At 67.4% G+C, this 40,995-nt stretch carries 39 protein-coding genes and 4 pseudogenes; 35 read left to right on the top strand and 8 right to left on the bottom strand.

Annotated features, from left to right (window positions below; translation table 11 throughout):
• A pseudogene (locus A5695_RS29030) lies at positions 1-201 on the bottom strand (hypothetical protein); the annotation flags it as partial.
• Positions 202-221: 20 nt separating this feature from the next.
• Between A5695_RS29030 and A5695_RS11960 the strand changes: the two are divergent.
• Positions 222-605, top strand: a pseudogene (locus tag A5695_RS11960) (cell division ATP-binding protein FtsE); the annotation flags it as partial.
• Here A5695_RS11960 and A5695_RS27535 read toward each other — a convergent pair.
• From A5695_RS27535 to prfB, 3 genes and pseudogenes are all read right to left on the bottom strand, one after another.
• Positions 584-880: pseudogene (locus A5695_RS27535) on the bottom strand (hypothetical protein); the annotation flags it as partial. The pseudogenes A5695_RS11960 and A5695_RS27535 sit on opposite strands and share 22 nt — an antisense overlap.
• Positions 877-1,872 carry a mechanosensitive ion channel family protein gene (locus A5695_RS11955; protein WP_068081577.1) on the bottom strand — a complete coding sequence of 332 codons (996 nt, stop codon included), beginning with the start codon at positions 1,870-1,872 and terminating at the stop codon, positions 877-879. The pseudogene A5695_RS27535 and the gene A5695_RS11955, both read right to left, overlap by 4 nt.
• Positions 1,862-2,983 (bottom strand): peptide chain release factor 2, encoded by a 1,122-nt coding sequence (prfB, locus tag A5695_RS11950; RefSeq protein WP_068081574.1) that lies wholly within the window; start codon positions 2,981-2,983, stop codon positions 1,862-1,864. Before prfB ends, A5695_RS11955 begins: the two co-directional genes overlap by 11 nt.
• Before the next feature lie 162 nt (positions 2,984-3,145).
• Here prfB and A5695_RS11945 point away from each other — a divergent pair, with 162 nt between their 5' ends.
• The 4 genes from A5695_RS11945 (at position 3,146) to A5695_RS11930 (ending at position 8,211) form a co-directional block, all read left to right on the top strand.
• Positions 3,146-4,513, top strand: coding sequence for an FAD-dependent oxidoreductase (locus A5695_RS11945; protein WP_068081571.1), 1,368 nt, complete (start codon positions 3,146-3,148; stop codon positions 4,511-4,513).
• 450 nt (positions 4,514-4,963) lie between these two features.
• Complete coding sequence (locus A5695_RS11940; RefSeq protein ID WP_068081568.1) at positions 4,964-5,740, top strand: sigma-70 family RNA polymerase sigma factor; 777 nt, start codon at positions 4,964-4,966, stop codon at positions 5,738-5,740.
• Positions 5,737-6,801, top strand: a complete 1,065-nt coding sequence (locus tag A5695_RS11935; RefSeq protein ID WP_068081565.1) for a patatin-like phospholipase family protein — start codon at positions 5,737-5,739, stop codon at positions 6,799-6,801. Before A5695_RS11940 ends, A5695_RS11935 begins: the two co-directional genes overlap by 4 nt.
• 735 nt (positions 6,802-7,536) lie before the next feature.
• The gene (locus tag A5695_RS11930; RefSeq protein ID WP_068081580.1) at positions 7,537-8,211 is read left to right on the top strand and encodes a Crp/Fnr family transcriptional regulator; all 675 of its coding nucleotides are present in this window, start codon (positions 7,537-7,539) and stop codon (positions 8,209-8,211) included.
• Positions 8,212-8,241: 30 nt separating this feature from the next.
• Here the strand turns inward: A5695_RS11930 and A5695_RS11925 are convergent, their stop codons facing one another.
• A complete protein-coding gene (locus tag A5695_RS11925) occupies positions 8,242-8,571 on the bottom strand; it encodes a hypothetical protein (RefSeq protein ID WP_068081563.1) in 330 nt (109 codons plus the stop codon).
• Positions 8,572-8,604: 33 nt separating this feature from the next.
• Between A5695_RS11925 and hisN the strand changes: the two genes are divergently transcribed.
• The 3 genes from hisN (at position 8,605) to A5695_RS11910 (ending at position 12,126) form a co-directional block, all read left to right on the top strand.
• A complete protein-coding gene (gene hisN, locus A5695_RS11920; RefSeq protein WP_068081560.1) occupies positions 8,605-9,393 on the top strand; it encodes a histidinol-phosphatase in 789 nt (262 codons plus the stop codon).
• Positions 9,394-9,478: 85 nt separating this feature from the next.
• A complete protein-coding gene (locus tag A5695_RS11915; RefSeq protein ID WP_068081557.1) occupies positions 9,479-10,888 on the top strand; it encodes an acyl-CoA dehydrogenase family protein in 1,410 nt (469 codons plus the stop codon).
• A gap of 32 nt (positions 10,889-10,920) precedes the next feature.
• On the top strand, positions 10,921-12,126 hold the full coding sequence (locus tag A5695_RS11910) for an acyl-CoA dehydrogenase family protein (protein ID WP_068081554.1): 1,206 nt from the start codon (positions 10,921-10,923) through the stop codon (positions 12,124-12,126).
• Between the two features lie 90 nt (positions 12,127-12,216).
• Here the strand turns inward: A5695_RS11910 and A5695_RS29590 are convergent.
• Positions 12,217-12,303, bottom strand: a pseudogene (locus tag A5695_RS29590) (oxidoreductase); the annotation flags it as partial.
• 23 nt (positions 12,304-12,326) lie between these two features.
• Here A5695_RS29590 and A5695_RS11905 point away from each other — a divergent pair.
• The 27 genes from A5695_RS11905 to nuoN all read left to right on the top strand — a co-directional run bounded on the left by A5695_RS11905 (position 12,327) and on the right by nuoN (position 39,479).
• Complete coding sequence (locus A5695_RS11905) at positions 12,327-13,325, top strand: acryloyl-CoA reductase (protein WP_068081551.1); 999 nt, start codon at positions 12,327-12,329, stop codon at positions 13,323-13,325.
• 22 nt (positions 13,326-13,347) lie between these two features.
• A complete protein-coding gene (locus A5695_RS11900) occupies positions 13,348-14,319 on the top strand; it encodes an NADPH:quinone oxidoreductase family protein (protein WP_068081548.1) in 972 nt (323 codons plus the stop codon).
• Positions 14,320-14,494: 175 nt separating this feature from the next.
• Entirely contained in the window at positions 14,495-15,586 is a 1,092-nt protein-coding gene (locus A5695_RS11895; RefSeq protein WP_068081545.1) for a homogentisate 1,2-dioxygenase, read from the top strand.
• Positions 15,587-15,588: 2 nt separating this feature from the next.
• The gene (locus tag A5695_RS11890; RefSeq protein WP_068081542.1) at positions 15,589-16,770 is read left to right on the top strand and encodes a S9 family peptidase; all 1,182 of its coding nucleotides are present in this window, start codon (positions 15,589-15,591) and stop codon (positions 16,768-16,770) included.
• Positions 16,767-17,972 (top strand): CaiB/BaiF CoA-transferase family protein, encoded by a 1,206-nt coding sequence (locus A5695_RS11885; RefSeq protein ID WP_068081539.1) that lies wholly within the window; start codon positions 16,767-16,769, stop codon positions 17,970-17,972. Before A5695_RS11890 ends, A5695_RS11885 begins: the two co-directional genes overlap by 4 nt.
• Positions 17,973-18,030: 58 nt before the next feature.
• The gene (locus tag A5695_RS11880) at positions 18,031-18,927 is read left to right on the top strand and encodes a hydroxymethylglutaryl-CoA lyase (protein ID WP_068081536.1); all 897 of its coding nucleotides are present in this window, start codon (positions 18,031-18,033) and stop codon (positions 18,925-18,927) included.
• The gene (locus A5695_RS11875; protein WP_082946023.1) at positions 18,927-19,541 is read left to right on the top strand and encodes a TetR/AcrR family transcriptional regulator; all 615 of its coding nucleotides are present in this window, start codon (positions 18,927-18,929) and stop codon (positions 19,539-19,541) included. The genes A5695_RS11880 and A5695_RS11875 overlap by 1 nt, the downstream gene beginning before the upstream one ends.
• Positions 19,542-19,562: 21 nt before the next feature.
• Positions 19,563-20,798 (top strand): acyl-CoA dehydrogenase family protein, encoded by a 1,236-nt coding sequence (locus A5695_RS11870; RefSeq protein ID WP_068081530.1) that lies wholly within the window; start codon positions 19,563-19,565, stop codon positions 20,796-20,798.
• Between the two features lie 5 nt (positions 20,799-20,803).
• Positions 20,804-21,841, top strand: coding sequence for a phosphotransferase family protein (locus A5695_RS11865; RefSeq protein ID WP_231974798.1), 1,038 nt, complete (start codon positions 20,804-20,806; stop codon positions 21,839-21,841).
• Positions 21,838-22,176: a DUF6285 domain-containing protein gene (locus A5695_RS29585; protein WP_068081524.1), complete on the top strand. Its 339-nt coding sequence runs from the start codon at positions 21,838-21,840 to the stop codon at positions 22,174-22,176. The genes A5695_RS11865 and A5695_RS29585 overlap by 4 nt, the downstream gene beginning before the upstream one ends.
• A 68-nt stretch (positions 22,177-22,244) precedes the next feature.
• On the top strand, positions 22,245-22,637 hold the full coding sequence (locus A5695_RS11855) for a nuclear transport factor 2 family protein (protein WP_068081521.1): 393 nt from the start codon (positions 22,245-22,247) through the stop codon (positions 22,635-22,637).
• Positions 22,638-22,671: 34 nt separating this feature from the next.
• Positions 22,672-23,208: a YceI family protein gene (locus A5695_RS11850; RefSeq protein ID WP_068081518.1), complete on the top strand. Its 537-nt coding sequence runs from the start codon at positions 22,672-22,674 to the stop codon at positions 23,206-23,208.
• 30 nt (positions 23,209-23,238) lie between these two features.
• Positions 23,239-23,652, top strand: a complete 414-nt coding sequence (locus A5695_RS11845; protein ID WP_068081515.1) for a response regulator transcription factor — start codon at positions 23,239-23,241, stop codon at positions 23,650-23,652.
• Between the two features lie 260 nt (positions 23,653-23,912).
• Positions 23,913-24,290 (top strand): NADH-quinone oxidoreductase subunit A, encoded by a 378-nt coding sequence (locus tag A5695_RS11840; RefSeq protein ID WP_068081512.1) that lies wholly within the window; start codon positions 23,913-23,915, stop codon positions 24,288-24,290.
• A gap of 8 nt (positions 24,291-24,298) precedes the next feature.
• A complete protein-coding gene (locus A5695_RS11835; protein WP_068081509.1) occupies positions 24,299-24,853 on the top strand; it encodes an NADH-quinone oxidoreductase subunit B family protein in 555 nt (184 codons plus the stop codon).
• Complete coding sequence (locus A5695_RS11830; protein ID WP_068081506.1) at positions 24,850-25,575, top strand: NADH-quinone oxidoreductase subunit C; 726 nt, start codon at positions 24,850-24,852, stop codon at positions 25,573-25,575. Before A5695_RS11835 ends, A5695_RS11830 begins: the two co-directional genes overlap by 4 nt.
• Positions 25,575-26,906, top strand: a complete 1,332-nt coding sequence (gene nuoD, locus A5695_RS11825; RefSeq protein ID WP_068081503.1) for an NADH dehydrogenase (quinone) subunit D — start codon at positions 25,575-25,577, stop codon at positions 26,904-26,906. The genes A5695_RS11830 and nuoD overlap by 1 nt, the downstream gene beginning before the upstream one ends.
• A complete protein-coding gene (gene nuoE / locus A5695_RS11820; RefSeq protein WP_068081499.1) occupies positions 26,903-27,661 on the top strand; it encodes an NADH-quinone oxidoreductase subunit NuoE in 759 nt (252 codons plus the stop codon). Before nuoD ends, nuoE begins: the two co-directional genes overlap by 4 nt.
• Entirely contained in the window at positions 27,658-28,980 is a 1,323-nt protein-coding gene (gene nuoF, locus A5695_RS11815) for an NADH-quinone oxidoreductase subunit NuoF (protein ID WP_068081495.1), read from the top strand. The genes nuoE and nuoF overlap by 4 nt, the downstream gene beginning before the upstream one ends.
• 4 nt (positions 28,981-28,984) lie before the next feature.
• Positions 28,985-31,411, top strand: coding sequence for an NADH-quinone oxidoreductase subunit G (locus tag A5695_RS11810; RefSeq protein ID WP_068081491.1), 2,427 nt, complete (start codon positions 28,985-28,987; stop codon positions 31,409-31,411).
• An 8-nt stretch (positions 31,412-31,419) separates the two neighbouring features.
• Positions 31,420-32,691, top strand: coding sequence for an NADH-quinone oxidoreductase subunit NuoH (nuoH, locus tag A5695_RS11805; RefSeq protein WP_197515465.1), 1,272 nt, complete (start codon positions 31,420-31,422; stop codon positions 32,689-32,691).
• Positions 32,684-33,229: an NADH-quinone oxidoreductase subunit NuoI gene (nuoI, locus tag A5695_RS11800; protein WP_068081485.1), complete on the top strand. Its 546-nt coding sequence runs from the start codon at positions 32,684-32,686 to the stop codon at positions 33,227-33,229. Before nuoH ends, nuoI begins: the two co-directional genes overlap by 8 nt.
• Before the next feature lie 20 nt (positions 33,230-33,249).
• Positions 33,250-34,038: an NADH-quinone oxidoreductase subunit J gene (locus A5695_RS11795; RefSeq protein ID WP_156749593.1), complete on the top strand. Its 789-nt coding sequence runs from the start codon at positions 33,250-33,252 to the stop codon at positions 34,036-34,038.
• Positions 34,035-34,334, top strand: a complete 300-nt coding sequence (gene nuoK / locus A5695_RS11790) for an NADH-quinone oxidoreductase subunit NuoK (RefSeq protein WP_007168303.1) — start codon at positions 34,035-34,037, stop codon at positions 34,332-34,334. The genes A5695_RS11795 and nuoK overlap by 4 nt, the downstream gene beginning before the upstream one ends.
• Before the next feature lie 21 nt (positions 34,335-34,355).
• Positions 34,356-36,242, top strand: a complete 1,887-nt coding sequence (gene nuoL, locus A5695_RS11785) for an NADH-quinone oxidoreductase subunit L (RefSeq protein WP_068081479.1) — start codon at positions 34,356-34,358, stop codon at positions 36,240-36,242.
• Between the two features lie 73 nt (positions 36,243-36,315).
• Positions 36,316-37,890 (top strand): NADH-quinone oxidoreductase subunit M, encoded by a 1,575-nt coding sequence (locus tag A5695_RS11780; RefSeq protein ID WP_068081477.1) that lies wholly within the window; start codon positions 36,316-36,318, stop codon positions 37,888-37,890.
• Positions 37,890-39,479 carry an NADH-quinone oxidoreductase subunit NuoN gene (nuoN, locus tag A5695_RS11775; RefSeq protein ID WP_068081474.1) on the top strand — a complete coding sequence of 530 codons (1,590 nt, stop codon included), beginning with the start codon at positions 37,890-37,892 and terminating at the stop codon, positions 39,477-39,479. Before A5695_RS11780 ends, nuoN begins: the two co-directional genes overlap by 1 nt.
• 2 nt (positions 39,480-39,481) lie before the next feature.
• Here nuoN and A5695_RS11770 read toward each other — a convergent pair whose 3' ends face one another.
• Both A5695_RS11770 and A5695_RS11765 read right to left on the bottom strand, forming a co-directional pair.
• Positions 39,482-39,874, bottom strand: coding sequence for a hypothetical protein (locus A5695_RS11770; protein WP_231974796.1), 393 nt, complete (start codon positions 39,872-39,874; stop codon positions 39,482-39,484).
• Positions 39,875-39,938: 64 nt separating this feature from the next.
• Positions 39,939-40,995 (bottom strand): DUF58 domain-containing protein (locus A5695_RS11765; RefSeq protein ID WP_068081468.1); only part of this gene is annotated, 1,057 nt, incomplete at its 5' end.

Below are 40,995 nucleotides of genomic sequence, written 5' to 3'. Positions count from 1 at the left end.
CGCGGCCTCGAATTCTTCGAGGATCGAATAGTTGTGCCGCGCTTTGCGATTGGTGGCGATAATGTGCCTGCTGCCGCCGCCCTTCTGCCCGCCCCGCACGAGTACGCCCACATCGCCGCCCCAGCTACCGCAGCCGGGGCCAGGCCCGTCGCCCAGTTCGCCGCCGCCGGCCAGCTGACTTGGCTTGCCAGCGAAATTCACGGCTACACTGGCGTGCCGTGATGATCACCCTTGACCATGTCAGCAAGAAGTACAAAGCGTCGGCTCGGCCGGCGTTAGAGGACGTCAACGTCAAAATCGACAAGGGTGAGTTCGTCTTCCTGATCGGCCCCTCGGGTTCGGGTAAGTCGACGTTCATGCGGCTCCTGCTCGGCGAGGAGAACCCCACCACCGGCGACATCCGGGTGTCGAAGTTCCACGTCAACAAGCTGCGCGGTCGTCACATTCCGAAGCTGCGCCAGGTGATCGGGACCGTGTTCCAGGACTTCCGCCTGTTGCAGCAGAAGACCGTGTACGAGAACGTCGCCTTCGCGCTGGAAGTGATCGGCCGGCGGGCGGACGCGATCAACCGGGTGGTGCCCGAGGTGCTCGAAACGGTCGGCGTGTAGGTGACGGTCGCCGGCGGCTGCTGCACGCGACTGCGCGGCACCCAGGTGTAGTTCGGGTCGGGGACGAAACCAGGCGGCACCACCTGCTGTGCCGGTGGCTTGGGCGCCGGTTCCGGGCGGTAGGTGTCGTAGACCCACCAGACCGCGAAGAAGGCGATGATCAGCACGAGGGTCGAGGTGCGGGCTCGCCCGCCGAACATGTACTGCGGCCAGCGACGATCCGCATCCGAGTCTTCGCTGCGCTTTTCGAAGATGCTCAGGGTGAATTTCAATGCTTCTGCACCGCACCTTGGGAGTCGTCGTCGATTCGCTCTTCGGCCGCCTGGGCGGCCGGGATGGACGGGTCTTCGACCAGACCGACGGTCGCGTCCGCCGCGGTCATGATGCCGACGCGGGCCAGCGCCCGAATGACCAGGACACGCAGCTGACGGCCCGCCTCGAACTGCTTACCGGGCAGAGTGCGGGCCACCAGGCGCAAGGTGACGGTGTCGACCTCGATGCTCTCCACGCCCATGACGGTGGGCGCGTCCAACAGCAACTCACCCAGCACCGGGTTGTCCGTCGCGTGGTCGCATTCCTGGTGCAAGACCTCGTAGACCCGGTTCAGGTCGGCCGTGGTGGACACCGGGATGTCCACCACGGCGCGGGCCCAGTCCTTGGACAGGTTGACCACCTTGACGATCTGCCCGTTGGGGATGGTCAACACCTCCCCGTCGGGCGATCGCAGCCGGGTCACCCGAAGCGTTACGTTCTCGACCGTGCCGCTGGCCTCCGTCGCGGAGACGACGGTGAGGGTGACCAGGTCCCCGAAGCCGTACTGCCGCTCCGCCAAGATGAAGAAGCCCGACAGCAGATCTCTGACCAGCTGCTGGGCGCCGAAACCCAGCGCGGCACCGATCACGGTGGCCGGAGCGACAAGTCCCCCGACCGAGAATTGCAGGACGTCGGCGATCTGCATCATGACCCAGATACCGATGAGGACCACCGACACCCAGGAGATGACCGACGCCATCGCCTGACGGTGCTTGGTGGCCTCGGAGCGCACCAGCGCATCGCTCTCGGCAAAGCCCATGTTGAGCTGACGGGTGACCTGCTGCGCCACCCAGTTGACGAACCGGGCCGCCAGCACCGCCACGATCAGCACCATCACGATCCGCAGCCCGCGGGTGATGATCCACTGCCCGATCTCGCCGCGCCAAAATTCGTGCCAGCCCAGCGCCTTCAGCGAGGCGGTCAAAGCAAGAGGAGTTGTGTTAGTCGTCATCTTTTCGGTTGCGCCACCGAATTCCCGCTTCCAGGAACCCGTCGATGTCTCCGTCCAGGACGGCGGCCGGATTGCCGACCTCGTACTCGGTCCGCAGATCCTTGACCATCTGATACGGGTGCAGAACATAGGAGCGCATCTGGTTGCCCCACGAACTGCCGCCTTCGCGCTTCAACGCGTCCAGCTCCGCGCGTTCTTCGGAACGCTTGCGCTCCAACAACTTTGCCTGGAGCACCCGCATCGCTGAGATCTTGTTCTGCAACTGCGATTTTTCGTTCTGGCAAGTTACGACGATACCCGTTGGGATGTGGGTTAAACGGACGGCCGAGTCGGTGGTGTTCACCGATTGGCCGCCCGGCCCGCTGGAGCGGTAAACGTCAACGCGCACATCGCCTTCCGGGATATCGATGTGATCCGTGGTTTCCACTACGGGCAGAACCTCGACTTCGGCGAACGAAGTCTGGCGTCGATTCTGGTTGTCGAACGGGCTGATCCGCACCAACCGATGGGTGCCCTGCTCGACCGACAACGTGCCGTAGGCGAACGGGGCGTGCACGGCGAACGTCGCACTCTTGATGCCCGCCTCCTCGGCATAGGAGGTGTCGAACACCTCGACGGGGTACTTGTGCTGCTCCGCCCACCGGATGTACATCCGCATCAGCATCTCGGCCCAGTCGGCCGCGTCCACCCCGCCGGCGCCCGACCGGATGGTGACCAGCGCCTCCCGCTCGTCGTACTCCCCCGAGAGCAGGGTGCGCACCTCGGTGGCTTCTATATCGGCCCGCAGCGCCTTCAGCTCGGCGTCCGCCTCGGCCAGCGCTTCACTCCTGCTGGCCGCATCTTCGCCCTCTTCGGCCGCCAGCTCGTAGAGCACCGGCAGGTCGTCGAGGCGCCCGCGCAGTTCCTCGATCCGGCGCAGCTCCCCCTGGGCGTGGGATAACTGGCTGGTCACCCGCTGCGCGTTGGCCTGGTCGTCCCACAGTTGAGGATCGGACGCCTCGTGTTCGAGCTTCTCGATGCGGCTGCGCAGACCGTCCACATCGAGCACCCGCTCCACCGTGGTCAGGGTGGAGTCAAGGGCGGCGATGTCGGCTTGACGGTCGGGTTCCACAGCGGACAACGTTACCGGGACGCTCCAAGCGCCCCGGCTCCCGGCGAGTGCTCGGGCCACGACCAGCGGTCATGCGTTTAGCATCGAGTCACGATCATGTGCAGCCCGCGCCGCGCGCCGACAGCCCCCGCGCGCTAACCGGACACGAATAGAAGGTCGAGTATGCGCCCATATCACGTTGCCATCGTCGGCTCCGGACCGTCTGGGTTCTTCGCCGCGTCCTCCCTCCTCAAAGCGGCCGACGCGGCCGAAGACATCGAGGTAGCCGTCGACATGCTGGAGATGCTGCCCACTCCGTGGGGACTGGTGCGCTCGGGCGTCGCGCCCGACCACCCGAAGATCAAGTCGATCAGCAGGCAGTTCGAAAAGACCGCCGAAGATCCCCGCTTCAGATTTTTCGGCAATGTGGTGGTCGGCGAGCATGTGCAGCCCGCCGAGCTGTCCGAACGCTACGACGCGGTGATCTACGCCATCGGCGCGCAATCCGACCGGTCCCTGAAGATTCCCGGCGAGGACCTGCCCGGCAGCATGGCCGCGGTGGAATTCGTGGGCTGGTACAACGCACACCCGCACTTCCAAGAACCCGGCCCGGACCTGTCCGGCGCCCGGGCCGTCGTCGTCGGCAACGGCAACGTCGCCCTCGACGTCGCGCGCATCCTGGTGACCGATCCCGATGTGCTCGCACGCACCGACATCGCCGACCACGCCCTGGACTCCCTGCGGCCGTGTGGCGTGGAGGAAGTGGTGATCATCGGGCGGCGCGGGCCCCTGCAGACCGCATTCACCACGCTGGAGTTGCGCGAGCTGGCAGATCTGGAACGCGTCGACGTGATCGTCGATCCGGCGCAGCTGGAGGGCATCACCGAGGAGGACGAGGCCGCCGCGGACAAGACGACGAGGCTGAACATCAAGGCGTTACGCGATTACGCCGCGCGCGCGCCACGGCCCGGCCATCGCCGGATCGTGTTCCGGTTCATGACGTCGCCGATCGAGATCAAAGGTGACGGCAAAGTGGAGAGCATCGTGCTCGGCCGCAACGAACTGGTCACCGACGACCGCGGCCGGGTGTCGGCTAAGGACACCGGCGAGCGCGAGGAGCTGCCGGCTCAGCTGGTGGTGCGGTCGGTCGGCTACCGCGGTATGCCTACGCCCGGGCTGCCGTTCGACGAGAAGACCGCGACCATTCCGAATACCGCCGGCCGGGTGGAGGGCAGCCGCAACGAATACGTCGCCGGATGGATCAAGCGCGGACCGACGGGTGTCATCGGCACCAACAAGAAGGACTCCCAGGACACCGTCGACACGCTGATCGCCGATCTGGATCGCGCGAAGGAGACCGGTCTGCCGGACTTCCCCGACGACCACGCCGCTCAGCTGGCCGACTGGCTAGCAGAACGCCAGCCCAAGCTGGTCACCTCCGCGCACTGGGAGATCATCGACCGCCATGAACGCGCCGCCGGGGAGCCGCACGGACGCCCGCGCGTCAAGCTACCCAACCTGGCCGAGCTGCTGCGGATCAGCCACGGCTGATCACCCGGGCGACGGCGCACAGCTCTTCGCGCCGCCAATCGCGCTTGCGCCGAAGGCATTCCGTCGCGGCGGCCCCGGCCGCGCACCTACAACGCCTCGCTCGACGCGGCTTGATCGGGCGTCAGAACGTCCTCCCGGTGCCGGCCGGCGCCGGGAGGTACGGTCGCGTCTCGGTGACGGCCCGTCCGCCGGCGGCAGCAGGTGAACGTTATCAGCTCTCGTCACACGGACCGTGAGTTCCGTTGGGATGGAAGGCCTTCGGTCACAGTTGTGCCGGTTTGATGACCGGTCGGACGCGATGAATGTGTGGCTAGCATCACGGTTTACAAGTATGTTTTACGGCCAATAATTAGAGGGGCTATACACATTACCCGGCCCGGATGGCCAACCCACTACGGTCTCGAACTGGACAGGGTCATGGCGGGGCACCAAGGGGAAAGGGTTGCGCTCATGGCAGCGGTCACCGACGAAAACGCCCGCGATACCGATGGAAAAACCGAGAACGCGGCGCAGCTCCGGGCGCGATTCGAACAGCAAATAGCACCACGGGTCAGACCGCTGTACCAGCGCGCTCTGCGTACCACGCGCAACGACTCGGACGCACAAGATCTCCTACAAGACACCCTGGAGAAGGCCTGGAAGGGATTCGCCGGCTTCAAGCACGACACCAACCTCGATGCGTGGCTCAACCGCATTCTGACCAACGCCTACATCAGCGAGTACCGCAGAAAGCAACGCCGGCCCCAGACGTATTTGACTGCCGAACTGCCCGACCGTCAACTAGCCGCCAGTGCACGACACACCAGTCGAGGGCTGGCATCGGCCGAAGACGAAGTTCTCGAAACACTATCGGATAACTGGGTGCGTGCGGCGATGCGCGAAGTTCCCGAACCGTTTCGGAGCACCGTTTACTACGCCGATATCGACGGCCGTACCTACAAGGAAATCGCGCAAATCATGAACACACCGCAGGGAACGGTGATCTCGCGACTTCACCGCGGCCGGCGCCGTCTGCGCGACCAGCTGAGCGGCGCCAACGCGGCCGGATGTCTATCCGTCCCCCCACAAGCGGCAGCGTTGGTCGCCGAAAACCACTCCACCAAAACGGCGATCGAAGCTCAGCAAAGTCATCTGGCTACGCCGCCGGATAAGCATGCCGCCGGTGGCAGCAACCTGGCGTCTGGGCCGCGGGACGGATTTCACCTAACGGCCGAGGCGACAGGGTGACGTCGTTGGGTAATCCGCCCGGCAAGGTAGCCGACCTGGTGTTGTCGGGCGGTGGCGTGAAGGGCATCGGTCTGGTGGGCGCCGTGGTTGCACTGTTAGATGACGGATATCGAGCCGGACGTGTGTCGGGCACTTCGGCCGGATCGCTGGTAGGCGCCGTGATCGCAGCCGCTGCCCACGGTGATCAGCTCAACGGTGAGCAACTCAAGGAACTGGCGTTATCGCTGCCCTATCGCAAGTTTCTTGACCCGGCACCCGCCGCTGCGGTGCCGATCGTGGGGATGGCCTGGGCTGCGTTACGCGGCCAGGGCATGTATCGCGGCGACTTCATCCACGACTGGGTCGCAAGCGAGTTACGCAATCTTGGTGTGCGAACCTTTGGTGATCTGGCAATCGACGATGCGGATTTGCCTGTGCAGCAGCGCTATCGGCTGGTGGTGACGGTGGCCGACGTGACGCGCGGCCATCTCGTACGGCTGCCGTGGGACTATCGCCGCCTCTACGGTCTGGACCCCGACGAGCAGCCAGTCGCCGACGCGGTGCGTGCGTCGATGGCGGTTCCGTTCTTTTTCCGCCCGGTGACTCTCAATAGCTCCGGCGGGTGGACCTCCACACTCATCGACGGTGGCCTGCTGTCGGGGTTTCCCATGTACTCGCTCGATCGTACTGACGGCAGGCCTCCGCGGTGGCCGAGTTTTGGAATCACCGTGATGACACAGGATCCCGGTGGAGATAGCGGTGAGCCTTGGCCCGGCCTGGCGCCCCTCATTCACCTACCGGGTGCACCGCAACTGCTTGAAAGGATCATCAACACTGCCCTGCTCGGTCATGACCAGACCTATTTGAGCCAGCCGGCAGTTGCTGCGCGGACCATCGCGGTGGATTCATCAGGCATCGGGTATCTCAACTTCAACATCGCCGGTCGTGACCGCGAAAAGTTGTATGACAACGGCGTGGTCGCTGCTCGACAGTTTCTCGAAAGTTGGGATTGGCGGGCATATCTGGAACGCTTTCATCCCGAGTCCATCGCCGGCATCCGCGGTACCCATCCAATCGGCTAAGAGCGACCCAAACGCACCCTAAAGCCGGCCCTCGGCTTCGGTGATCCGTGATGCAGCGGAGCGTTGCGGGTGTCGGATCCCTTCGGTTCCGTTGAGTCGAGGTATCAGCGGCAGCATGACGGTGGCCGCAAGTTCGAGTGCGCCTGCTCGTCGGGGTGTAGCGGGAGTGAAGCGGTCGGATTCACCTCGGATGAGGTCTACTACCACTACCAGCCCTATCTGACCGGGTGCGCGGATTTCTGTGACCGCGCCATCACCGAGGTCGCCCCCTTCACCCCCGTCAAGCCGTGCCGGGAGGCGCCGGAGGAACTGGCGTCTTTACTCACCGATTCGCTAATGGTCATCAATGCCACGCAGGAACTTGGTCGGCAGTGTTGGCCAGGGGGCCTTTTGCCGTTGGCCTGTAGGGCAATTGGGTCCAGAGCGCGATTGTCAGTGAAGGGCCGGCCGAAGCATCCCATCGGGCCGATAACGGCGCTCGTCCGTACCAGACTCGCAATACGGCGCGGCCGAGCCGTCATCGGCGGTTCGCTACGAAGAAGTGTTGACCGAGGAAATTCCTGCGCCGGCGATTAACGGAACCTACTGCCGCGGCTACCGCTGGTGGCCTCGCGAGGGTTAGATTGGCTAATGTTATTACAACTACTACACGGGCACGTTCACTAAAACGTGCTTATGCTGCGTTGCAGAGCACAGCTGGAGACAAGCGTGGCCGAGCAGGCGAGAGGTGCCTTGGTGGAAGAGGTCTTGGTGCGAGCGTGCATCTCGCACGGCATCGCTCCCGAGGCCGCTGCAGCATTGGTGGGCCACCTTGAGCGGGTGTCTTTTCCACCTCGATACACCGTGTTCACCGAGGGCCAGCCCGGGGTCGACCTGTACATCGTGTTGACCGGCAAAGTAAAGGTACGCCGCGGTGGCACAGACGGCCGAGAAACCTTGATCGCCGTGTTAGGTCCCACCGAAATGTTCGGCGAGCTCGCCCTGTTCGATCCTGGCCCGCGAACCTCCACGGTGACTACCTTGACGGAGGTGCAGGCGGTGCGGATGGGCCGACGTGCGCTCCGGGCATGGATCGCCGCTTATCCCGACGTCGCGCAACATCTGCTGCGCGTGCTGGCGGGTCGACTACGCCGCACCAACGATGCGCTGTGCGACCTGATCTTCACCGATGTTCCCGGCCGGGTAGCCAAACAACTGCTCGATCTGGCCGGGCGTTTCGGAACCAGCACCGAGCAGACGCTGCGCGTCGACCTCCACCTCACCCAGGAAGAACTCGCTCAACTCGTAGGCTCGTCGCGCGAGACGATCAACAAGGCCCTTTCGGATTTCACCCAGCGCGGCTGGATCCGCCACGACGGGAAGACGCTGTTGATCATCGCCCCGGAACAACTTGCCCACCGAGCCCGTTAACCGATCGCCGGAACCGCGGATGACGGAACGCTAAACCGGGGGCGGCTCGGACGGCGCGAACTTCCAGTTGTCCGGATTCTTCGGCGAATACACCACCGGAAACAACTGGCCCATGGTCGGCCAATGCTCGACGTCGACGGCCATGCGCTGATACACCGCGTGCTCGCTGACCGTTGGCCCGTTGATCACCCCGGCGATGGTGACGAATTGCTCGCCGATGGCATCCGGTCGCGGGCTCACCCCGGTCACCAGTAGCGTGCCGTTCAAGAGGTTCCCACGTGGGCCGCGCGGTCCGAACCGCTGAGCAAGAGCGACCGCCAAGACGGCCGCCAGCAGGATCAGGACTCCGAATTCCCACACTCCGCCATCGTAGGGCCGTGATAGGACTGCGTCATGAGCCGGGACGATTTGACGCTGGCGCTCACGCTGGCCGACCGCGCGGACGCGCTGACCTCCGCCCGCTTCGGCGCGCTGGACCTGCGCGTTGACACCAAGCCCGACCTGACGCCGGTCACCGACGCCGACCGCTCGGTGGAAGCCGAGCTGCGCGAGACGCTCGCGCACGAACGCCCGCAGGACAGCATTCTCGGCGAGGAGTTCGGGGGCACCACCACTTTCACCGGGCGGCAGTGGATCATCGATCCCATCGACGGCACCAAGAACTTCGTGCGCGGCGTGCCGGTGTGGGCCAGTTTGATCGCGTTGCTCGAAGACGGCGTGCCGGCGGTCGGCGTCGTGAGCGCGCCGGCGCTGCAGCGCCGGTGGTGGGCGGCTCGCGGACTGGGCGCGTTCGTCGCGGTCGACGATGCACCGCCGCGGCCACTATCGGTTTCCTCTGTGGCGCAACTTGATTCGGCGAGTCTGTCCTTCTCCAGCCTGTCTGGCTGGGCCGAGCGCGGTCTGCGCGACCGCTTCATCGGGCTCACCGACGCGGTGTGGCGGGTGCGTGCTTTCGGCGACTTCCTGTCCTATTGCCTGGTGGCCGAAGGGGCCGTCGACATTGCCGCCGAACCCGAGGTCTCGGTGTGGGACCTCGCCGCCCTCGACATCCTGGTGCGCGAGGCGGGCGGAACGATGACCGGACTCGACGGCGTCGCGGGACCGCACCGCGGCAGCGCCGTGGCGACCAACGGGGCCCTGCATGAACTCGTGCTTCGCGCCCTCGACGCCGGCGGTCTGTGAATTAGTTAACAAGTGTTCTCTGTGATCTTACTCCACAGTAAGATAGCCTTGTTCGCACTGCCCCAACTAGCTACAGGCTGCCGACATGACCGACACAGGTTCCGGTTCAACAACGACTTCCAAATCCGCCCGCTCCGGTCGCAAACGGAAAGACCATCAGAGCGCGGTCGGATTACAACACCACAAGCGCACGGGCGTCGACATCGCCATCGCGCTGCTCACCCCGCTCATGGGCCAGGAGTTCCTGGACAAATACCGTCTGCGCGATCCGGTCAACCGGGGGCTGCAGTATGGCACGAAGACCGTCTTTTCCACCGCGGCCGCCGCCTCGCGGCAGTTCAAGCGGATGCAGAATCTGCGCGGCGGGCCGACCCGGCTGAAGTCGAGCGGCAAGGACTACTTCGACCTGACGCCCGACGACGAGCAGCAGATGATCGTCGAGACCCTCACCGAGTTCGCCGAGGAGGTGTTGCGGCCCGCGGCCCCCGACGCCGACGAGGCGGCGACCTACCCGGCTGACCTGATCGCGAAGGCCGCCGAGTTGGGCATTACCGCGATCAACATCCCGGAGGACTTCGACGGCATCGCCGCCCACCGGTCCAGCGTGACCAACGTGCTGGTGGCCGAGGCACTCGCCTACGGCGACATGGGTCTCGCGTTGCCCATCCTGGCCCCCGGCGGCGTGGCCGCCGCGCTGACGCACTGGGGCAGCGCGGATCAGCAGGCCACCTATCTGCACGAGTTCGCCGGCGAGAACGTTCCCCAGGCCTGCGTCGCCATCGCCGAACCACGACCACTGTTCGACCCCACGCAGCTCAAGACGACCGCGGTGCGCACACCCAGCGGCTACCGCCTCGACGGCGTGAAGTCGTTGGTGCCGGCGGCGGCCGACGCCGAGCTGTTCATCGTCGGCGCGCAGCTGAACGGCAAGCCGGCCCTGTTCATCGTCGAGTCGTCGACGAACGGCCTTACGGTCAAGGCGGATCCGAGCATGGGCATCCGCGCGGCGGCCCTGGGTCACGTGGAACTCTCCGGCGTCTCGGTGCCGCTGAACGCGCGGCTCGGTGAGGACGAAGCGACCGACGACGACTATTCGGAGGCTCTTGCGCTGTCCCGGCTGGGCTGGGCGGCGCTGGCGGTCGGCACCTCGCACGCGGTGCTCGACTACGTGGTGCCCTACGTGAAGGAGCGCGAGGCCTTCGGCGAACCGATCGCCCACCGTCAGGCCGTCGCGTTCATGTGCGCCAACATCGCGATCGAGCTGGACGGGCTCCGGCTGATCACGTGGCGCGGCGCCGCCCGCGCCGAGCAAGGCCTGCCCTTCATCCGCGAGGCGGCGCTGGCCAAGCGATTGGGCGCCGACAAAGGCATGCAGATCGGCCTGGACGGCGTCCAACTGCTCGGCGGCCACGGCTTCACCAAAGAGCACCCGGTCGAACGCTGGTACCGCGACCTGCGGGCCATTGGCGTGGCCGAGGGCGTCGTAGTCATCTAAGTCGTCATTCAACTCAAGCTGAAAGACCAATCATGGCAATCAATCTGGAACTGCCCCGCAAGCTGCAGGCGGTGGCCGTCAAGACCCACCAGGGCGCCGCGGAGCTGATGCGGCCGATCGCCCGCAAATACGACCTGGCCGAACACGCCTACCCGGTCGAACTCGACACGCTGTACAACCTGTTCGCGGGCGCCTCGGAATCGATCGAATTCGCCGGCGCCGACGCGCTGGGGGACGAGAACCGGGAACGGGACAAGAACCACAACGGCGCCAACATGGCGGCGCTGCTGCAGACCCTGGAGGCCTGCTGGGGCGACGTCGCGATGATGTTGTCGGTCCCCTATCAGGGATTGGGCAACGCGGCCATCTCCGCGGTCGCCACCGAGGAACAGCTGGAGCGCCTGGGCAAGGTGTGGGCCGCGATGGCCATCACCGAACCGGGTTTCGGCTCCGACTCGGCGGCGGTGTCGACCACCGCCAAGCTCGACGGCGACGAGTACGTCATCAACGGCGAGAAGATCTTCGTCACCGCCGGTTCGCGCGCCACCCACATCGTGGTGTGGGCGACGCTGGACAAGGCGGCGGGGCGCGCGGCAATCAAGTCCTTCATCGTGCCGCGCGAGCACCCGGGCGTGACGGTCGAACGGCTCGAGCACAAGCTCGGCATCAAAGGCTCCGACACCGCGGCGATCCGGTTCGACAACGTCCGCATCCCCAAAGACAACCTGCTCGGCAATCCGGAAATCGAAGTCGGCAAGGGCTTTTCCGGCGTGATGGAGACCTTCGACAACACCCGGCCCATCGTGGCCGCCATGGCGATCGGGGTCGGCCGCGCCTCCCTGGAGGAAATCCGCAAGATCCTCACAGAGGCCGGCGTGGAGATCTCCTACGACAAGCCGTCACACGCCCAGAGCGCCGCGGCGGCCGAGTTCCTGCGGATGGAGGCCGATTGGGAGGCCGCCTACCTGCTCGCGCTGCGCGCCGCGTGGCAGGCGGACAACAAGATCCCCAACTCCAAAGAGGCGTCGATGAGCAAGGCCAAGGCCGGCCGCATGGCCAGCGACGTCACTCTTAAGACCGTCGAATTAGCCGGTACCCCAGGCTATTCCGAGCAATCGATGCTGGAGAAGTGGGCGCGCGACTCCAAGATCCTGGACATCTTCGAGGGCACCCAGCAGATTCAGCAGTTGGTGGTCGCTCGCCGCTTGCTGGGGCTGTCGTCGGCCGAACTCAAATAGCGAGCGCGTTCAGCTGCCCGCGGACGTCGTCGTCGAGTTCGATCGACGCGGCGTCCAGGTTCTGCTCCAGGTGCCGCACCGACGAGGTGCCGGGCCGAAGACGTTGGGGCCCGGCAACTGCATCGCGCCGAAACCCACCCGGGATACCGAAAAGCGACCGAGTGGAAAGGAATCCATACGGTGAGGTTAGCGTCGAAGGCATGGACACGTTTCATGCGCTCGTCGCCCGCGAAGATGGTGACCGGATAGTCGCCTCGGTCGAGACTTTGAGCCCCTCCGACCTCCCACCGGGTGACGTGACGATCCGGGTGCTCTATTCGAGCGTCAACTACAAGGACGCGCTGGCGCTGACCCCGGGCGCCGGGGTGGTGCGCAGCTACCCGGTGGTCCCAGGCATCGACCTGACCGGCGAGGTCGTCGAATCGGGGTCACCGGACTTCACCGTCGGCGAGCAGGTGCTGGCCCACGGATACCAGATCGGCACCGGCCACCACGGCGGCTACGCCGAATACGCGCGGCTGCCGGCCGACCAGGTCGTCGCGCTCGGTGCGCTCAGCCCGTACGAGGGCGCCGCGATCGGGACCGCGGGTTTCACCGCCGCCATGAGCGTGCAGGCGCTGATCGACTGGGGCATCGGACCCGGCGCCGGCTCGGTGGTCGTCACGGGCGCCTCCGGCGGGGTCGGCTCGGTCAGCGTGGACCTGTTGGCCGCCGCGGGCTACCGGGTGGTGGCCTCGACCGGCAAGGAAGGGGCGGCCGGTCTGCTGAAAGAGCTTGGCGCCGCGGAAGTTATCGGTCGGCTGCCCGCTGATCCCGACGCCAAGCCGCGGCCGCTGGCCAAGGCTCGCTGGGCGGCTGCGGTGGATTGCGTGGGCGGCGCGACGCTGGCCGACGTGCTCAGCGCCGTGGACTACGGCGGGGCGGTGGCCTGCAGTGGCCTGACCGGGGGTCCGGCGTTGCGCACCACGGTGATGCCGTTCATCCTGCGCGGCGTCGCGCTGCTCGGGATGGACTCGGTGCTGATGCCGATCGGCCGGCGCCGCAAACTGTGGGCGCTGCTGGGCGATTCGTTGCGACCGCGCCACCTCGACTTGCTCACCAGCGACGTTGACATCAAGGACGTCGTCGACGTGCTCGATCAGCTGCGCGCCGGCAAGTTCACCGGGCGGGCGGTGGTGCGGGTCGCCGGTGGATTTTGAGTCGGCAGTAGGCTGACCGACCATGCGTGCTGCGCGGGTGACTCGGCTGGATGGTCCGGACGCGATCGAGGTGGCCGAGATCGACGAGCCGTCGGGTGACGGTGTCGTCGTCGAGGTGCACGCGGCCGGTGCCGCCTTCCCGGACGCGCTGCTCACCCGGGGCCTCTATCAGTACCGCCCCGAGCCGCCGTTCGTGCTGGGCGCCGAGATCGCCGGCGTCGTGCGCTCGGCGCCGGACGGCGCGCACGTGCGTGCCGGGGACCGGGTCGTCGGGCTGACGATGCTGTCCGGCGCAATGGCCGAGGTCGCCATCCTGCAGCCCGACCGGGTGTTCAAGCTTCCCGACAACGTGAGCTTCGAGGCCGGCGCCGGACTGCTGTTCAACGACCTGACGGTGTATTTCGCGCTGACGGTGCGGGGCCGGCTGGCCCAGGGCGAGACCGTGCTGGTGCACGGCGCGGCCGGCGGCATCGGAACCTCGACGCTGCGGCTGGCGTCACTGCTGGGGGCGTCGCGCACCATTGCGGTGGTCAGCACGGAAGAGAAGGCGGAGGTCGCGACGGCCGCCGGCGCCACCGACGTGGTGTTGGCCGACGGGTTCAAGGACGCCGTCAAGGAGCTCACCGGCGGTCGCGGCGTCGACATCGTCCTCGATCCGGTCGGCGGCGACCGCTTCACCGACTCGTTGCGCTCGCTGGCCCCCGGAGGGCGACTGCTGGTGGTCGGTTTCACCGGTGGGGACATCCCGACCGTGAAGGTGAACCGGTTGCTGCTCAACAACATTGACGTGGTCGGTGTGGGCTGGGGCGCCTGGACGGCGACGCATCCGACCGCGCTGGCCGAACAGTGGGCCGGGCTCGAGAAGCTGCTCAGCTCGGGCGAGCTGGCCGCCCCCACCCCCGAGGTGTATCCCCTGGACGAGGCCGCCGCGGCGGTCGCGTCCCTGGAGAACCGCACCGCCAAGGGCAAGGTCGTGGTGCGCGTCCGCGCCTGACGCGTCAGGCGCGCGCCTTTACTCCGCGACACATAAGCGCCGGCGAAGCCACGCCCGCCGCGGTGGGCAATGGAGCGCGGTGGGCAATGGAGTACGTGTCGTGATCGCCCTTGTGCGGGTCCAAAACGAAAAGTAATGTCACTTTCAGTTTGTCCAGCCAGCCCAGGGGTCAGCCATGGAATCCTTCGTCCACTTGCGAAAAGGCAAGACGCCGCGCCGCCTGCACGCCGACCTCGACGGCCTGAAGGACGACGAGCTGGGCCGGGGCGGATTCACCGGCCGCACCGCGAATCTGTACCGCCGCCACGACCCCACCGACTACCGGTCGGTCGGCCCGCTGCGCCCCGTCGACGTGCTGGCGAGCGAGCTCAAGCCCGCCGACGCCACCGACGCCAATGGCGGTCCCCTGCTGATGTTCAGCAACGCCGACTGCCGAATCCTGTTGAGCCGCCGGCACGAACCGATGCCCTTCTTCGCCCGCCATGTGGACGGCGACCTGCTGTGCTTCGTGCACCGGGGCGCCGGTCTGGTCGAAACCGAGTTCGGGCCGCTGCGGTACCGCGGGGGCGACTGGCTCTACCTGCCGAAGGCGTGCACCTGGCGCCAGGTGCCCGATGAGGAGACGACGCTGCTCATGGTCGAGGCGACCGACGAGTTCCGGGTGCCGCCGCCCGGGCCGCTGGGCCGGCACTTCCCCTTCGACCCGTCGCAGGCCACCATCCCCGACCCGGCCCCCATCGAGGACGACGGGCGCGACGAATACGAGGTCCGGCTCATCCATGAGGGCGGCCCGACAACGCTGTTCTACCAACACAATCCGCTCGATGTCGAAGGGTGGCGCGGTGACAACTTCGCATTCGCCTTCAACATCGCCGACTACAACGTGGTCACCTCCGACAGCGTGCACCTGCCGCCGACGGTGCACCTCTTCATGCAGGCCACCGGCGTCCACGTGATGAACTTCCTACCCAAGCCCGCCGAAGGCGTCGCCGGCACCGAGCGCACGCCGTGGTACCACCGCAACGTCGACTACGACGAGATCGCCTTCTTCCACGGCGGCTCGCTCTACGGCATCCCGATGCCGCCCGGTCTGATTTCCCATGCGCCGCAAGGCATTCACCACGGCGCACCCGAGAAGGCGCGGGAACGGGCGCGCCGCAAGTTCGACGAGTACTCCCGCGTCGATTGGCAAGTGATCGCCGTCGACACCCGCCGGCGCCTGACCCCCTCGGCCGAGGTGCTGGCGCACGACCTAGGACAACACTGATTATGACGATCCGCCACGAATACGAACGAATCCCCTATCTCATTGCGTTCCAGAACGATTCCGGCGTTCGGGACGTGTACGGCGGCCTGGAAGAGATCACCGTGCTGGAGAGCTACCTGCTCAAGCCCAGGGACAAGCCTTCGGACACCGTGCTGGTCTTCATGCACCCGATTGGCGGCGGCGCCTACCTGCCCATGATCAACGCGCTGGCCCGGGCCGGCCACCACGTCATCTACTGCAACAGCCGGTTCCGCGGCACCGACTCGGCGCTGCTGATGGAGAAGGTGGTCGAGGATCTCGGCGAGTGCATCAAGGACGCCAAGAAGCGGCTGGGCTACACCAAGGTGGTGCTGGCCGGGTGGAGTGGTGGCGGTTCGCTGTCGATGTTCTACCAGCAGCAGGCCCAGCACCCGACCATCACGTCGAGCCCGTCGGGTGATGGCCCCGACCTGACCGCCCTGGAGCTGCCCGCCGCCGACGGCATCATGCTGCTGGCCGCGCACATCAGCCGGCACGGCACGCTGACCGAATGGCTCGACGCGTCGATCCTCGACGAATCCGACCCCACCATGCGCGATCCCGAGCTGGACCTGTACAACCCGGACAACCCGAACCAGCCGCCCTACAGCCAAGAATTCCTGGCTCGGTACCGCGACGCACAGGTCATGCGCAACCGCCGCATCACCGCGTGGGTCAAGGACAAGCTCGCCGAGCTGAGGGCGGCCGGCCGCGCCCAAGACGAGTTCTGCTTCGTCGTGCACGGCACCATGGCCGACCCGCGCTGGCTGGACCCGACCGTCGATCCCAACGAACGGCTCCCGGGAACCTGTTACCTGGGGGATCCTCAAGTGGTGAACATGAGCCCGGTCGGGTTGGCCCGCTTTTCCACGTTGCGCGGCTGGCTTTCGCAATGGAGTTACGACGACGCCCGCGGCGACGGGGTGGCTTGCGGGCCCGACATCGCGGTCCCGGCGCTGGTCATCGGTAATCTGGCCGACGACGCCTGCACGCCCAGTCACACCCGGCGGCTCTTCGATGCGATCGGACACCAGGACAAGGAGATGCACGAAATTCCCGGCGCCACCCACTATTACGCTGGTCCCCACCAGCGCGACAAGCTGCGCGCGGCGGTCGACGTCGTCACCGACTGGCTGGTCCGTCACGACTTCGCGGGCGCGCTGTGACACCCACCGGAGCGCTGGATGGCGTGCGGGTGCTCGAGCTCGGCACGCTGATCGCGGGGCCGTTCGCCGGCCGGCTGCTGGGCGACATGGGCGCCGACGTCATCAAGGTGGAACCTCCCGGCGCCCCGGACCCGCTGCGCACCTGGGGTCAGGCCGAGGTCGACGGGGAGCGCGTGTTCTGGACGGTGCACGCGCGCAACAAGAGAGCCATCACCCTCGACCTGCGCAAGCCCCGCGGCCGCGAGCTCTTCCTGGATCTGGTCGCCAAGTCCGACATCGTCGTGGAGAACTTCCGCCCGGGGACGCTGGAGAAATGGGACCTGGATTACGAGGTGCTCAGCGCCCGTAACCCGGGCATCATCCTGGTCCGGGTGTCGGGATACGGGCAGACGGGACCCGACGCGCACAAGGCGGGCTACGCCTCGGTGGCCGAGGCGGCGAGCGGCCTGCGCCATCTCAACGGTTTTCCCGGTGGACCGCCGCCCCGGCTCGCGCTCTCGCTCGGCGACACCCTGGCCGGCATGTTCGGCGCCCAGGGTGCGCTGGCCGCGCTGTACCGCCGCGGGGCCACCGGGCGCGGCCAGGTGGTGGACGTCGCACTCACCGAATCCTGTTTGGCCGTGCAGGAATCCACCATCCCCGACTATGATCTCGCCGGGGTGGTGCGCGGGCCGTCGGGCACGCGGCTCGACGGCATCGCGCCGTCCAACATCTACCGCAGCGGCGACGGCTCGTGGGTGGTGATCGCCGCCAACCAGGACACCGTCTTCGCCCGGCTGTGCAAGGCGATGGGCCGCCCGGAGCTGGCCATCGACGACCGGTTCGCCACGCACGGGGCGCGCGGCCGCAACCAGGACGAGCTCGACGAGATCATCGGCGGGTGGGCCGCGGAACGCCAGCCCGGCGACATCATCGAAACCCTCAGCGCCGCAGGGGTGATCGCCGGTCCGATCAACACGGTCGCGGAGGTGGTCAACGACCCGCAGCTGCGCGCCCGCGGCATGCTGGTCGAACACTTCGACGAACGGGTCGGGCGCAACGTTCTCGGGCCGGGCATCGTGCCGGTGCTCTCCGAATCCCCGGGCAGCCTTCGCAACGCCGGGCCCGCGCGGCCGGGCCAGCACAACGACGACGTCTACATCGGGCTGCTGGGCAGGACCGCCGAGGAGCTCGCGGAGCTGCGCGCCGAGGAGGTGCTGTGAACGCGCAGGCGAGGATGCAGTGGGGCACCACCCGCTTGGGGGGAATGCAGCGATGAGGATGCCTGAGCACGTGGCCATCCGCGAGGTGGCGCTGCGCGACGGTCTGCAGATCGAAGCGCCGATCCCGTTGTCGGCCAAGCTGGAGCTGCTGGCCGCGATCGCGGCGACCGGGGTCCGCGAGGTGGAGGCGACGGCGTTCGTCTCGCCGACGAAGGTGCCGTCGATGGCCGATGCCGCCGAGCTCGCGGCCCACCTGCACGACTACCCCGACATCGAGTTCTCCGCGCTGGTGGCCAGTCCCAACGGGGCCAAGCGGGCGGTGGCCGCGGGCCTGCGCTCGATCGAGTACGTGGTGGCCGCCGACGACACGTTCAGCAAGGCCAACGTCGGGCGCACCAGCGCGCAGGCCACCGAGGCGATCGACGAGATCATCGCGATCGCGCACGGCGCCGGCGTCACGGTCGAAGTCGTCATCGCCACCGCGTGGGACTCGCCGTTCGAGGGCCCGACGCCGCCCGGGCGCGTGCTCGACATCGCCGCGGCCGCCCGCGACCGGGGGGTAGACCGCCTGTCGATCGCCGACACGATCGGCACGACCACGCCGGGGCGCGTGAGTTCGCTGATCGCACAAGTGCGTCCGGTGATTGGCGATTTGCCGCTGGGCGGCCATTTCCATAACACCCGCGGCTCCGGGCTGGCCAGCGCGTACGCCGCGGTCAGCTCCGGGGTGAGAAGGCTGGATGCATCGGTGGGCGGGCTGGGCGGCTGCCCGTTCGCGCCCGGCGCCACCGGCAACATCGCCACCGAGGACCTGGTGTATCTGCTGGCCGACAGCGGTGTCGGCGTGGACGTCGACCTGCACGCCGCCATCGCCGCAGCCGAGGTCGCCAAATCGGTTGTGGGCCATGACCTGCCGAGCGCGCTGCTGCGCGCAGGCGACCGGATCCGGGCCTGATGCCCGCCCCGGACGCGCTCACCGCCAAGGGCCGTCAAACCAGGCAGGCCATCGAGCAGGCCGCCCGGAAACTGTTCGCTGAACGCGGCTTTCACGGCACCACGCTGGCCGACATCACGTCGGCGGCGGGCAAGTCGCCCGCGGTCTTCTACCGGTATTTCGCCGACAAGGAGGACCTGCTCGCCGCCCTGGCCGAGTCTTTCCTGCACGACGTCGTGACACCGTCCGGATTGAGCGTCGAACTACCCGAATCGCCCGATGATGACACGTTCTTCACCGCGGTGGTCACCGGCTACTGGAACATGTTCAAGCAGAACATCGGCATCATGATCGCCGTGGCCCAGCTGGCCGCAACGCAGCGACGCTTCGCGACCGTCCAGAACGAGTTCCGCCGCTTCGGCATGGACATCGTCGCCGCCTCGGTCCGCCGCGCCCAGGAACAGGGCTACGGATCCGAGCTCGATCCGCAGCACATAGCCGCGGCCATCGCCCTGCTCTTCGAGAACTTCACCACCGTCTTCGTCGGCCCCTCCAACCTCGGCATCAAGATCAGCGATGAGGACGCCATCGCCACCCTGTCGACGATTTGGAAGAAGACGCTTTACGGCACTTGATCCTTTTCAAAGGAGAAGCCTGTGGATTTCACACTGCCCGAACACCTTACGGGCCTACTCGCCGAGATGGACGAGTTCATCGAGGCCGAGATCAAGCCGCTGGAGCGCGAAAACATCCAGTATTTCGACAAGCGCCGCGAACACGCCCGCACCGACTGGGACAACGACGGCATCCCGACGAGCGAGTGGGAGGACCTGCTCGCCGAGATGCGCAGGCGGGCGGATAGGGCGGGCTGGCTGCGCTACGGGCTGCCGTCCGCCTTGGGCGGCCGGGACGGCACCAACGTCGACATGGCCGTCATCCGGGAGCATTTGGCGCACAAGGGCCTTGGCCTGCACAACGATCTGCAGAACGAATCCTCGATCGTCGGGAATTTCCCGCAGGTGATCATGATGGAGCGCTTCGGCAGCGACGAACAACGGCGGCTCTGGTCCGAGGCCCTGATCACCGGCGAACGTTCCATGGCGTTCGGGCTGACCGAACCCCAGCACGGGTCGGACGCCACCTGGTTGGAGACCCGTGCGCAAGCCGACAGTGACGGCTGGATCATCAACGGCTCCAAGCGATTCAACACCGGCGTCCACCGCGCGACGCACGACCTGGTCTTCGCCCGCACCTCCGGCGAGCCCGGCCAGGCGCGGGGCATCACCGCGTTCCTGGTGCCGACCGACGCGCCCGGCTTCGATGTGCCCTACTACTGGTGGACCTTCAACATGCCGACCGATCACGGCGAGGTGGTGCTGACCGACGTCCGGGTGCCCGCCGACGCGGTCCTGGGCGAGGTGGACCGCGGTCTAGAAGTCGCGCAGACGTTCTTGCACGAGAACAGGATTCGGCAGGCGGCGAGCAGCCTGGGCGCCGCTCAGTACTGCATCGACCGCGCGGCCGAATACGCCGGTACGCGGACCGTGTTCGGCAAGCCGCTGTCGGCCAATCAGGCCGTGCAATGGCCGCTGGCCGAATTGCAGACCGAAGCCCAGATGGTGCGGCTGCTTGTTGCCTACGCCGCCTGGCACCTGGACCGGGACCACCACATGGAGGTGTCGGACAAGGTGTCGATGGCCAACTACCGCGCCAACCGGCTGGTCTGCGAGGCCGCCGACCGGGCCATGCAGATCTTCGGGGGCCTGGGCTACAGCCGGCACGAGCCGTTCGAGCACATCTATCGCCACCACCGTCGCTACCGGATCACCGAGGGGGCCGAGGAAATCCAGATTCGCCGGGTGGCCCAGCGGCTGTTTAAGTTTGGCAAGTGACGTCGATCGAGGAACTGGCCACCCAGATCGCCGCGGCGCTGGCGCCGGTCCTGGGGGCCGACGTCACCGTCGAGGGCCTGCGCGTGCTGACCGGCGGAGCCAGCCGCGCGACGTGGGCGTTCACCGCCGTCGCAGGCGAGCGGCGGCACGCGCTGATCCTGCGCACGGGGGCGCCCGACGACGTGCACGCGGGCATGGAGCTGGAGGCACGCGCCCAGGCTGCCGCCGCTGCCGCCGGCGCACCGGTCCCTCACGTCCTCATCGCTGACGATTCGCCTGCGGCCCTGGGCAATCCGTTCCTGATCTGCGACGAGATCCCGGGCGAGACGATCGTCCGGCGCATCCAGCGGCAGCTCGACGAGGCCGGCGGCCGGGCGGCCCGGGCGGAGCTGCTGCGGCAATGCGCCCGGGCCCTGGCGGCCATCCACCGCGCCGGCCCCGACATCCCCGGTCTGTCCCGCGAGGACCCGCTCGCGCAGTGGCGCGAGCGGCTCGACGCGATGCGCGACACCACGGCCACCTTCGAATGGACGTTTCGGTGGCTCGAGGCGCGCCGGCCGGAGTCCTCCGCCGACGTGCTGGTGCACGGGGACTACCGGATGGGCAACCTCATCGTCGACGGGGCCCACCTCGCCGCGGTCCTCGACTGGGAGCTGGTGCACCGCGGCGACCCCCACGAAGACCTGGCCTGGTTCTGCATCCGGGCCTGGCGCTTCGGCGCCCCGGCCAGCCTCGGGGCGGGCGGCCTCGGCAGCATCGAGAGCTTCTTGCGGGACTACGAGCAGGCGAGCGGGACTAGCGTCGACCGGGTGGCGTTTCACTGGTGGCTGGTGCTGGCCACCCTGCGCTGGGGCGTGATCTGCCGCTACCAGGCGGAGCGGCACCTTTGCGGCCAGTTCCGCTCGGTGGAGCTGGCCACGATCGGTCGCCGCGTGTGCGAGACGGAGTGGGACCTGCTCGACCTGCTCGAAGGAGCGCCGGACGACGATGCGCGCCGCGGAGCGGCGCCAGGAGAAGCCGGGCAATTCGGGGACCTCCGATGATCGGCGCGTACGGCCGTCCCCTCGCCGCCGAGTTGGTGGCAGCGGTGGCCGAATTCCTCGAGACCGACGTGCGGGCGGCCACCAGCGGGCAGGTGAACTTCCACGCGAGGGTGGCCGCCAACGCGTTGCGCATTGTCGAGCGCGAACTGCTCGATGAAAGTGAGGCCGAATCCCGCGCCGCGCTGGCCGACCTGGGGTTCGCCGACGAGGAGGAGCTGGCCACCGCGATACGGGCCGGGGAGATGGACGGCCGGGGCCGCGAGGTCACCGCCTGCCTGCGCACCTTGGTGCGCCGCCGGGTGGCGGTGGCGCACCCCGGATACGACACCGAATAGCCCGGCGACGATGCGGGCCGCGCAGCGGCGCGAGAAGGAGCCGGGCAGTCGAGAAAGGAGCGGTCGCCATGCCGAGTGCCGTAATCGCCGCCGCGGCCGACCGGCTGTTTGCAGCGATCGAGAAGGGCGACTGCGCGGCGGTCGACCGGATGTGGAGCGACGACATCGCGGTCTGGCGGGTCGGCGCGCGCCGCGACCCCGCCAAGCCCGATGGCAAGGCCCGCGCGCTGCGCGTCATCGACTGGTTCATCGCCGCGACGACCGAGCGCCGCTATGAAATCCTGGACCGGCGATTCTTTGAGGGCGGCTTCGTCCAGCAGCACGTCTTGCACGCCACCGGCCATGCGGGACAGTCGATCTCGCTGCGGGTCTGCATAGTGATCAGGGTCGGCGACGACGGCCGGCTCGACCGGATCGACGAGTATTTCGACCCCGCTGAGATCGCCCCGCTGATGCAATAGCGGTTAGATTCGCCTCGACAGATGGGGGTGGGAGATGACAACCCTGGAAACACTGCTGAACGATCCCGACCTGGCCGGCGTATGGACCCTGGCCCCGGACCGCTCAGCCGTCACTTTCAAGATCAGGAACATGTGGGGCCTGGTCAGGGTCAAGGGCCGCTTCACCGAGTTCAGCGGCGACGGCCAACTGACGGGCGCGGGGGCGGTTTTCGGCCGCCTCGACATTCGGGCCGCCTCCGTGGACACCGGCATCGGCCGTCGCGACAAGCACCTGCGCTCGGCCGACTTCTTCGACGTCGAGCGCTTCGGTGACATCAGCGTTGTGGTCACCGCGGTGCATCCGACCAAGGGCAAGTCCGCCGACCTCCGGGCCGCCTTCACCATCAAGGGCGTGACCGCGCCGGTACCTTTGTCGGCGACGATCACCGAGCTCGACGACGGCTCGATCCGGATCGCCGCGGAAACCAAGCTGGATCGCACCCAGTTCGACCTGGGCTGGAACCGCCTCGGCATGATCGCGGCGACGGCGACGGCGACGGCGGATGCCGTGTTCGTGCGGGCTGCCCAGTGAAGCCGGTGCGACACCAGTAGCATCTGCACCGTGTCCGACTCCAGCCCCGAATCCAGCGTCGCCCTGCGGATCCTGGTCTACAGCGACAACGCCAAAACCCGCGAGCAAGTGATCCGGGCGCTGGGCAAGCATCTGCATCCGGACCTGCCCGAGCTGACCTACCTCGAAGTGGCGACCGCCCCGACGGTGGTGCGGCAGATGGACGAGGGCGGCATCGACTTGGCCATCCTGGACGGCGAGGCCACGCCCACGGGCGGCATGGGAATCGCCAAACAACTCAAAGACGAACTGGCGACGTGCCCGCCGATCCTGGTGCTCACCGGCCGCCGCGACGACGCCTGGCTGGCGAACTGGTCGCGGGCCGATGCCGCCGTGCCGCATCCCATCGATCCCATCGTGCTCGGCCGCACGGTTCTCGGGCTGCTGCGCACCCCCACCCGATAGCCCCATCGCACGCGCCTGACCTGCGCAGATAGTACCGCCTCGCGCCCCCAGTGGCCCGGCGTCCGCGAGCAGCGCGCGACATCCAGGTTGCGGTCACGCAAAACTTTCGCTGATACCCCACCCCGACAAAGCACACCTGTCTTCACGACGCTATGTTGTGAAGGTCACTGTGACCACCCGCGGCCCGGGTGCGTCACAGCAGCCCGGCCCCCCGCCCGGCCGCCGCACCGGCGACCCGTACGAGGAGATCTTGGAGCGAATTGAACGTCTACATACCCATCCTGGTGCTCGGAGGGATAGCAGCGGCCTTCGCCGTCGGTTCGGTGGTGATCGCGAGCCTGGCCGGTCCGTCGCGCTACAACAAGTCGAAGATGGCCCCGTACGAATGCGGCATCGAGCCGACCGACAGCCCGGTCAGCGGCCCGCACGCGGCCAGCGGCCAGCGGTTCCCGGTGAAGTATTACCTGACCGCAATGCTTTTTATCGTCTTCGACATCGAGATCGTGTTCTTGTATCCCTGGGCAGTCAGTTACGACGCGCTGGGAACGTTCGCGTTGGTCGAGATGGTGGTGTTCATGCTCACGGTTTTCGTGGCCTACGCGTATGTGTGGCGCCGCGGCGGCCTGACGTGGGATTGAGGTAGGACGTGGGTCTCGAGGAACAGCTACCCGCCGGCATCCTGCTGGGGACGGTCGAGAAGATCGCCGGCTATGTCCGCAAGAACTCGCTGTGGCCGGCGACCTTCGGGTTGGCGTGCTGCGCCATCGAGATGATGGCAACCGCCGGGCCGAGATTCGACATCGCGCGCTTCGGCATGGAGCGGTTCTCGGCGACGCCCCGGCAGGCCGACCTGATGATCGTTGCCGGTCGGGTGAGCCAGAAGATGGCGCCGGTGTTGCGGCAGATCTACGACCAGATGGCCGAGCCGAAATGGGTGCTCGCCATGGGCGTCTGCGCGTCCTCCGGCGGGATGTTCAACAACTACGCGATCGTGCAGGGCGTCGACCACGTGGTTCCGGTGGACATCTACCTGCCCGGCTGCCCGCCCCGCCCGGAGATGCTGCTGTACGCAATCCTCAAGCTGCACGAGAAGATTCAGGAAATGCCGCTGGGCGTCAACCGGGAAACCGCCATCGCCGAGGCCGAGCAGGCAGCGTTGTCGGCACGACCCACGATCGAGATGCGCGGACTGCTGCGATGAGCTCACCGGACAACGACCCGAAGCAAGCGGCAACCGAAGGGGCCGGCCCGCCCCGCGCCGACGGCGAAGTCATCAACGTTCGCCGCGGCATGTTCGGCATCTCCGGCAGCGGTGACACCACCGGGTACGGACGGCTGGTCCGGGAGGTCGTGCTGCCCGGCAGCTCCCCCCGCCCATACGGAAGCTACTTCGACGACGTGGTGGACCGGCTGGCCGACGCGCTGGAAGCCGCCGACGTCGAATTCTCCGACGCGATAGAGAAAGTCGTGGTGTACCGCGACGAGCTGACCCTGCACGTGCGCCGCGAGGCGCTGCCCCAGGTGGCCCAGCGCCTCCGTGACGAACCGGAGCTGCGGTTCGAGATGTGCCTGGGCGTCAGCGGAGTTCACTATCCGCACGAGACGGACCGCGAACTGCACGCGGTGTATCCGCTCCAGTCGATCACGCACAACCGCCGCGTCCGGTTGGAAGTGGCTGTGCCGGACGGGGATCCGCACATCCCCTCGCTGTTCGAGGTCTATCCGACGACGGACTGGCATGAGCGCGAAACCTACGACTTCTTCGGCATCATCTTCGACGGACACCCGTCGCTGACCCGCATCGAGATGCCCGACGACTGGCACGGCCATCCGCAGCGCAAGGACTATCCCCTCGGCGGCGTCCCGGTGGAATACAAGGGCGCACAGATCCCCCCGCCCGACGAGCGAAGGGCGTACAACTGATGAGCACAATCACTGACTCGACGCAGGGCGGCGCCGAAAGCCCGGAAACCGTCTTGGTGGCCGGCGGCCAGGACTGGGACCAGATCGTCGACGCCGCGCGCAACGCCGACCCCGGCGAACGGATCGTCGTCAACATGGGGCCCCAGCACCCGTCCACCCACGGGGTGTTGCGGCTGATCCTGGAGATCGAGGGCGAGACGGTCACCGAGGTCCGCTGCGGAATCGGCTACCTGCACACCGGCATCGAGAAGAACCTGGAATACCGCTACTGGACCCAGGGCGTCACCTTCGTGACCCGAATGGATTACCTGTCACCGTTTTTCAACGAGACCGCGTACTGCCTGGGCGTGGAGAAGCTGCTCGGCATCACCGATCAGATACCGGAGCGGGTCAACGTCATCCGGGTGATGATGATGGAGCTCAACCGGATCTCCTCGCACCTGGTCGCGCTGGCCACCGGCGGCATGGAACTGGGCGCGATGACGCCGATGTTTGTCGGCTTCCGCGGCCGCGAGATCGTGCTGACCCTGTTCGAGAAGATCTCCGGGTTGCGGATGAACAGCGCCTACATCCGGCCCGGGGGCGTGGCGCAGGACCTACCGCCGGGCGCCGAAAAGGACGTCGCCGAGGCTCTCAAGCCGCTGCGCCAGGTGCTACGCGAAATGGGCGACCTGCTCAACGAGAACGCCATCTGGAAGGCCCGCACCTGCGACATCGGCTACCTGGACCTGACCGGGTGCATGGCGCTGGGCATCACCGGGCCGATCCTGCGGGCCACCGGCCTGCCGCACGACCTACGCAAGAGCGAACCGTACTGCGGATATGAAAACTACGAATTCGACGTGATGACCGCCGACACGTGTGATGCTTACGGGCGCTACATGATTCGCGTCAACGAGATGTGGGAGTCGGTCAAGATCGTCGAGCAGTGTCTGGACAAGTTGAAGCCCGGCCCGACCATGATCTCCGACCGCAAGATCGCCTGGCCGGCCGACTTGAAGGTGGGCCCCGACGGCATGGGTAATTCACCGGAGCACATCGCCAAGATCATGGGCAGCTCGATGGAGGCGTTGATCCACCATTTCAAACTGGTCACCGAGGGCATCAGGGTGCCGGCGGGCCAGGTCTACACCGCGGTGGAATCGCCGCGCGGCGAGCTCGGCGTGCACATGGTGAGCGACGGCGGCACCCGCCCCTACCGGGTGCACTACCGGGACCCCTCGTTCACCAACCTGCAGTCGGTCGCCGCGATGTGCGAGGGCGGCATGGTGGCCGATTTGATCACCGCGGTCGCCAGCATCGACCCGGTCATGGGCGGGGTGGACCGGTGACCGGCCCGCAAGGCCAGCCGGTCTTCATCCGGCTCGGACCGCCGCCGGAGGAACCCAACGCGTTCGTCACCGAGGGTGCGCCGCAGTCGTATCCGCCGGAGGTGCGCGCACGCCTGGAGGTCGACGCCAAGGAGATCATCGGCCGCTATCCCAACAAGCGCTCGGCGCTGCTGCCGTTGCTGCACCTGGTGCAGGCCGAGGACTCTTATCTGACCCCGGCCGGTCTGGAGTTCTGCGGGGAGCAGCTGGGACTGACCGGCGCCGAGGTGTCGGCGGTGGCCAGCTTCTACACCATGTACCGCCGCGGACCCACGGGTGACTACCTGGTCGGTGTCTGCACCAACACGCTGTGCGCGATCATGGGTGGCGACGCGATATTCGACGCGCTCAAGGAGCATTTGGGCGTCGGCAACGACGAGACCACCCCCGACGGCGCGGTCACCCTGCAGCACATCGAGTGCAACGCCGCCTGTGACTACGCACCGGTCGTGATGGTCAACTGGGAGTTCTACGACAACCAGACGTGCGAGTCGGCGCGCGAACTCGTCGACTCGTTGCGCTCCGGTGAGCCCAAGCCGCCGACGCGGGGCGCCCCGCTGTGTGCTTTCCGCGAGACGTCGCGCATCCTGGCCGGCCTGCCAGACGAACGGCCGGACCAAGGCCAGGGCGGGGCGGGCGCGGCGACCCTGGCGGGATTGAAGGTGGCGAAGGAACACGGCATGCAGGCGCCGACTCCGCCCGGGAGCCAGGCATGACCAGCTCCCAGGCCACCCCGCTCACCCCCGTCATCAGCCGATTCTGGGACGACCCCGAGTCCTGGACGCTTGAGACCTACCGCCGCCACGACGGCTACGAGGCGATGAAGAAGGCGTTGGCCATGGCGCCCGACGACGTCATCGCGACGGTCAAGGACTCCGGGTTGCGCGGGCGCGGCGGCGCCGGTTTCTCGACCGGCACCAAGTGGTCGTTCATCCCGCAGGGCGACACCGGCGCGGCCGCCAAGCCGCACTACCTGGTGGTCAACGCCGACGAGTCGGAACCCGGTACGTGCAAAGACATTCCGCTGATGCTGGCCACGCCGCACGTGCTCGTCGAGGGCGTCATCATCGCCGCCTACGCGATCCGGGCCAGCCACGCGTTCATCTACGTGCGCGGCGAGGTGTTGCCGGTGTTGCGCCGCCTGCAGAACGCGGTGGCCGAGGCGTACGCCGCCGGATACCTGGGGCGCGACATCAACGGCTCCGGGTTCGACCTGGAGCTGGTGGTGCACGCCGGCGCCGGCGCCTACATCTGCGGCGAGGAGACCGCACTGCTCGATTCCCTGGAAGGCCGGCGGGGCCAGCCGCGGCTGCGTCCGCCGTTCCCCGCGGTGGCAGGACTCTACGGCTGCCCCACGGTGATCAACAACGTCGAAACGATCGCCAGTGTGCCGTCCATCGTGCTCAACGGCGTCGACTGGTTCCGGTCGATGGGCAGCGAGAAATCGCCTGGCTTCACGCTGTATTCGCTGTCCGGGCACGTCGCCCGGCCCGGCCAGTACGAAGCGCCGCTGGGTATCACGTTGCGCGAATTGCTCGCCTACGCCGGCGGGGTGCGGGCCGGGCACCGCCTCAAGTTCTGGACGCCCGGCGGGTCGTCCACCCCGCTGCTCACCGACGAGCACCTCGACGTGCCGTTGGACTACGAGGGCGTCGGCGGGGTCGGCTCCATGCTGGGCACCAAGGCGCTGGAGATCTTCGACGAGACCACCTGCGTGGTGCGGGCCGTGCGCCGCTGGACGTACTTCTACAAGCACGAATCGTGCGGAAAGTGCACCCCCTGCCGGGAGGGCACCTTCTGGCTGGACCAGATCTACGAGCGGCTCGAAACCGGCAAGGGCACCAGCGAAGACATCGACAAGCTGCTGGACATCTCCGACACCATCCTGGGGAAGTCCTTCTGCGCGTTGGGCGATGGCGCCGCCAGCCCGGTGATGTCGTCGATCAAGTACTTCCGCGACGAATATGTGGCGCACGTCGAAGACGGTGGCTGCCCGTTCGACCCCCGAGACTCCATGCTGAACGGAAAGGCTTGACGCTTTGACTAGTGCCGCCAAAACCGAAACCGGCGACGAGGTACGTCCGCCGGAGATGGTCACGCTGAGCATCGACGGCAACGAAATCAGCGTGCCCAAGGGTACATTGGTGATCCGCGCGGCCGAGTTGATCGGCATCCAGATCCCGCGGTTCTGCGACCACCCGCTGCTCGAGCCCGTCGGCGCGTGCCGGCAGTGCCTGGTCGAGGTGGAGGGCCAACGCAAGCCGATGGCGTCCTGCACGACCGTCGCCACCGACGACATGGTGGTGCGCACGCAGCTCACGTCGGAGGCGGCGGACAAAGCCCAGCACGGAGTGATGGAGCTGCTGCTCATCAACCACCCGCTCGATTGCCCGATGTGCGACAAGGGCGGCGAGTGCCCACTGCAGAACCAGGCGATGTCCAACGGCCGCACCGACTCCCGCTTCACCGACGTTAAGCGCACCTTCGCCAAACCGATCAACATCTCCGCCCAAGTGCTGCTCGATCGTGAGCGCTGCATCCTGTGCGCCCGCTGCACGCGGTTCTCCGAGCAGATCGCCGGGGACATTTTCATCGACATGCAGGAGCGGGGCGCCCTGCAACAGGTCGGCATCTACGCCAATGAGCCGTTCGACTCGTACTTCTCGGGCAACACGGTGCAGATCTGCCCCGTCGGGGCGCTGACCGGAAGCGCCTACCGGTTCCGGGCCCGCCCGTTCGACCTGGTGTCGAGCCCCAGCGTCTGCGAGCACTGCGCATCCGGGTGCGCCCAGCGCACCGACCACCGGCGCGGCAAGGTGCTGCGCCGCCTGGCCGGCGATGACCCCGAGGTCAACGAGGAGTGGAACTGCGACAAGGGCCGATGGGCGTTCACCTACGCGACCCAGCCCGACGTGATCACCACTCCCCTCATCCGCGATGCCGACGGCGCCCTGGTGCCCGCGTCGTGGTCGCATGCGATCGCGACAGCGATCCGGGGCCTCGAGGCCGCGCGCGGGCGCACGGGCGTGCTGGTCGGCGGCCGGGCGACGCTAGAAGACGCCTACGCCTACTCGAAGTTCGCTCGAATCGTGTTGGACAGCAACGACATCGACTTCCGCGCCCGCCCGACCTCGGCCGAGGAGGCCGACTTCCTGGCGGCGCACATCGCCGGCCGGCGCAACGTCAGCTATTCCGATCTGGAATCGGCGCCGGTGGTGGTGCTGGTCGGGTTCGAGCCCGAGGACGAGTCCCCCATCGTGTTCCTGCGACTGCGCAAGGCCGCCCGCAAACGCGGGCTGCCGGTGTACGCGGTCGCGCCGTTCGCCACCCGGGCGCTCGAGAAGATGTCCGGGCGTCTGATCAAGACCGCTCCGGGGAGCGAGGCCGCGGCGCTAGACGGGCTGGCCACCGGCGAGGTCGGCGGCCTGCTGTCCTCCCCCGGCGCGGTCATCATGGTCGGGGAACGCCTGGCCACTGTGCCCGGCGGGTTGTCCGCCGCCGCCCGGCTCGCCGATGCCACCGGGGCCCGGCTGGCGTGGGTGCCGCGCCGCGCCGGCGAGCGCGGCGCGCTGGAGGCCGGCGCGCTGCCCACCCTGCTGCCGGGCGGCCGGCCACTTGACGACGAGGCCGCCCGCGCCCAGATCGCGGCGGCGTGGCACGTCTCCGAATTGCCCTCCGCCGGTGGGCGTGACGTCGGGGGCATCCTGGCCGGCGCCGCCGACGGAACACTGGGCGCCCTGCTGGTCGGCGGTATCGAACCCGACGACTTCGCCGATCCCCAAGCCGTGCTGGCCGCGCTGGACTCCGCGGGCTTCGTGGTCAGCCTGGAGCTGCGGCAGAGCGCGGTGACCGAGCGCGCCGACGTGGTGTTTCCGGTCGCGCCGACGACGCAAAAGGCCGGTGCCTTCGTCAACTGGGAGGGCCGCTACCGCCCCTTCGAGGCGGCGCTGCGCGGCACCATCGCGCAAGCCAGCCAGTCCGACCACCAGGTGCTCGACGCGCTGGCCGAGGAGATGGGCGTCTACCTGGGGCTGTCGACCGCCGAAGCGGCCCGCACGGAATTGGCCGGGCTCGGCACCTGGGACGGCGGCTGGGCGTCCGCCCCGTCCGTCTCGACGCCGGAGCCGGCCACGGCCGGGAACCGGCCTGAAAAAGGACAAGCTGTGCTCACCGGCTGGCGGATGCTCCTCGACAACGGCCGAATGCAAGACGGCGAACCGCATTTGGCCGGAACCGCACGCAAACCCGCGGTTCGGCTATCGGCCGACACAGCCACCGAAATCGGAGCCGCCGACGGCGACGCGGTGACCGTCAGCACGCCGCGCGGATCGATCACCTTGCCGCTGATCATCACCGACATGCCCGACCGAGTGGTGTGGCTTCCGCTGAACTCACCGGGTTGCGCAGTGCACCGGCAGCTGGGCGCAACGCTGGGCAGCACAGTGAAAATCGGAGTGAATTCATGACGAGCTCCCTGTCCGCATTCGGACACGACACATGGTGGCTGGTGCTGGGCAAGGCGTTGGCCATCTTCGTGTTCCTGATGCTGAACGTGTTGGTGGCGATCCTGTTCGAGCGCAAGATCCTTGGCTGGATGCAGCGGCGGCCCGGCCCCAACCGGGCGGGACCGTGGGGCGCCCTGCAGAGCCTGGCCGACGGAATCAAGCTGGCGCTCAAGGAGACCATCACGCCCGGCGGGGTCGACAAGTTCGTCTACTTCGCCGCGCCGGTCATCTCCACGATCCCCGCGTTCACCGCGTTTTCGTTCATCCCGTTCGGCCCGGTGGTGTCGGTGTTCGGCCACCGCACCCCGCTACAGCTGACCGATCTGCCGGTCGCGGTGCTCTTCATCCTGGGCCTGTCGGCGATCGGGGTGTATGGAATCGTGTTGGGTGGTTGGGCGTCCGGGTCCACCTACCCGCTGCTGGGCGGCGTGCGCTCCACCGCCCAGGTCATCTCGTACGAGGTTGCGATGGGCCTGTCGTTCGCGGCGGTCTTCCTCTACGCCGGCTCCATGTCGACGTCGGAGATCATCGCCTCCCAGGACCGGGTCTGGTATGTGTTCCTGCTGCTGCCGTCGTTCTTGATCTACCTCATCTCGATGGTCGGCGAAACCAACCGGGCGCCATTTGATTTGCCCGAGGCCGAGGGTGAGCTGGTCGCCGGCTTCCACACCGAGTACTCGTCGCTGAAGTTCGCGATGTTCATGCTGGCCGAGTACGTCAACATGATGACGGTTTCGTCGCTCGCCACGGTCTTGTTCTTCGGCGGCTGGCATGCCCCTTGGCCGCTCAACATGTGGGCGGGCGCCAACACCGGTTGGTGGCCGGTGCTCTGGTTCACCGCCAAGATGTGGACCTTCCTGTTCTTCTACATGTGGTTGCGGGCCAGCCTGCCCCGGCTGCGCTACGACCAGTTCATGGCGCTGGGCTGGAAGCTGCTGATCCCCGCCTCGCTGGTCTGGGTGTTGATCGCGGCCGTGATCCGCACCGTGCAGAACCAGGGGTATGCGCACTGGACCCCGATCCTGGTGGTCAGCAGCATCGTGTTCGCCACGGCGCTGGTGCTGTTGTTGCGAAAACCGTTCGCCACGCCCGGTATTCGCGCACTGGAGAAACAGCTCCGCCGCCAGTCGAAACAATTGCCGGGGCTGGACAGCGCCGCACCGGCATTCCCGACACCGCCGCTGCCGGCGAAGTCCATGAAGTCCCTGGCGGCCGCGAGTAAGGAGAACGCACGTGGCTAAATTCCTGGACGCCGTCGCCGGATTCGGCGTGACGTTCGCGGCGATGTTCAAAAAGAGGGTCACCGAGGGCTATCCGGAAAAGCCCGGCCCGGTGATGCCGCGCTACCACGGCCGTCATCAACTCAACCGCTACCCAGACGGCCTGGAGAAATGCATCGGTTGCGAGTTGTGCGCGTGGGCGTGCCCGGCCGACGCGATCTACGTCGAGGGCGCGGACAACACCGAGGAACTGAGGTATTCCCCCGGGGAACGCTACGGCCGGGTCTATCAGATCAACTACCTGCGCTGCATCGGCTGCGGCCTGTGCATCGAGGCCTGCCCGACCCGCGCGCTGACCATGACCAACGACTACGAGATGGCCGACGACAACCGCGCCGACCTGATCTATGAGAAGGACCGGCTGCTCGCGCCGCTGCTGCAGGACATGCTCGCTCCCCCGCACCCCAGGGCGGAGGGCGCCACCGACAAGGACTACTACCAGGGCAATGTCACCGCTGACGGCCTGCGGCAGGCCGAAAAGGCCGGGGATTCCCGATGACTGGGTTCACGGGCCAGCTCCTGGCTGCGAATCTGGCTTCCGACACCATCGTTCGCACCTCCACCGGTGAAGCGGTGGCGTTCTGGGTGCTGGGCGCGCTGGCGCTGATCGGCGCGATCGGGGTGGTGCTCGCGGTCAACGCTGTGTATTCGGCGATGTTCCTGGCGATGACGATGATCATCCTCGCGGTGTTCTACATGATCCAGGACGCGCTGTTCCTGGGTGTCGTTCAGGTCGTGGTCTACACCGGCGCGGTGATGATGCTGTTCTTGTTCGTGCTGATGCTGATCGGCGTGGACTCCGCGGAATCTCTGAAGGAGACGCTGCACGGCCAGCGCATCGCCGCGGTGCTGGCCGGGATCGGCTTCGGTGTCCTGTTGATCGCCGCCATCGGCTCCGCCGCGACCGGCAGCTTCGCCGGCCTGACCACCGCCAACGCCAACGGCAACGTGGAAGGGCTTGCGGCGCTGATCTTCTCCCGCTACGTCTGGGCCTTCGAACTGACCAGCGCGCTGCTGATCACCGCGGCGATCGGGGCGATGGTGCTGGCCCACCGCGAACGCTTCGAGCGCCGCAGGACGCAGCGGGAGCTGTCCCAGGAGCGATTCCAGCCCGGCGGGCACCCGACCCCGATGCCCAGCCCAGGCGTCTACGCGCGCCACAACGCCGTCGACGTGGCCGCGCTGCTGCCCGACGGGTCGTACTCGGAGTTGTCGGTGTCGCCGATCCTGCGCAGCCGCGGCGCCGACGGCAAGGCGATCCCCTCCCGTAAGGCGAGCCCCTCCCTCTCACAAGGCGGCACCTCGTGAATCCGGCCAATTACCTGTACCTTTCGGCGCTGCTGTTCACCATCGGAGCCTCGGGTGTGCTGTTGCGACGCAACGCCATCGTGATGTTCATGTGCGTCGAGCTGATGCTGAATGCGGTCAACCTGGCGTTCGTCACGTTCGCGCGGATGCACGGCCACCTGGACGGGCAGATGATCGCGTTCTTCACGATGGTGGTGGCCGCGTGCGAGGTCGTCGTCGGGCTGGCCATCATCATGACGATTTTCCGTGCCCGCAAATCGGCGTCGGTGGACGACGCGAACCTACTCAAAGGCTGACATCGCCAATATGGGGCCAACATGACTCACTACACCTGGCTGCTGGTGGCGCTGCCGCTGGCGGGTGCCGCGATCCTGTTGTTCGGCGGCCGACGCACCGACCCGTGGGGGCACTGGCTGGGTTGCGCCACCGCCCTCGCGGCGTTCGGCGTCGGTCTGAGCCTGCTCAGCGAGCTGCTCGGCCGCGGCGCCGACGACCGGGTCATCCACCAGACGGTGTTCACCTGGATCCCGGTCGGCCAACTGCAGGTTGACCTCGGCCTGCAAATCGATCAGCTGTCGGTGTGTTTCGTCCTGCTGATCTCCGGAGTCGGGTCGCTCATCCACATCTATTCGGTCGCCTACATGGCCGAAGACCCGGACCGGCGCAGGTTTTTCGGCTACCTCAACCTGTTCCTGGCCTCGATGCTGTTGCTGGTGGTCGCCGACAACTACGTGGTGCTCTACGTCGGCTGGGAAGGCGTGGGCCTGGCGTCCTACCTGTTGATCGGGTTCTGGTACCACAAGCCCACGGCGGCCACGGCGGCCAAAAAGGCGTTCGTGATGAACCGCGTCGGGGACGCCGGACTGGCGCTGGGCATGTTCTTGATGTTCAGCACCTTCGGCACGCTGTCCTACGCCGGCGTGTTCTCCGGGGCGCCCGCCGCGAGCCGCGGCGCGCTGACGGCGATGGGCCTGCTGCTGTTGTTGGGCGCCTGCGCCAAGTCCGCCCAGGTCCCGCTGCAGGCCTGGCTGGGTGACGCCATGGAGGGCCCGACGCCGGTGTCCGCGCTGATCCACGCCGCCACCATGGTGACCGCCGGGGTCTACCTGATCGTGCGGTCCAACCCGCTCTACAACCTGGCGCCCGATGCGCAAACCGCCGTCGTCGTCGTCGGCGCGGTCACGTTGCTGCTCGGCGCGTTCATCGGCTGCGCCAAGGACGACATCAAGCGCGCGTTGGCGGCGTCCACGATGAGCCAGATCGGTTACATGGTGCTGGCCGCCGGTCTGGGCCCGGCCGGCTACGCGTTCGCGATCATGCATCTGCTCACCCACGGCTTCTTCAAGGCCGGGCTGTTCCTGGGCTCCGGTGCGGTGATCCACGCCATGCACGAGGAACAGGACATGCGCCGCTATGGCGGACTGCGCGCCGCCCTGCCGGTCACCTTTGCCACCTTCGGTCTCGGCTATCTGGCGATCATCGGCGTGCCGCCGTTCGCGGGCTTCTTCTCCAAGGACGCCATCATCGAGGCCGCGCTGGGCGCCGGCGGCGCCCGCGGTTACGTGCTGGGCGGGGCCGCACTGCTGGGCGCGGGCGTCACCGCGTTCTACATGACGCGCGTGATGCTGATGACCTTCTTCGGCAAAAAACGTTGGGCCCCAGGCATCCATCCCCACGAGGCGCCCGGCCTGATGGCCTGGCCGATGATCCTGCTCGCCGTAGGCTCGGTGTTCTCCGGTGGGCTGCTGGCGTGGCGGGGCACCCTGGCGCGCTGGCTCGAGCCGGTCGTCGGAAAACACGAAGAGGTGACCCACGCCTTCCCGGTGTGGGTCAACACCGCCCTGGCGCTGGGCGTCGTCGCCATCGGGATCGCGGTGGCCTACCGGTTGTACGCCACCGCGGACATCCCTCGGGTGGCGCCGCTTGCGGTGTCGCCAGTCACGACCGCCGCGCGCAGGGACTTCTACGGCGACGCCTTCAACGAAGAGGTGTTCATGCGCCCCGGAGCCGAACTGACCCAAGCGCTTGTCGACGTCGACAACGCGGGCGTGGACGGCTCGGTGAACGCGCTAGCCGCCCTGGTGGGCCGGACTTCGAATCGCCTGCGGGGGCTGCAAACCGGCTTCGCCCGCAATTACGCATTGTCGATGCTGACGGGCGCGGTCCTGGTGATCGCGCTGATCCTGGCGGTGAAACTGTGGTGAACCGCGCCGGCGACGATGCAGTGGGGGCACCACCCGCTTGCGGGGGACGGAGCGATGAGGAGAAGTGGCGCCCATGAATAGCGTTCCCTGGCTGAGCATCCTGTGGCTGGTGCCGCTGGCCGGCTCGGTGCTCGTCATCCTGTTGCCACCGGGGCTGCGCCGGCTCGCCAAGTGGACCGGTCTGGTCTTCGGCGTCCTCACGCTGGCGGTCGCGATCATCGTCACCCTCGGCTTCAAGTCCGGTGGCAGCACCTACCAATTCGTCGAAAGCCATTCCTGGATCCCGACGTTCGGCGCCACCTACTCCCTCGGCGTGGACGGCATCGCCGTGGTGCTGGTGCTGCTCACCGCGGTGCTGATCCCGGTGCTGCAGGTGGCCGGCTGGAATGACGGGGGCGAACGCAGCCCGCGCGGCGTGCACGCCTACGTCGCCCTGACGCTGGCCATCGAGTCGATGGTGCTGATTTCCGTCGTCGCGCTCGACGTGCTCCTCTTCTATGTGTTCTTCGAGGCCATGCTCATCCCGATGTACTTCCTGATCGGGGGCTTCGGCGGCGGTCCAGGCAGGTCACGCGCGGCGGTGAAGTTCTTGCTGTACAACCTGTTCGGCGGGCTGATCATGCTCGCCGCGGTGATCGGGCTGTACGTGGTCACCGCGCAGCACGGATCGGGCACCTTCGACTTCCGCGAGATCGTGGCCGGCGTCGCCTCCGGCCGCTACGGCGCCGACTCCGCGGTCTTCAAGTTGCTATTCCTGGGATTCATGTTCGCCTTCGCCATCAAGGCGCCGCTGTGGCCGTTCCATCGCTGGCTGCCCGACGCCGCGGTCGAGGCGACCCCGGCGACCGCGGTGCTGATGATGGCCGTGATGGACAAGGTCGGCACCTTCGGCATGCTGCGCTACTGTCTGCAGCTGTTTCCGGGCGCCTCAACGTATTTCCGCCCGCTGATCATCGTTCTGGCCGTCATCGGGGTCATCTACGGGGCGATCGTGGCCATCGGGCAGACCGACGTCATGCGCCTGATCGCCTACACCTCCATCTCCCACTTCGGGTTCATCATCCTGGGCATCTTCGTGATGACGAGCCAGGGCCAGAGCGGATCGACGCTGTACATGCTCAACCACGGCCTGTCCACGGCGGCGGTGTTCCTGATCGCGGGATTCCTGATATCCCGGCACGGCAGCCGGAAGATCGCCGATTACGGCGGCGTGCAGAAGGTGGCGCCCATCCTGGCGGGCACGTTCCTCGTCTCAGCTATGGCCACCCTGTCGCTGCCCGGGCTGGCGCCGTTCATCAGCGAATTCCTGGTGCTGCTGGGCACTTTCAACCGATATTGGCTGGCCGCCGGGTTCGGTGTGACCGCGCTGGTGCTGTCCGCCATCTATATGCTGTGGCTCTACCAGCGCATGATGACCGGACCGGTGGCCACCGGCAACGAGAAGATCGGTGACCTGCGCGCCCGCGAATTGGTAGTGGTGGCACCGTTGATCGCCCTGTTGTTCGTGCTCGGTGTCTACCCCAAGCCGGTGCTCGACATCATCAACCCCGCCGTCGAGAGCACCATGACCACGATCGGCCAGCACGATCCGGCGCCGAGCGTGCCGGCCGTCAACCGCGCACCCCGGACAGCCGAAGGACCGCGATGATGACCCTGCCGACCCCCAGCATCGAGTACTTCCTGCTCTGCCCGACGCTCATCGTGTTCGGCGTCGCGGTGGTGGGAGTCCTCGCGGAAGCGTTCCTGCCCAGGCGGGTTCGCTACGGCGCGCAGGTGACGCTGGCCCTGGCCGGTCTGGTCGCGGCGTTCCTGGCGACCGTGGAGGTGGCCGAGTCCATCCCGGCCTCCGGCCGCGCGACCGTGTTGGGCGCCATGGCGATCGACCGGACCACCCTGTACCTGCAGGGCACGGTGCTGCTGGTCGCGGTGCTGGCGGTGATCTTCATCGCCGAACGCACGCAAGCCAAGGCGGAGAGCAAGGTTGCCGCGGGCGTGGGGGCCGCCCGCCCGGCCGGCCTGGATTCGTTCACCCCGCAGGCCTCCGCGGTTCCCGGCAGCGACGCCGAGCGTGACGCGGAGCGGGCCGGAGCCGCGCAGACGGAGCTGTTCCCGCTGGCAATGCTGTCCGTCGGCGGCATGATGGTGTTTCCGGCATCCAACGACCTGTTGACGATGTTCGTTGCGCTCGAAGTGCTTTCGCTGCCCCTGTACCTGATGTGTGGCCTGGCCCGGCATCGGCGCCTGCTGTCGCAGGAGGCGGCGATGAAGTACTTCCTGCTGGGTGCGTTCTCGTCCGCGTTCTTCCTCTACGGTGTGGCGCTGCTGTACGGCGCGACCGGCACGCTGCTGCTGACCGGCATCCGGGACGCGCTGGCGGCGCACGGGGACACCTCGATGGCGTTGGTGGGTGTCGCGCTGCTGGCCGTCGGCCTGCTCTTCAAAGTGGGCGCGGTGCCGTTCCATTCGTGGATTCCGGACGTTTATCAGGGCGCGCCCACCCCCATCACCGGGTTCATGGCGGCGGCCACCAAGGTCGCGGCCTTCGGCGCGCTGCTACGGGTGGTCTACGTCGCGCTGCCGCCGCTGCACGATCAATGGCGGCCGGTGTTGTGGACCATCTCGATTCTCACCATGGCGGTGGGCACCATCACCGCGGTGAACCAGACCGACGTCAAGCGCATGCTGGCCTACTCGTCGGTCGCCCACGTCGGGTTCATCCTCACCGGCGTCATCGCCGACAACCAGGCGGGCCTTTCGTCCACGCTGTTCTACCTGTTGGCCTACAGCTTCAGCACCGTCGGCGCGTTCGCCATCGTGAGCCTGATCCGCGACGCCGACGGCGTCGAGGACGCCACGCTGTCGCACTGGGCGGGGCTGGGCCAACGCTCACCCATTGTGGGCGTGATGTTTTCGATGTTCCTGTTGGCCTTCGCCGGCATCCCGCTGACGAGCGGATTCGTCAGCAAGCTCGCCGTGTTCAAGGCCGCGGCCCAAGGGGGCGCGGCGCCGCTGGTGATCATCGGTGTGGTCGCCAGTGGCATCGCCGCATACTTCTACGTTCGCGTGATCGTGTCGATGTTCTTCACCGAGGCGACCGACGACACCCCGCACGTGGTGGCGCCGGGCGTTCTGAGCAAGGGGGCGATCGCGGTGTGCGCCGCGATCACCGTGGCCTTGGGCATCTTCCCGCAGCCGGTTCTCGACCTGGCCGATTGGGCCGCCCAACTGTTGCACTGAGCTCAGCTCAGGAACGGGCGCAGGGCCAGCACGTAGACCGCCAGCGCCGCCAACGGCGCGGCCAGCGGCAACCACGGTAGTTGCAGCGGAAACGACGTCGCGACCAATCCGGCGAACGTAAAGCTCACGGCCCCAACGACGGTCGGCCAGCTGCCCAGCATCGCCCCGGCCGACGCGCCGGTCGCGTGGCGGCAGACCAGATAAGCGGCCGCGCACAGCCCGGACAGCGCGACGAACACCAGCGGCGGGTCAGACAGCGCGATGGTGGCTACCGACAGCAACACGGCAAGCGTTGCGGCAGGGCGAAATACCGCTCCCCCGGCCACCGCGATCAGCGCCGCCACCCACGTGGCCACCGCCGGCCCGTGCGAGCCGTCGGCGACCAGGCCCACCATCAGCAGACCGAACGCGGCCGAGAACACCGGGGCCAACAGCCGCGGCAGTGTGCCCGCCTCGTCGCTAAACACGGAGCCGTCCCCGCACCCGCCGCCGGCGGTCCGGCAGCACGCCCATGGATTGCTCCAATCCGCCGTCCTGATGCCACAACACGATGTCGACGCCGACGGTGGCCATGTCGCGGTACATGGCGGAGCGCTGCAGCGCCCACATCCGGTTCACCAGCGGATCCTGCTCATCCCCGAACGGGGTGCTGTCGAGGATATCGACGGCGATGACGACATGGCCGCGCCTGCGCAGATCGATCAGCGCGAGCGCGAATTCGGTATCCAGCAACGTGGAGAACGCGATGACGATCGCGCCGGCGGGGACGGCCGCGCGGGGCGCCAAAGTGCCCGTGGTGTTTTCGAATCGATCGCCGGCAGCGAGCACCGTGTCGAGCAACCGATAGAACTGGCGCTGACCGATGTCGGCGCCCAGCCAGCGGGGCTGGTTGCCGCCCAGGGCGACGATCCCGGCGCGATCACCGTGCCGCAAGGCGGTCTGCACGACTTGCGCGGCGCCGCGCACGACACGCTCGGTGGCTGCGGTCGCCGGGCCCGCGGGTTGCCGATAGGTGTCGATCAACACCACCACATCGGCGGCGCGGTCGGTCAGACGCTGCGTGACATGCAGCTCGCCGCGGCGCGCGCTGACCGGCCAGTTCACCGCGCGCAGTTGGTCTCCCGGCACGTAGGCGCGGATATCGGCGTACTCGACGCCGGGGCCGACGTGCCGGGTCAGGTGGGCACCCAGGCGGTCGAGCAGCTCGGTCTGCGGGATCGGCGTCGACTGCGGCGGCGTCAGCGGAAACACGATGACCTCCGCGGCCTCGACGACGGCCGCCCCGGACAGCAGCCCGCCCCGTGCGACGGCGTCCACCCGGGCCCGGATGAAGTACCGGCCCCAGCGTTGCGCCGTCGCGGCAACCGTTTTGGCGTCGCGGGGATCGGCGTCGAGGACATCAAGCTGCATCCCGTCGACGGGCGGAACCGTCAGCTCGACCGCGGAGGCTTCCGTTGCCTCGCCATCCTCCGTCGCCCTAATGCGCAGTCGCGCCCGGTCGCCTTCGAAGCATCGC

The organism is Mycobacterium sp. E1747 (genome assembly GCF_001667775.1).
Classification (GTDB): Bacteria; Actinomycetota; Actinomycetes; order Mycobacteriales; family Mycobacteriaceae; genus Mycobacterium.
This window is presented reverse-complemented; position numbering and strand designations above follow the sequence as displayed.

Bases quoted from the DNA above. Each gene is read 5' to 3' on its own strand.
- A5695_RS11955 (WP_068081577.1), bottom strand. From the start codon at position 1,872: ATGACGACTAACACAACTCCTCTTGCTTTGACCGCCTCGCTGAAGGCG.
- A5695_RS11945 (WP_068081571.1), top strand. From the start codon at position 3,146: ATGCGCCCATATCACGTTGCCATCGTCGGCTCCGGACCGTCTGGGTTC.
- A5695_RS11940 (WP_068081568.1), top strand. From the start codon at position 4,964: ATGGCAGCGGTCACCGACGAAAACGCCCGCGATACCGATGGAAAAACC.
- hisN (WP_068081560.1), top strand. From the start codon at position 8,605: ATGAGCCGGGACGATTTGACGCTGGCGCTCACGCTGGCCGACCGCGCG.
- A5695_RS11915 (WP_068081557.1), top strand. From the start codon at position 9,479: ATGACCGACACAGGTTCCGGTTCAACAACGACTTCCAAATCCGCCCGC.
- A5695_RS11910 (WP_068081554.1), top strand. From the start codon at position 10,921: ATGGCAATCAATCTGGAACTGCCCCGCAAGCTGCAGGCGGTGGCCGTC.
- A5695_RS11905 (WP_068081551.1), top strand. From the start codon at position 12,327: ATGGACACGTTTCATGCGCTCGTCGCCCGCGAAGATGGTGACCGGATA.
- A5695_RS11900 (WP_068081548.1), top strand. From the start codon at position 13,348: ATGCGTGCTGCGCGGGTGACTCGGCTGGATGGTCCGGACGCGATCGAG.
- A5695_RS11895 (WP_068081545.1), top strand. From the start codon at position 14,495: ATGGAATCCTTCGTCCACTTGCGAAAAGGCAAGACGCCGCGCCGCCTG.
- A5695_RS11890 (WP_068081542.1), top strand. From the start codon at position 15,589: ATGACGATCCGCCACGAATACGAACGAATCCCCTATCTCATTGCGTTC.
- A5695_RS11880 (WP_068081536.1), top strand. From the start codon at position 18,031: ATGCCTGAGCACGTGGCCATCCGCGAGGTGGCGCTGCGCGACGGTCTG.
- A5695_RS11875 (WP_082946023.1), top strand. From the start codon at position 18,927: ATGCCCGCCCCGGACGCGCTCACCGCCAAGGGCCGTCAAACCAGGCAG.
- A5695_RS29585 (WP_068081524.1), top strand. From the start codon at position 21,838: ATGATCGGCGCGTACGGCCGTCCCCTCGCCGCCGAGTTGGTGGCAGCG.
- A5695_RS11855 (WP_068081521.1), top strand. From the start codon at position 22,245: ATGCCGAGTGCCGTAATCGCCGCCGCGGCCGACCGGCTGTTTGCAGCG.
- A5695_RS11850 (WP_068081518.1), top strand. From the start codon at position 22,672: ATGACAACCCTGGAAACACTGCTGAACGATCCCGACCTGGCCGGCGTA.
- A5695_RS11830 (WP_068081506.1), top strand. From the start codon at position 24,850: ATGAGCTCACCGGACAACGACCCGAAGCAAGCGGCAACCGAAGGGGCC.
- nuoD (WP_068081503.1), top strand. From the start codon at position 25,575: ATGAGCACAATCACTGACTCGACGCAGGGCGGCGCCGAAAGCCCGGAA.
- nuoF (WP_068081495.1), top strand. From the start codon at position 27,658: ATGACCAGCTCCCAGGCCACCCCGCTCACCCCCGTCATCAGCCGATTC.
- nuoL (WP_068081479.1), top strand. From the start codon at position 34,356: ATGACTCACTACACCTGGCTGCTGGTGGCGCTGCCGCTGGCGGGTGCC.
- A5695_RS11780 (WP_068081477.1), top strand. From the start codon at position 36,316: ATGAATAGCGTTCCCTGGCTGAGCATCCTGTGGCTGGTGCCGCTGGCC.
- nuoN (WP_068081474.1), top strand. From the start codon at position 37,890: ATGACCCTGCCGACCCCCAGCATCGAGTACTTCCTGCTCTGCCCGACG.
- A5695_RS11770 (WP_231974796.1), bottom strand. From the start codon at position 39,874: ATGGTGGGCCTGGTCGCCGACGGCTCGCACGGGCCGGCGGTGGCCACG.